This is a genomic window from Ensifer sp. 1H6 (assembly GCF_001976035.1).
Lineage (GTDB): Bacteria > Pseudomonadota > Alphaproteobacteria > Rhizobiales > Rhizobiaceae > Ensifer > Ensifer canadensis.
In genome coordinates, this window is sequence record NZ_MOAI01000004.1 from 113470 (window position 1) to 169068 (window position 55599).

54 protein-coding genes, 1 other RNA gene and 4 pseudogenes (1 of these 59 only partly in view) are annotated in these 55599 nt (G+C 62.2%); 28 read left to right on the forward strand and 31 right to left on the reverse strand.

Annotated elements, in window-relative coordinates; genetic code table 11:
• Positions 1-508: pseudogene (ligD, locus tag BKP54_RS06495) on the forward strand (non-homologous end-joining DNA ligase) (its annotated part extends 619 nt beyond the left edge of the window); the annotation flags it as partial.
• 161 nt (positions 509-669) lie between these two features.
• On the opposite strand, the gene ybgC reads toward ligD, so the two are convergent.
• Positions 670-1125 (reverse strand): tol-pal system-associated acyl-CoA thioesterase, encoded by a 456-nt coding sequence (ybgC, locus tag BKP54_RS06500; RefSeq protein WP_025424733.1) that lies wholly within the window; start codon positions 1123-1125, stop codon positions 670-672.
• 127 nt (positions 1126-1252) lie between these two features.
• On the opposite strand from ybgC, the gene BKP54_RS06505 reads away from it, so the two are divergent.
• The 4 genes from BKP54_RS06505 (at position 1253) to BKP54_RS06520 (ending at position 5625) form a co-directional block, all read left to right on the forward strand.
• Positions 1253-2473 (forward strand): NAD-dependent epimerase/dehydratase family protein, encoded by a 1221-nt coding sequence (locus BKP54_RS06505; protein WP_025424734.1) that lies wholly within the window; start codon positions 1253-1255, stop codon positions 2471-2473.
• Positions 2470-3333 carry a glycosyltransferase gene (locus tag BKP54_RS06510; RefSeq protein ID WP_057206609.1) on the forward strand — a complete coding sequence of 288 codons (864 nt, stop codon included), beginning with the start codon at positions 2470-2472 and terminating at the stop codon, positions 3331-3333. The genes BKP54_RS06505 and BKP54_RS06510 overlap by 4 nt, the downstream gene beginning before the upstream one ends.
• Entirely contained in the window at positions 3330-4220 is an 891-nt protein-coding gene (locus BKP54_RS06515; RefSeq protein WP_057221567.1) for an NAD(P)-dependent oxidoreductase, read from the forward strand. The genes BKP54_RS06510 and BKP54_RS06515 overlap by 4 nt, the downstream gene beginning before the upstream one ends.
• 190 nt (positions 4221-4410) lie before the next feature.
• A complete protein-coding gene (locus BKP54_RS06520) occupies positions 4411-5625 on the forward strand; it encodes a hypothetical protein (RefSeq protein WP_057206614.1) in 1215 nt (404 codons plus the stop codon).
• A 76-nt stretch (positions 5626-5701) separates the two neighbouring features.
• Here BKP54_RS06520 and BKP54_RS06525 read toward each other — a convergent pair whose 3' ends face one another.
• The 6 genes from BKP54_RS06525 to ruvC all read right to left on the reverse strand — a co-directional run bounded on the left by BKP54_RS06525 (position 5702) and on the right by ruvC (position 10486).
• The gene (locus BKP54_RS06525; protein WP_025424738.1) at positions 5702-6070 is read right to left on the reverse strand and encodes a hypothetical protein; all 369 of its coding nucleotides are present in this window, start codon (positions 6068-6070) and stop codon (positions 5702-5704) included.
• The gene (locus tag BKP54_RS06530; RefSeq protein WP_025424739.1) at positions 6070-6969 is read right to left on the reverse strand and encodes a metallophosphoesterase; all 900 of its coding nucleotides are present in this window, start codon (positions 6967-6969) and stop codon (positions 6070-6072) included. The genes BKP54_RS06525 and BKP54_RS06530 overlap by 1 nt, the downstream gene beginning before the upstream one ends.
• A gap of 283 nt (positions 6970-7252) precedes the next feature.
• Positions 7253-8155, reverse strand: a complete 903-nt coding sequence (locus tag BKP54_RS06535) for a metallophosphoesterase (protein WP_057226565.1) — start codon at positions 8153-8155, stop codon at positions 7253-7255.
• A complete protein-coding gene (gene ruvB / locus BKP54_RS06540) occupies positions 8156-9196 on the reverse strand; it encodes a Holliday junction branch migration DNA helicase RuvB (protein WP_025424741.1) in 1041 nt (346 codons plus the stop codon).
• Between the two features lie 87 nt (positions 9197-9283).
• Positions 9284-9901 carry a Holliday junction branch migration protein RuvA gene (ruvA, locus tag BKP54_RS06545; protein ID WP_025424742.1) on the reverse strand — a complete coding sequence of 206 codons (618 nt, stop codon included), beginning with the start codon at positions 9899-9901 and terminating at the stop codon, positions 9284-9286.
• A 72-nt stretch (positions 9902-9973) separates the two neighbouring features.
• Positions 9974-10486 (reverse strand): crossover junction endodeoxyribonuclease RuvC, encoded by a 513-nt coding sequence (ruvC, locus tag BKP54_RS06550; RefSeq protein ID WP_025424743.1) that lies wholly within the window; start codon positions 10484-10486, stop codon positions 9974-9976.
• A gap of 172 nt (positions 10487-10658) precedes the next feature.
• On the opposite strand from ruvC, the gene BKP54_RS06555 reads away from it, so the two are divergent.
• Positions 10659-11660 (forward strand): LLM class flavin-dependent oxidoreductase, encoded by a 1002-nt coding sequence (locus BKP54_RS06555; protein WP_025424744.1) that lies wholly within the window; start codon positions 10659-10661, stop codon positions 11658-11660.
• Between the two features lie 4 nt (positions 11661-11664).
• Here the strand turns inward: BKP54_RS06555 and BKP54_RS06560 are convergent, their stop codons facing one another.
• The 8 genes and pseudogenes from BKP54_RS06560 to BKP54_RS06595 form a co-directional block, all read right to left on the reverse strand.
• Entirely contained in the window at positions 11665-12300 is a 636-nt protein-coding gene (locus tag BKP54_RS06560; RefSeq protein ID WP_025424745.1) for an HAD hydrolase-like protein, read from the reverse strand.
• 192 nt (positions 12301-12492) lie between these two features.
• Positions 12493-13239, reverse strand: coding sequence for a YebC/PmpR family DNA-binding transcriptional regulator (locus BKP54_RS06565; protein WP_025424746.1), 747 nt, complete (start codon positions 13237-13239; stop codon positions 12493-12495).
• 86 nt (positions 13240-13325) lie between these two features.
• The gene (locus BKP54_RS06570; protein ID WP_128090376.1) at positions 13326-13823 is read right to left on the reverse strand and encodes a DUF6636 domain-containing protein; all 498 of its coding nucleotides are present in this window, start codon (positions 13821-13823) and stop codon (positions 13326-13328) included.
• Between the two features lie 13 nt (positions 13824-13836).
• Positions 13837-14672 (reverse strand): annotated as a pseudogene (locus BKP54_RS06575) (MBL fold metallo-hydrolase).
• A 294-nt stretch (positions 14673-14966) separates the two neighbouring features.
• Entirely contained in the window at positions 14967-18146 is a 3180-nt protein-coding gene (locus BKP54_RS06580; protein WP_025424749.1) for a multidrug efflux RND transporter permease subunit, read from the reverse strand.
• Positions 18143-19297, reverse strand: a complete 1155-nt coding sequence (locus tag BKP54_RS06585; protein ID WP_025424750.1) for an efflux RND transporter periplasmic adaptor subunit — start codon at positions 19295-19297, stop codon at positions 18143-18145. The genes BKP54_RS06580 and BKP54_RS06585 overlap by 4 nt, the downstream gene beginning before the upstream one ends.
• A gap of 405 nt (positions 19298-19702) precedes the next feature.
• The gene (locus BKP54_RS06590; RefSeq protein WP_025424751.1) at positions 19703-20527 is read right to left on the reverse strand and encodes a YmdB family metallophosphoesterase; all 825 of its coding nucleotides are present in this window, start codon (positions 20525-20527) and stop codon (positions 19703-19705) included.
• Between the two features lie 108 nt (positions 20528-20635).
• On the reverse strand, positions 20636-21208 hold the full coding sequence (locus BKP54_RS06595) for a 5-formyltetrahydrofolate cyclo-ligase (protein WP_025424752.1): 573 nt from the start codon (positions 21206-21208) through the stop codon (positions 20636-20638).
• Between the two features lie 370 nt (positions 21209-21578).
• Between BKP54_RS06595 and BKP54_RS06600 the strand changes: the two genes are divergently transcribed.
• Positions 21579-21776, forward strand: coding sequence for a transcriptional regulator (locus BKP54_RS06600; RefSeq protein ID WP_225906339.1), 198 nt, complete (start codon positions 21579-21581; stop codon positions 21774-21776).
• Here BKP54_RS06600 and BKP54_RS06605 read toward each other — a convergent pair.
• Entirely contained in the window at positions 21771-22004 is a 234-nt protein-coding gene (locus BKP54_RS06605; RefSeq protein ID WP_057221569.1) for a hypothetical protein, read from the reverse strand. The two genes, BKP54_RS06600 and BKP54_RS06605, sit on opposite strands and share 6 nt — an antisense overlap.
• A 96-nt stretch (positions 22005-22100) precedes the next feature.
• Between BKP54_RS06605 and BKP54_RS06610 the strand changes: the two genes are divergently transcribed.
• Positions 22101-22976 (forward strand): LysR family transcriptional regulator, encoded by an 876-nt coding sequence (locus BKP54_RS06610; RefSeq protein ID WP_081788818.1) that lies wholly within the window; start codon positions 22101-22103, stop codon positions 22974-22976.
• 23 nt (positions 22977-22999) lie between these two features.
• Here BKP54_RS06610 and ssrS read toward each other — a convergent pair.
• The 3 genes from ssrS to BKP54_RS06625 all read right to left on the reverse strand — a co-directional run bounded on the left by ssrS (position 23000) and on the right by BKP54_RS06625 (position 23872).
• Positions 23000-23157: non-coding RNA, 6S RNA (gene ssrS, locus BKP54_RS06615), on the reverse strand.
• A 55-nt stretch (positions 23158-23212) separates the two neighbouring features.
• Positions 23213-23590 (reverse strand): cell division protein ZapA, encoded by a 378-nt coding sequence (locus BKP54_RS06620; protein WP_025424755.1) that lies wholly within the window; start codon positions 23588-23590, stop codon positions 23213-23215.
• A 12-nt stretch (positions 23591-23602) separates the two neighbouring features.
• Entirely contained in the window at positions 23603-23872 is a 270-nt protein-coding gene (locus BKP54_RS06625) for a DUF4164 domain-containing protein (protein ID WP_025424756.1), read from the reverse strand.
• Between the two features lie 336 nt (positions 23873-24208).
• Between BKP54_RS06625 and tkt the strand changes: the two genes are divergently transcribed.
• The 9 genes from tkt to BKP54_RS06670 all read left to right on the forward strand — a co-directional run bounded on the left by tkt (position 24209) and on the right by BKP54_RS06670 (position 33350).
• Positions 24209-26191, forward strand: a complete 1983-nt coding sequence (gene tkt, locus BKP54_RS06630) for a transketolase (protein ID WP_025424757.1) — start codon at positions 24209-24211, stop codon at positions 26189-26191.
• Between the two features lie 75 nt (positions 26192-26266).
• The gene (gap, locus tag BKP54_RS06635; RefSeq protein ID WP_025424758.1) at positions 26267-27277 is read left to right on the forward strand and encodes a type I glyceraldehyde-3-phosphate dehydrogenase; all 1011 of its coding nucleotides are present in this window, start codon (positions 26267-26269) and stop codon (positions 27275-27277) included.
• A gap of 5 nt (positions 27278-27282) precedes the next feature.
• The gene (locus tag BKP54_RS06640) at positions 27283-27873 is read left to right on the forward strand and encodes a putative glycolipid-binding domain-containing protein (RefSeq protein ID WP_025424759.1); all 591 of its coding nucleotides are present in this window, start codon (positions 27283-27285) and stop codon (positions 27871-27873) included.
• Positions 27873-29072 carry a phosphoglycerate kinase gene (locus tag BKP54_RS06645; RefSeq protein ID WP_057226567.1) on the forward strand — a complete coding sequence of 400 codons (1200 nt, stop codon included), beginning with the start codon at positions 27873-27875 and terminating at the stop codon, positions 29070-29072. The genes BKP54_RS06640 and BKP54_RS06645 overlap by 1 nt, the downstream gene beginning before the upstream one ends.
• A gap of 343 nt (positions 29073-29415) precedes the next feature.
• The gene (locus BKP54_RS06650) at positions 29416-30441 is read left to right on the forward strand and encodes a class I fructose-bisphosphate aldolase (RefSeq protein ID WP_084814318.1); all 1026 of its coding nucleotides are present in this window, start codon (positions 29416-29418) and stop codon (positions 30439-30441) included.
• A gap of 238 nt (positions 30442-30679) precedes the next feature.
• Entirely contained in the window at positions 30680-31597 is a 918-nt protein-coding gene (locus BKP54_RS06655; protein WP_025424762.1) for a PhzF family phenazine biosynthesis protein, read from the forward strand.
• Positions 31598-31696: 99 nt separating this feature from the next.
• Positions 31697-32230 carry a MarR family transcriptional regulator gene (locus BKP54_RS06660; RefSeq protein ID WP_084814319.1) on the forward strand — a complete coding sequence of 178 codons (534 nt, stop codon included), beginning with the start codon at positions 31697-31699 and terminating at the stop codon, positions 32228-32230.
• Positions 32227-32988 carry a DNA alkylation repair protein gene (locus tag BKP54_RS06665; protein ID WP_025424764.1) on the forward strand — a complete coding sequence of 254 codons (762 nt, stop codon included), beginning with the start codon at positions 32227-32229 and terminating at the stop codon, positions 32986-32988. The genes BKP54_RS06660 and BKP54_RS06665 overlap by 4 nt, the downstream gene beginning before the upstream one ends.
• A 17-nt stretch (positions 32989-33005) precedes the next feature.
• Complete coding sequence (locus BKP54_RS06670; protein WP_025424765.1) at positions 33006-33350, forward strand: DUF6616 family protein; 345 nt, start codon at positions 33006-33008, stop codon at positions 33348-33350.
• Between the two features lie 24 nt (positions 33351-33374).
• Here the strand turns inward: BKP54_RS06670 and BKP54_RS06675 are convergent, their stop codons facing one another.
• Together BKP54_RS06675 and BKP54_RS06680 are read right to left on the reverse strand one after the other, a co-directional pair.
• Complete coding sequence (locus BKP54_RS06675; protein WP_057221572.1) at positions 33375-33878, reverse strand: GrpB family protein; 504 nt, start codon at positions 33876-33878, stop codon at positions 33375-33377.
• 64 nt (positions 33879-33942) lie between these two features.
• A complete protein-coding gene (locus BKP54_RS06680; RefSeq protein WP_025424767.1) occupies positions 33943-34491 on the reverse strand; it encodes a TetR/AcrR family transcriptional regulator in 549 nt (182 codons plus the stop codon).
• Between the two features lie 105 nt (positions 34492-34596).
• Here BKP54_RS06680 and BKP54_RS06685 point away from each other — a divergent pair, with 105 nt between their 5' ends.
• The gene (locus tag BKP54_RS06685; protein WP_025424768.1) at positions 34597-36096 is read left to right on the forward strand and encodes an MFS transporter; all 1500 of its coding nucleotides are present in this window, start codon (positions 34597-34599) and stop codon (positions 36094-36096) included.
• 122 nt (positions 36097-36218) lie between these two features.
• Here BKP54_RS06685 and BKP54_RS06690 read toward each other — a convergent pair whose 3' ends face one another.
• Entirely contained in the window at positions 36219-38153 is a 1935-nt protein-coding gene (locus tag BKP54_RS06690) for a tetratricopeptide repeat protein (RefSeq protein ID WP_128090377.1), read from the reverse strand.
• 126 nt (positions 38154-38279) lie between these two features.
• Complete coding sequence (locus tag BKP54_RS34920; protein ID WP_107027707.1) at positions 38280-38435, reverse strand: hypothetical protein; 156 nt, start codon at positions 38433-38435, stop codon at positions 38280-38282.
• Positions 38436-38693: 258 nt separating this feature from the next.
• Here BKP54_RS34920 and BKP54_RS06695 point away from each other — a divergent pair, with 258 nt between their 5' ends.
• The 3 genes from BKP54_RS06695 (at position 38694) to BKP54_RS06705 (ending at position 41045) form a co-directional block, all read left to right on the forward strand.
• Positions 38694-40001: an MFS transporter gene (locus BKP54_RS06695; RefSeq protein ID WP_025424770.1), complete on the forward strand. Its 1308-nt coding sequence runs from the start codon at positions 38694-38696 to the stop codon at positions 39999-40001.
• Entirely contained in the window at positions 39988-40176 is a 189-nt protein-coding gene (locus BKP54_RS06700) for a DUF1192 domain-containing protein (RefSeq protein ID WP_057205668.1), read from the forward strand. The genes BKP54_RS06695 and BKP54_RS06700 overlap by 14 nt, the downstream gene beginning before the upstream one ends.
• Positions 40177-40526: 350 nt before the next feature.
• Positions 40527-41045: a DUF1465 family protein gene (locus tag BKP54_RS06705; RefSeq protein WP_025424772.1), complete on the forward strand. Its 519-nt coding sequence runs from the start codon at positions 40527-40529 to the stop codon at positions 41043-41045.
• Positions 41046-41233: 188 nt separating this feature from the next.
• Here BKP54_RS06705 and rpmE read toward each other — a convergent pair whose 3' ends face one another.
• Entirely contained in the window at positions 41234-41455 is a 222-nt protein-coding gene (gene rpmE / locus BKP54_RS06710) for a 50S ribosomal protein L31 (protein WP_025424773.1), read from the reverse strand.
• A gap of 209 nt (positions 41456-41664) precedes the next feature.
• On the opposite strand from rpmE, the pseudogene BKP54_RS06715 reads away from it, so the two are divergent.
• Positions 41665-43466, forward strand: a pseudogene (locus tag BKP54_RS06715) (ABC transporter transmembrane domain-containing protein).
• Between the two features lie 131 nt (positions 43467-43597).
• A complete protein-coding gene (locus BKP54_RS06720; RefSeq protein WP_025424775.1) occupies positions 43598-44590 on the forward strand; it encodes a tripartite tricarboxylate transporter substrate binding protein in 993 nt (330 codons plus the stop codon).
• Between the two features lie 218 nt (positions 44591-44808).
• Here BKP54_RS06720 and BKP54_RS06725 read toward each other — a convergent pair whose 3' ends face one another.
• The 6 genes and pseudogenes from BKP54_RS06725 to BKP54_RS06750 all read right to left on the reverse strand — a co-directional run bounded on the left by BKP54_RS06725 (position 44809) and on the right by BKP54_RS06750 (position 51985).
• On the reverse strand, positions 44809-46455 hold the full coding sequence (locus tag BKP54_RS06725) for an FAD-binding dehydrogenase (protein ID WP_084814320.1): 1647 nt from the start codon (positions 46453-46455) through the stop codon (positions 44809-44811).
• Between the two features lie 120 nt (positions 46456-46575).
• Positions 46576-47607 (reverse strand): peptidoglycan -binding protein, encoded by a 1032-nt coding sequence (locus BKP54_RS06730; RefSeq protein ID WP_084814321.1) that lies wholly within the window; start codon positions 47605-47607, stop codon positions 46576-46578.
• Between the two features lie 3 nt (positions 47608-47610).
• On the reverse strand, positions 47611-48714 hold the full coding sequence (locus tag BKP54_RS06735; RefSeq protein ID WP_025424778.1) for a MotA/TolQ/ExbB proton channel family protein: 1104 nt from the start codon (positions 48712-48714) through the stop codon (positions 47611-47613).
• A 255-nt stretch (positions 48715-48969) separates the two neighbouring features.
• A complete protein-coding gene (locus tag BKP54_RS06740) occupies positions 48970-49770 on the reverse strand; it encodes an inositol monophosphatase family protein (protein ID WP_025424779.1) in 801 nt (266 codons plus the stop codon).
• Between the two features lie 384 nt (positions 49771-50154).
• Positions 50155-51324 (reverse strand): tetratricopeptide repeat protein, encoded by a 1170-nt coding sequence (locus BKP54_RS06745; protein WP_025424780.1) that lies wholly within the window; start codon positions 51322-51324, stop codon positions 50155-50157.
• A 9-nt stretch (positions 51325-51333) separates the two neighbouring features.
• Positions 51334-51985, reverse strand: a pseudogene (locus tag BKP54_RS06750) (thiamine phosphate synthase).
• A gap of 102 nt (positions 51986-52087) precedes the next feature.
• Here BKP54_RS06750 and BKP54_RS06755 point away from each other — a divergent pair.
• Both BKP54_RS06755 and BKP54_RS06760 read left to right on the forward strand, forming a co-directional pair.
• Complete coding sequence (locus BKP54_RS06755) at positions 52088-52867, forward strand: sulfite exporter TauE/SafE family protein (protein ID WP_025424782.1); 780 nt, start codon at positions 52088-52090, stop codon at positions 52865-52867.
• A 97-nt stretch (positions 52868-52964) separates the two neighbouring features.
• On the forward strand, positions 52965-53225 hold the full coding sequence (locus BKP54_RS06760) for a metalloregulator ArsR/SmtB family transcription factor (RefSeq protein WP_025424783.1): 261 nt from the start codon (positions 52965-52967) through the stop codon (positions 53223-53225).
• Positions 53226-53386: 161 nt separating this feature from the next.
• Here the strand turns inward: BKP54_RS06760 and BKP54_RS06765 are convergent, their stop codons facing one another.
• The gene (locus BKP54_RS06765; protein ID WP_038575691.1) at positions 53387-53560 is read right to left on the reverse strand and encodes a DUF465 domain-containing protein; all 174 of its coding nucleotides are present in this window, start codon (positions 53558-53560) and stop codon (positions 53387-53389) included.
• Between the two features lie 212 nt (positions 53561-53772).
• Here BKP54_RS06765 and BKP54_RS06770 point away from each other — a divergent pair, with 212 nt between their 5' ends.
• From BKP54_RS06770 to BKP54_RS06780, 3 genes are read left to right on the forward strand one after another with little or no spacing between them, the layout of a single operon-like run.
• Positions 53773-53976, forward strand: a complete 204-nt coding sequence (locus BKP54_RS06770; protein WP_025424784.1) for a YdcH family protein — start codon at positions 53773-53775, stop codon at positions 53974-53976.
• A gap of 53 nt (positions 53977-54029) precedes the next feature.
• Positions 54030-54494, forward strand: a complete 465-nt coding sequence (gene purE, locus BKP54_RS06775) for a 5-(carboxyamino)imidazole ribonucleotide mutase (RefSeq protein ID WP_038576471.1) — start codon at positions 54030-54032, stop codon at positions 54492-54494.
• Positions 54491-55540: a 5-(carboxyamino)imidazole ribonucleotide synthase gene (locus tag BKP54_RS06780; RefSeq protein ID WP_025424786.1), complete on the forward strand. Its 1050-nt coding sequence runs from the start codon at positions 54491-54493 to the stop codon at positions 55538-55540. The genes purE and BKP54_RS06780 overlap by 4 nt, the downstream gene beginning before the upstream one ends.
• The last annotated feature ends 59 nt before the right edge of the window (positions 55541-55599 follow it).

Genomic DNA, 55599 nt, shown 5'->3' on the forward strand with positions numbered 1-55599 from the left:
CCTCGACCCCGACCCAAGCGTCGATTTTTCAACCGTCAAGGACGCCGCACTCAGCCTTCGAGACGCGCTCGACGACATCGGCCTGCAATCGGTTCCGATGGTTACCGGCGGCAAGGGCGTGCATGTCATCGTTCCGCTGGCGCCACGCGCACCATGGGAGGACGCGAAACGCTTCGCCAAGTCGTTCGCGCAGGGCTTTGCCGACCGCGATCCGGATAATTTCATTGCCACCATGTCGAAGGCAAAGCGCCAGGGCAGGATCTTCATCGACTGGCTGAGGAACGAACGCGGCGCGACAGCGATCGCTCCCTATTCCACCCGAGCCCGCGCAGGTGGACCGGTGGCAACGCCCGTCAGCTGGAGCGAGCTTTCCAACCTCGACGCAGCCAACGGTTTCCATATCGCCGATATCCTCCAGCGCATCGAAAATGGAATGGAACCCTGGTCTGAGCTTGGCGATACAAGGCAGTCCCTGACCAAGAAGATACTGGATACGCTGGCCGAATAAGCGGGGCGGCTAGGCCGCCACCTGCCGCAGGCCCTCGATCCATACGTACGTCCGCATGATCGTCAACTGCACAAACGGTACGGGTTGCAACTAACCTCCTGGCAACGAAAAAAGCGCCCTTCAGAAAGGACGCTTCGATGCATGCAACAGCACGTGCCGGCTTAACCCACGCTTTGCCTTGCCTGTGTGAATTTCGTCGCCAGCGCTTCGGGCAGGCGGCGGGGACGGCCCTGGCCGTTGATCACCGCGATAATCACCTTGGCGGCGATCAGCAATTGCCCATCACGGCGGATCTCCTGCAGCAGCACCATCTTGGCACCGCCCGCTTTCTCCGTCACCGTGCCGATCGTCAGGATGTCGTCCATGCGCGCCGGCGCCTTGAAGTCGATCTCCATCCGATGCACGACAAAGACGAGACCCTCGCTGTCACCCTCGATCGCCAGCGTCGCCTGCTCGACGCCGAGCAGCCGCAGGAAATCCGTGCGGGCGCGCTCCATGAAATGCAAGTAGCGGGCGTGATAAACGACGCCGGAAAAATCGGTGTCTTCGTAATAAACGCGCTGGACCAGTCGATGGCCGCCTTCGGTCAGTTCGCCTGCAATCGAGATCAGGGACATGCTTCTCTCCGACAAGAATTTCCCAAATCCTGTGCAGGAACAAAAAGGCATTTGCAAGCATTGCAGCTTTGTCACAAACCTATCCTACACGTGACACAGCTTTCCTTCCTGATCAGGAGAACCGTGCATGAAGATTGCGATCCTCGGCGGTGATGGTTTCATCGGCTGGCCAACGGCCCTTCACCTGTCCGACGCCGGTCATGACATCCATATTCTCGACAATCTCTCACGCCGCTGGATTGATACCGAGCTCGGCGTGCAGTCTCTGACCCCGATGGATTCGATCCAGGAGCGTACCCGCATCTGGCATGCCGAAACCGGCCGTCGCATTCATTTCAACCTGATCGATCTTGCCCGCGACTACGAGCTTTTGAAGAACTGGCTTACGCAACACCGCCCCGACGCGATCGTGCATTTCGCCGAACAGCGCGCAGCGCCCTATTCGATGAAGAGCGACCGGCACAAGAATTACACCGTCAACAACAACGTCAATGCCACGCATAATCTGCTGAACGCCCTCGTCGAACTCGAACTCGATGCACATCTGGTGCATCTCGGCACCATGGGCGTCTATGGCTATTCCACCGTCGGCGCGGCGATCCCCGAGGGTTATTTGCCTGTTGGCATCGAGACGATGGCGGGCAAAACCGTGAGCCAGGACATCCTCTATCCCTCGAATCCCGGCTCGATCTACCACATGACCAAGTGCCTGGATCAGCTGCTTTTCCAGTTCTACGCCAAGAACGATGGCCTCAGGATCACCGACCTGCACCAGGGCATCGTCTGGGGCACCCACACGGAGCAGACCCGCAGGCACGCTCAGCTGATCAACCGTTTCGACTATGACGGCGACTATGGCACGGTGCTGAACCGTTTCCTCATCCAGGCGGCGATCGGCTATCCGCTGACCGTGCATGGTACCGGCGGCCAGACACGCGCCTTCATCCACATCCAGGATTCCGTGCGCTGCATCGAACTGGCGCTGAAGAACCCGCCGGCCCGTGGCAGCCGCGTCGAAATCTTCAACCAGATGACGGAAACCCACCGGGTGCGGGACCTCGCCGAAATGATCGCCACGATCTCCGGTTCGCAGATTGCCTGGCTGCCCAACCCGCGCAAGGAAGCGGCGGAAAACGAACTCGTCGTGCACAACAAAAAGTTCCTGGGGCTTGGCCTTGATCCGATCCGTCTCAGAGATGGTCTGCTTTCCGAAATCGTCGATGTCGCCAGGAAATTTGCCTATCGCGTCGATCGCTCGCGCGTTCCGGCCGTCTCCGCCTGGACCAAGGATATCGCGATGCGCATCAACCACGACCCTGAGGGCAAGCGGCTGAAATCCGTTTCATGACATCACTTGACGATCACCCGGAGGGGCTCCGCCCCTCCTCCCCTGCCTCGTCCGATCATGCATTCGTGACGCTCGTCACCAATGCCGACTATGCGCTCGGCGCCCGCGCGCTCGTCCGCTCGATCCGCCTGACGAACACCCCGGCCGATATCGTCGTTCTCCACACTGGCGGCGTTGCCGCCGACGTCCTTGCGCCACTCTCAACAATCGGCTGCCGCCTTATCGAAACGAAGCTGCTGCCGCTCTCGGAAGCCTTCAACGAGCGCCACGGCAAGCGCAACGTCCACGACAAAGCGCCCTTCACCAAGGGGCGCAAGCCGGCTTTTCATTCGCCGCTCGACAATTTCTGCAAGCTGCGGCTCTGGCAGCTGACAGAATATCGCCGCTGCGTGTTCATCGACGCCGATGCGATCGTTCTCAGAAACATCGACCGGCTGTTTGGCTATCCGGAGTTTTCCGCCGCGCCGAATGTCTATGAAGGTCTTGCCGATTTTCACCGTTTGAATTCCGGCGTCTTCGTTGCCGAGCCATCCATCGCGACGTTCCGCGCCATGCTCGAAAGGCTCGACGCGCCTGAAGCCTTCTGGCCCCGCACCGACCAGACCTTCCTGCAGAGCTTTTTTCCCGAATGGCATGGCCTGCCGGTGACCATGAACATGCTGCAATATGTCTGGTTCAATTTGCCAGAACTCTGGGACTGGTCGTCGATCGGCGTGTTGCACTACCAGTACGAAAAGCCGTGGGAGAAGGACCATCCCCGCACCAAGCAGCTTCGTCCGTTGATCGACCTCTGGTCCGCCTACCTCACCGGCGAGAATATTCCAGACATAGCAACCCTTGCGAATCCGGCTCAGTCATGACGCGCGTGCTCGTCTCCGGTGGCACCGGTTTCGTCGGCCGCTTCATCGTCGAGCATCTGATGGCCGCCGGGTATGACGTTGTTGCCGGCGGCCGCACTCCGCCCGCTCCCGCCTTCTTCTCGAAGCCTGTCGCTTTCGTTCCGCTCGCTCTCGACCCGGATATCGATCAGAGCGTCGCCTTCCGTGACGTCGACCACTTCGTCCATGCCGCCTTCCAGCATGTCGCCGGGCGTTATCGGGGCGGCGAAGGCGATGACCCGGAAGGGTTCCGCCGCAGCAATCTCGACGGCTCCGTCCGCCTGTTTCGAACCGCCCGCGACCACGGCGTGAAGCGCTGCGTCTTCCTGTCGAGCCGCGCCGTCTATGGCGACCAACTGCCGGGCGTAGAACTGTTTGAAGATACGGCCTGCCATCCCGAAAGCCTCTATGGCAGCCTCAAGCTGGAAGCCGAAAATGCACTGGCCGCACTAGGCACGAACGCATTCAAGGCGGTGAGCCTGCGTGTGACCGGCGTCTACGGACCGTCCGGCACAGGTGCCGCTCACAAATGGCAGCCGCTTTTCGATGACTATCTCGCGGGCCGAGAGATTGCGCCACGCGCCGGCACGGAAGTTCATGGCGATGATGTGGCCGCCGCCGTTCGCCTCACCCTCGAAGCACCGCTCGACGGCCTGACGAGCGGCGTGTTCAACGTCTCCGATGTGCTCGTCGACAACTGTACCATTCTGGCAATGGTTCAGGATATTACCGGCTCCAAGCACGCCCTTCCGCGCCCGGCCACGCTGACCACCTTCAACGCCATGAATAGCGAGAAGATCCGAGCAGTTGACTGGCGGCCGGGCGGGCTGGAGCGATTGCGGGCAACGGTCAGAACGCTGCTTGCCTGACGCCGCAAGCGCATAGGACCAGCGTCCTGCTTGTCTAATTTTAGGACTCGTTTAAAGAGCTTTAATGTACAAATAATTACCTCAGGTTGTCTTCGAATATCTGCGTTAAGGTGGCTGCGCGGGCCGGTTCCGGTCTCGCTCCACAGCTCAACCTCCCGTCGATCGACGGCGCTTCGAAGGAAACAAAACGATGCCTATCGAGACGTTGAATCCTGAAGTCTGGAAGCTTGTCGGCACTTTGAACGGTGAATGGAGAACGAACGGCGGTAAGGATTTTGGATGGGGTACGGTCAAAACCTCATCGCAAACCCTGACCGCGAACGCCTTGCTATCGGTCTACAAGCTGATACACGGCGATCAGAATCTGACGCGCGACTATTATCTCGTTGCCGGCGATGTCTACCACGGCATTCAGGGCTCGCCGTCCAAGCCGTCGTCCAATTGGGTCTCGGTCGGCTTTTATGCCAACCACATGAATCTGCGCATTGAAACGACCTCGGCACAGGCACGTCTCTTGACGTTCGGGCCGAACAGCACGGTCGAGCAGGCAACCATCAGCTTCTCGATCGGCGGCGAACTGAGCGCCGAGTATAGTTCGGAAGGCCCGAAGGCGGGCGCTTCGCTCAGCGCCAACGTCGGCGTCAGCTTCACCGCTTCCGAGGTCTCGTTCGCGGCCCGCCCGGAATCACGATCAATCGAATGGCACACCAGCTTGCCGCATGTCGGCTGGGTGTCGTCGGGAATGCCGGCAAATCCCGGCCGCCCATCCTATGCCGGCTATATCTGGAACCCAGCCGTGATCATCGAGGTGCCGCAGGGCGCAGTGCCCAATCTCAAAGGTCGCTTCGAAGTGGATTTCGAATACAATTGGACACGCGGCATCCGCAAGCGGTCGTTCACCCCCGGCATCGACCTCGTTTATCAGTCCCTCATCAAGACCGGCGCCGACGACGCGCAACAGGAACAACAGCTTCCGACGATACTGGAGACGCTACGCTCTCTCGCGGCGACAACCGGCCGGGACGGCAAGACCGATACCTTCCTGATGGCGCTTGAACGCTCACGCGTCATCGATGCCTTCGGGGACAGCAATCTCGACCAGATCGTCATCGCACCGACCAATATCGCTATTCAGGACTATTTCGACAAACACCCACAAACCGCGCTGGAGGCTGTCTCACCCGCGAACCAAAGCTGGCTTGACGCCTGGATTGCAGAGCGGGTCATCAGCACCCCGCCCAACTCGATCGAGGTTGCCAAGCTCAGCACATCAATCAAAGGGATCGCGGGGATGGCAGGAGATTGGTTCGAGTGCGCGGATGGTTTGCTTTTGGTAACCGACACCTATGAAGTCGTACCCGGCTTGCGTAGCGCTCTACAAAATCTCTTCGGCAAGGCCGCCTGACGCGGTTTGCTCAACACCCATAAACAGAAAGGCCCGGCGTCGCGCTCGACGCCGGGCCTTTCCTTCTGATCACGGGTCAAACCAGACCCCTGATCCCCCAACTCAAGCCACCGACAGCAGGCCCATCATGGGCTCGATCCGCGCTTTCATCGAATTTGCCGGTTTTATCCGCCGTAAGCACGAAGAGAAGGCTGTGCGAGACAACGATCGCGGCGGCAAGCAGCAGGCCATAGGCCATCAGGATCACCGTCATCGGAACGACGAAATTGAGCTGTGGCAATGCGCCGAGCATCAACGGCACGCGCCAGGAGGTTGCCGATATTACACCGGAGACGAGGAAGGTGCTGCGCTGCTTGGTCGACATGCCTTCCGTCAGCGAGCGGCCGATCTGCATCTTCACCTTCGGCAAGATCACCGAGCCCGTTGCTTGAATCGACGCTGTCATTAGCCGATATCGATGGCAACGATTTCCGGAGGCGATCCGATCCGGATCGGCAAATTCGAAAGACCCAATCCACCGGAGACGATCATGTGACGACCGTCCTCGACGACGTGGCCGTAGGCATAGCGGTTGCCGTATCGCGACGGGACAAGCGGCGCATAGCCGAGAATCCTGACCTGCCCGCCATGGGTATGGCCGGCGAGTGTCAACGATACACGCCGGGGCACATCGACAAAGATGTCCGGCTCGTGGGCCATCAGGATGATCGGATCGTCACCATCCATGCCGGCCATCGTGCCGGGCAGGTCATCGAGCCCGGGGATCATGCCTGAGCCGTCGGGAGCCAGGTAGGTTGGCTCGAGTTGATCGGCCAGACCGGCGAGCCAGAAGGATCGTCCGTCCTTTTCGAGCCGCAGCGCACGATTGTCGTAGACCGGGATGCCAACGCCGGCAAGCGCCCTGTGGGCTATTGTCGGACCATGCCCGGCCAGACGGGCGACCGGATCGTTGAGCCAGTCGTGATTGCCTATGATCGCGTGGACCCCGAGAGGCGCTTTCAGCCGCGCCAATGCCTCGGCCCAACGGGCGGGTTCGACGAAACCGGTCAGGCGCAGGCTGCTCATATAGTCGCCGAGAAGGAGGATGATGTCGCCACCAAGCGCACTGGCCTGATCGCAGATGCCGGCAATCCGGTGCACAGGCATCCAGGGTTCGCAGGCGTGGATATCGGCCAGGACGACGACCCTGAGCTTGAGGCCTGGCGGCCAGTTGGCAGGCCGCAAAGCGTAGGACGTCACCAGCGGCCGCTGCAACGGCTCGACCCCCACCGCATAGGCGCTGGTGCCAAACCCAGCCATCACCAGCCCGCCGAGAAGCTTGAAGAACCCGCGCCGCGCCAGCATTCACTCTTCCCTTCAATGGATGGACGCCAAGCCGCCTGCCACCTTCATCGAGGCGATGCAGGTAATGGAAAGCGCTCGTCCAACGTCGACGGCCGGCTCTTTCCCTACTGCATGTTTCCTTAAATCGTATCCGGTTCAAGGAAACATGCAGCAATTCAAAGTGCTACAGCGACCTCTGCGCGTCTCATGAGACGCGTGGCGCTGTCGCGGATCATAGCGAGCCCGCCGCCACGCCGAAATACGCCATTTGGCCGCGCGCCTAAGCCATGCGGCCGGAATCCCCTCAGCCGAGGTCGATGACGACGATCTCCGGCGGCACGCCGAAGCGGACCGGCGCAATCGAGCAGCCGAGCCCGCCGGAAACGATCAGGCTGCGATCCCCCTCGACCATATGACCATAGGCATAACGATCGCCGAAGCGCGAGGGTACGACCGGAGCGTGGCCGAGAAACCGGACCTGCCCGCCATGGGTATGGCCGGAGAGCGTCAAGGCGACACGCGAAGGCACTTTCGGAAAGATGTCCGGCTCATGGGCAAGCAGAATCACCGGCGCGTCGTCTTCTACTTGTGCCAGCGTGCCATCGAGATCGTCGAGGCCCTGCATATGCTTGCGCATCCATTTCTTGCCCGGCACCAACGCGAGTTGGTCTTCGAGGCCGGCGAGCCAGAAGCCGAGGCCATCCTTTTCCAGGCGGATGGCGCGATTGCTGTAGACGTTGATGCCGACGTCGGCGAGCGCCTTGTGACCGAAGGTGAGGCCGCCGCTGTTCTTCTGCGCGGTCCCGTCCTCCCACCAGTCGTGATTGCCCATGATCGCATGCACGCCGAGCGGCGCCTCAAGCGTCGCGAGCGCCTTCGACCATTCGCTGGAATGCACATAACGCGTGACAAGGTTCATGCCGGCGGCATAGTCGCCGAGAAGGACGGTGATATCGCCACCAAGCGCATTGGCCTGCCGGCAGATCGAGGCGATGCGGCTGGCGGACATCCATGGCTCACAGGCGTGGATGTCGGCAAGTGCCACCACCCGCAGCTTCAAGCCCGGCGACCAGCCCGGCGGCGTCAGCGCATAACGCGTCACGCTCAGCCGGGCGAGCGGCTCGATGGCAAAGGCATAGCTGCCAAGCGCCGCCATGCTGGCAATCCCGCCGCCGAGAAACTTCAGAAGCCCACGGCGCGTGATCATTTACTCGTCCTCGAGCGTCAATCGAAACTGGGTCGCCTCGACCTCTTTTGGCGGATTGAGGCCGATATGTTTCCAGGCATTGGCGGTCAATATGCGGCCGCGCGGCGTGCGCTGGATGAAACCCTGCTGGATCAGATAGGGTTCGATGATGTCTTCGATCGCATCGCGCGGTTCGGAAAGCCCCGCGGCAATGGTCTCGATGCCGACAGGCCCGCCAGCGAAATTCTGGGCGATCATGAAGAGATAGCGCCGGTCGAGCTGGTCGAGCCCCATATTGTCGACGAGAAGCCGCGTCAGTGCCTCGTCGGCGATCGTCTTGGTCACCGCCTCGGCCCGCGCCACTTCAGCGAAGTCGCGCACGCGCCTAAGCAGCCGACCGGCAATGCGCGGCGTGCCGCGCGCGCGGCGGGCGATCTCGCGCGCGCCGTCGTCGGTCATGCCGAGCCCCATCAGCCGGGAGCCACGGCGCACGATCGATTCCAGTTCCTCGACCGTGTAGAAATTGAGCCGCACCGGAATGCCGAAGCGGTCGCGCAGCGGCGTCGTCAGCAGGCCGAGACGGGTGGTTGCAGCGACCAGCGTGAACTTCGACAGATCGATCTTCACCGATCGCGCCGCCGGCCCCTCGCCGATGATCAGATCGAGCTGGAAATCTTCCATCGCCGGATAAAGGATTTCCTCGACGGCCGGGTTGAGCCGGTGGATTTCGTCGATGAACAGAACGTCGCGCTCTTCGAGATTGGTCAGAAGCGCTGCCAGATCGCCCGCCTTGGCGATAACAGGCCCGGAGGTCGAGCGGAAGTTGACGCCCAGTTCCTTGGCCATGATCTGCGCCAGCGTCGTCTTGCCCAGACCGGGCGGCCCGACGAACAGCACGTGATCGAGCGCTTCGCCGCGGTTCTTCGCCGCCTCGATGAAGATCTTCAGGTTGGCGCGGGCTTCCGCCTGGCCGGTGAATTCGTCCAGCGACTGCGGACGCATGGTCGCATCGAGATCTTCGCCGCGCTTTTCCGGCGTTATCAGACGTGCGGCTTCAGTCATCCATCCGTTCCAATCGATCGGGCATGCTTGCGCGTGGTGTCAAAGAGAATGCCCGTTTTGCATCGGCCGGCACGACAACGCAAGGATTCATCGCGCCAGTTCCTTGAGACCCAGCCGGATCAGCTTGGCACTGTCGGCATCCTCGCCGCCGTTCTTCAGCGCCGCGGCAACCGCATTTGCAGCCTGGTCGCGGGAATAGCCGAGGTTGGTCAACGCCGACACCGCGTCTGAAACCGGCGCCGAGGCAACACCCTCGCCAAGCTCCTGCTTGAGGCCGATCGTGCCGGACATTTCGCCGGCAAACGCCGGCGCCTTGTTCTTCAATTCGGTGACGATGCGCACCGCCACCTTCGGGCCGACGCCCGGCGCCCGCGATACCGAGGTCTTGTCCTGCAGCGCAATCGCGTTTGCAAGCTCGCCCGGCGTCAGCGTCGACAAGAGGGCGAGCGCAACCTTGGAGCCCACCCCCTGGACGCTCTGCAACAGCCGGAACCACTCACGCTCCAGCGCCGTCAGGAAGCCGAACAGCTTCAACTGGTCCTCGCGCACATAGGTCTCGATAAACAGCACCGCCGCCTCCCCCGCCGAACCCAGCTTCGACAATGTGCGCGCCGAACAATGGGCGACATAGCCGACGCCATGCACGTCGAGAACGACATGATCCTCGCCGATTTCGTCGATAGTACCCTTCAATTTGCCGATCATGTGGCGTCGTCTCTCATGGATGGATTGCGGGATGATCGGACCGACCATCGGAAATTAACGGCAGCAGCGCAACTACCCCATCAGGGCCGCAAGCCGGCTGGTCACCGACAGGCGGTTGTGCGCGTGGCAAATGGCGATCGCGAGCGCGTCGGCAGCATCGTTGCCCTTGAACTCGGCCTTCGGCATCAGAACCTTCAGCATCATGTGGATCTGCTGCTTTTCACCGTGACCGACACCGATGACGGCCTTCTTGACCGCGTTCGGCGCGTATTCGGCAACCCTCAAGCCCGCGCGCGCCGGCACCAGCATGGCGATGCCGCGCGCCTGCCCGAGCTTCAGCGTCGCCGTTGCATCCTTGTTGACGAAGGTCTGCTCCACCGCAGCCTCGTCCGGCTGATAGCTGTGCACGACTTCCGCCAGGCCATCATGCAGCTGGCAGAGCCGCGAAGCGAGATCCATGTCGCCATCCGAGGTCACGGTGCCGGAGGCAACGAACCGCAGCGAATTGCCAAGCGTTTCGATGATACCCCAGCCGGTACGGCGGAGGCCCGGATCGATGCCGATGATGCGAATCGTGGTCTGCATGAATTTCACCCTATGCTGCGTGTCCGGACGCTGCCAGCAAAAAGTGAACAAAACAAAAACATCCACATAAGGCAAACGCGGCTGCCGGAAATCTCGAGCACTACCCTTGGATTGAGGAATTTTGACCTTACATAGCCATTCAATCAATTTCGCTCAATAAAGGGCCTTGCTCATGGCGTCTTTCTCCGTCCTCGATCTCTCCCCGATCACCGAAGGCGGCAGCGTCGCCCAATCGCTCGAAAACTCGCGGCTCTTGGCGCAGGCGGCCGAAGAAAACGGCTACAAGCGGTTCTGGCTGGCCGAACACCACGGCATGAAGGGCATTGCCAGCGCTGCGACCTCGATTGTCATCTCCCATGTCGCAGCGGGAACGAAGACGATCCGCGTCGGCTCCGGCGGTATCATGTTGCCGAACCATTCGCCGCTGGTGATTGCCGAGCAGTTCGGCACACTTGCCGCCCTTTATCCCGGCCGGATCGATCTCGGGCTTGGGCGGGCGCCGGGCACCGACATGCGCACCGCCCAGGCGCTCCGCCGCAATATGGAGGCGAGCGCCAACAACTTCCCCAATGACGTCGTCGAACTGCAGGCACTGCTCGGCCCCATCGCCGAGGATCAGAAGATCATCGCGGTTCCGGGTTCCGACACCAATGTGCCGATCTGGCTGCTCGGATCGAGCCACTACAGCGCCCATCTCGCCGGCATGCTCGGTTTGCCCTTTGCCTTTGCCTCGCATTTCGCGCCCGACATGCTGCTGTCGGCGCTCGAGATCTATCGCGAGCGCTTCACGCCCTCGGAGACGCTGGACAAGCCGCACGTGATGGTCGGCGTCATGGGCGTGGCAGCTGCCACCGACGAGGAGGCGAACTACCTCTTCACGTCGATGCAGCAATCCTTTGTCGCCCTGCGGCGCAACGCCCGCGGCCGGTTCCCGGCACCGGTCGCATCCATGGACGGGCTATGGAGTTCGGACGAGAAGATCTTTGTCGATCATGCGATGTCCTATGCCATCGTCGGCGGGCCGGAGACGATCCGCAGAAAGATCGAAACGTTCCTCGACCAGACCAAGGCCGACGAACTGATCATCTCCATGCCGATCTTCGACATGGATGCCCGGCTCAAGTCGCTTCGGCTTTTCGCCGAAGCGCAGCAGGAGCTTGCCAAGGCGGCCTGACTGATCAGCCGTTCGCGCCCCGAAAGGCCGGCAGGATCTCGTCGATGCGATCGAAGAAACGATCCGGCCCGAGCGATTTCAGAAACGCGGGATCGGCGTAACCCCAGCCGACGGCGCCCGCCGCAATGCGTACTTTGCGGGCTGCCTCGATGTCGCGAGCCTCGTCGCCGATCGCAAGCATCCGCGAAGGATCGATACCAGCAAACTTGACGACCCTCTTGAAATGCTGCGCCTTGCCGAACAGCGTGGCGCCGCATTCGAACAGGTCGATAGCGCCAGCGGTCTCGCCTAGCGCCTTGCGAACGGCCGCTTCGCCATTCGAACTGACGACCGCGATGCCGATGCCAGCCGACTTCAGCGCCGTCAGCATGCCCGAAACGCCGGGGAAAAGCTGGATGGCCCGAGCCTGGGCGGCCATTTCCTGCCGCATGAAAGTGGCGATCTGCGGCAGTTTCCACATCGGTACGCCGAGATGCGCGATGATCTCGCGACTGCCCATGGCGCGCAGCCCCTTGAACTCCTCGACCGTGAGCTGGCGAAACCCGAAGCGCGCGGCAGCAAGGTTGCTCGCCGCCATGAACAGCTCCGCCGTATCGGCGAGTGTACCGTCGAAGTCGAAGATCGCGAACTCATACGCCATCGGTCACATCCCATCGGTGACGCCCAAAGAAAAACCCGTGCCCTTTAGGACACGGGTAGATCAAGACGTCTACAGCGCGGTGCGTCCGATTGGACGCGCAAGGGTCGCTGTAGCACTTTGAATTGCTGCATGTTTTTGTCCCTAAATCGGATGGGACTTAAGGAGACATGCAGTAGGCCTGAAAAAATCGGATCAGGCCGAAAGCTTCGCCATGACCTCATCGGACACTTCGAAGTTCGAATAGACGTTCTGCACGTCGTCGTCGTCTTCAAGAATGTCGATGAGCTTCATCAGCGACTGCGCCTTCTCCTCGTCAACAGGCACGGTGTTCTGGGCTTTCCAGATCGCATTGACGGTCTCGGCTTCGCCGAGCGTGTCTTCCAGAGCCTTGGAGACTTCGCCGATCGCTTCGAAACCGCAGATGATCGTGTGGCCGTCCTCGTCGGTGGTCACGTCGTCGGCACCGGCTTCGATCGCCGCTTCCATCACCTTGTCGGCGTCGCCGACCGAAAGCTTGTAGGTGATCTCGCCGACACGGTCGAAGGAGAAGGAAACCGAACCGGTTTCACCAAGCGCGCCACCCGCCTTGGTGAAGGTCGAGCGGACGTTGGAGGCGGTTCGGTTGCGGTTGTCGGTCAACGCCTCGACGATAACAGCGACGCCGCCCGGGCCATAACCTTCGTAACGGACTTCTTCGTAGTTCTCCGCGTCGCCGCCGGAGGCCTTCTTGATCGCCCGTTCGATGTTGTCCTTCGGCATCGATTGCGCCTTGGCGTTCTGGATCGCCAGACGCAGGCGCGCGTTCATCGACGGATCGGGCATGCCGGTCTTCGCCGCAACCGTGATTTCGCGCGCGAGCTTGGAAAACATTTTCGAGCGCACCGCATCCTGACGGCCCTTGCGGTGCATGATGTTCTTGAACTGTGAATGGCCAGCCATGGCACCCTCTGCATGCATGAATTTGAATGGAATGGGGCGCCTTATAGTTTTATTGCCGCTTTCCGTCCAGCAGGGGGCGTTTCTTTTCAGTTGGCGGAGATGCGCCCGCGACTGAGAACGAAGGCATGGCCGTCGTCGCGGCGGCAGGAAAGGCCCGTTCGTTCCGAGATGCAGGAAAAGGGCCCGCCCTGCCATGTCACCCCATATTCGAGGATCGGCCCGGCCGAACAGCAGCTCGGATCTCCGACCTCGCGATTGATCGTTGCCGCGCCGGCCCGTCCGAGCGTTGCCCTGACGTAACGCGGCGCGATGATATCGCAGGAAAGTTCCGGCCCGCCGTCGGCAGGCTGATAGGTCGGCGTGCCGCCCGCGGGCGTGTAGATGCAGCCGATATTGCCCGATGGCATCACGAACTCTTCCTGCTCGGCAACGGGCGCGACAGTCGCCTGGGGAACAGCTTGCGGGTGCTGGGTGTCGGGAGGCGGCATGCGCGGTGCAGGCGCGCCTCCGGCCAGAGCTGCCGTTGCCAAAACCATTGTTGAAAAGGACAGAAACGCAACGACGCCGGCTGCAAACATTCTCATTGGGCAATCCCGATCAGACTCCCTGGAGGATATAAATCAGCGGTTTGCTTGGCAAGGAACGCAGCGAGACTTTGACGCTCGCTCCAGTCGCGAAGCTCTTGTCGAAATCGTCGCCGAACATGTCGAGGAAGGCGTCGATCGGGGGACCGCGTCGATGCATCGGCAAGATCAGCGCCGCGCGCAGCCGCGAAACGACGCGACTCATGCTTTCGGCCCCCATCGTCAGCCCGCCATCGACCGGTACCATCAGCACGTCGAGCCTGCCGATCTGCCGGTAGTGGCTGTCATCGAGCTCGTGGTGCAGATGGCCGAGATGGCCAATGCACAGACCCGCCACCTCGAAGATGAAGATGGAATTGCCATCATGCTCCATCGTCATGGCGCCGGAGCGGATGTCCGTGGTGACATTGCGGATATAGGCATCGCCGACGACGAGGTCGTGTCGCGCCGGCTCGCCGTCTTCACCCCAACCATGCAGCACCGTGCGGATCGCCGGATCCGGCGTCAAAGTGTAGTGGCTGGAATGCGCCTTGTTCATCGTCACCACGGTCGGCGGCGCGACGGACGGAACCAGCCATTATAGTCCGTGGCGATCGAAACACCGCCCGGTGTCTCGATCAAAAAGGTCGAGTGGCCGAGATAGGTGATCGTCACTTCGCCAGCGACCATCTGCCCCTTCGTTGCGGCGGCCGGTGTGAAACTGGCGAAAGTGGCCTGCGGCAACGCCTCGGCGATCGCCTGGCATTGGCTCACTTGTGCGGGCGCTGCCTGTGCATGCGCGGCCGACGGCCAGAAGGCATGCAGAAGCCAGATCGCGGCAAAAGTGTAGGCAAGGTAGCGGAGCATCATCCATCACCTTTCACACCGCGCGCGCATGACCTGTGCTCAAGCACGTCAGACTTGGGTACAGGTCATGCGGCCGTTGACAGTATCGGCAGTGAACGCGTCAGTTCGAGAAACGCTGCCGTCACGGGCGAAAGGAGGATTGTTCAAGCGCGCCGTAACGTCCAGCGACAAAGCTCCATCAAGCACTCACGTTTGCGTCATTGTGCTGGCATTGCGAACAGCGGCGCGCGTCCTGTTCACAGCAAAACGCCCCGGCGCTGCCACCGGGGCGTTGGATCACAAGCAACAGCGCTCGTGTTACTCGGCCGGCGTCGCCATCGGCTCGCTCGCCGCAACCGGCTTGCGCCGGCGGAACGAGCGCAGCGTAACGTAGAAGACCGGCGTCAGGAACAGGCCAAGGAAGGTCACGCCGAGCATGCCGGAGAACACCGCCGTTCCGAGCGACTGGCGCATTTCGGCACCGGGTCCCGTGGCGATCATCAGCGGCACGACGCCGAGGATGAAGGCGAAGGCAGTCATCAGGATCGGCCGCAGACGCAACTGGCTGGCCTCGACCGCCGCTTCGATCGGTGTTTTCCCCTCATCCTCGCCCTGGCGGGCGAACTCGACAATCAGGATCGCGTTCTTCGCAGCAAGCCCGATCAGCACGATCAACCCGATCTGGGTCAGCACGTTGTTGTCGAGCCCCCGTAGGAAAACGCCGATGAGTGCCGAGAGCACACCGAGCGGCACGATCAGGATGATCGCCAGCGGCAGGACCCAGCTTTCATACTGCGCTGCCAGCGCCAGGAACACAAAGACGACCGACAGCGCGAAGATGAAGACCGCGGTGTTGCCCGTCTGGCGCTCCTGGAAGGCGAGTTCCGTCCACTCGAACGATGTGCCTTGTGGCAGCATCTGGGCCGCAAGCGCCTCCATCTTGTCGAGGCTCGTGCCGGTCGAGACACCCGGCGCCGGGTTGCCCTGCAACGGTACCGAGACATACATATTGTATCGCTGCACCAAGGCGGGACCCGCAGTGTCGCGAATCTCGACCAGTGTGCCCATGGGCACCAGTGCGCCGGTGGCAGAGCGGACCTTCAGCGCCAGGATGTCGTCGCGCTCCAGACGGTACTGCTGGTCGGCCTGTGCCCGCACCTGATAGACGCGGCCAAAGGCATTGAAGTCGTTGACATAGGATGTGCCGAGATTGATCGACAGTGCCTCGAAGATGTTCGGGATTGGCACGTTCAAGGTCCTCGCCTTGTCGCGATCGATCGCCAGGAAGTATTGCGGGCTCGACGCCGAGAACGTCGTGAAGACGCCGGTCAGCCCCTCGGTCTGGTTGGCAGCACCCATCATCTGGTAGGCCAGCCCCAGCACGCGGCGCATGTCGGCACTCTGCCGGTCGACAATCTGCATTTTGAAGCCGCCGGAGTTGCCGATGCCACGCACCGACGGCGGGGGAACGGCGATGATGAAGGCCTCCTGGATACTTTGCAGGCTGCCATAGAGTTGGCCGATGATCTGGTTGGCGCTCTCGCCGTGCTTGAGCCGCTCCTCGAAGCTCTCGAAGGACGCGAAGATGACACCGGCATTGGACGCATTGGTGAAGGTCGCGCCGTTGAAACCGGCGAAGGCGACGGCGTTTTTCACGCCGGGCACTTCCTGGATGATCTTCGAAGCGCGCTTGACCACCGCATCGGTCCGATCGAGCGACGCGCCGTCGGGAAGCTGGATGACGACGATGGCATAACCCTGGTCCATGGTCGGTACGAAGCCGCTCGGCACGATCTGCGCCATGTACCAGGTGGCGCCAAGCAGGCCGACGAAGACGATGAGCGCCGCAGCGAGCGCCGTTTTTGTCGAAATCAGCTTGCGCACGATCCAGGCGTAGCCTTCAGCCATGCGGTCGAAACCGTTGTTGAAGCCGTTTGCCAGCGACCGACCAAACCGGGTGAGCGGGTTGCCGCTTTCGTGGTGATTGTTCTCGTGCGGTTTCAACAGGATTGCCGCGAGCGCCGGCGACAGCGTCAGCGAATTGAAGGCGGAAATCACCGTCGCCACTGATATCGTGACGGCGAACTGCAGATAGAACTGGCCGGCAATACCGGGGATGAAGGCCGTCGGAATGAAGACGGCGGTCAGCACCAGCGAGATCGCGATGACCGCTGCCCCCACTTCGTCCATGGTCACGTGCGACGCCTCGCGCGGGGTCATGCCGCGCGCCAGGTTTCGTTCGACGTTCTCGACCACGACGATGGCATCGTCGACGACGATGCCGATCGCCAGCACCAGGCCGAACAATGTCAGCATATTGAGCGAGAAGCCGAAGGCGTAGAGGAAAGCGAAGGTGCCGACCAGCGACACCGGGATCGCCACGATCGGGATGATCGCTGTGCGCCAGGATTGCAGGAAGATGAGAACCACGAGCGCCACCAGAATGGCGGCTTCGCCGATCGTCTTGTAGACCTCGTTGATCGATTCGGAGATGAACTCGGTCGGGTTGTAGACGATCCGGTATTCGAGGCCCTCCGGAAAGTCCTTCGAAACGTCCGTCATCACCTTCTGGATCGCGTCGGCCGCGTCGAGCGCGTTGGTACCCGGCCGCGAGAAGATGCCGAGCGCCACGGCCGGGCTGCCGTCCAGATAGCTGTTGTTGACGTATTCGCGGGCGCCGAGTTCGATGCGCGCCACGTCCTGCAGCTGCACCAGCCGTCCGCTCTCCGTCGCCTTGACGATGACGTAGCGGAACTGGCGGGCATCGCTGAAGCGGCCGTCGGTGGTAACAGTATATTGGAACGCGCTGTCGCCCGGTGTCGGCGGCGCGCCGATCGAACCGCCCGAGACCTGCACGTTCTGCTCGCGCAACGCCTGCACGACGTCGCCTGCCGTCATTCCGTAGGCCGAGAGCTTTTCCGGATCGAGCCAGACGCGCAGCGCATATTCACGCTCGCCGAACAGGATGACGTCACCGACGCCGTCGAGACGGACCAGCAGGTCGCGGATGCGGGTGCGGGCATAGTTCGAGACGTAGAGCTGGTCGTAACGTTCGTTCGGCGACAGCAGATGCACGACCATCATCAGGTCGGGTGAACTTTTCGCCGTAGTGATGCCGATGCGCCGGACATCTTCGGGCAGGCGCGGTTCGGCGATGGACACGCGGTTCTGCACCAGAACCTGGGCCTGATCGAGGTCCGTTCCAAGCTTGAAGGTGATGGTCAGCGCCATCGAACCGTCGGCGGTCGAATAGGAGGACATGTAGAGCATGTTCTCGACGCCGTTGATTTCCTGTTCCAGCGGCGTCGCCACCGTGTTGGCGATGGTTTCGGCATCGGCGCCCGGATAGGCCGCGCGAACGACGATGGTCGGCGGTGCGATTTCCGGATACTGCGCCACAGGCAGCTGGAAGTAGGCGATGCTGCCGACGATCAGCAACACGATCGAAAGCACCGATGCGAAGATCGGCCGGTCTACGAAGAAATGGGCAAACCTCATTGAGCGCTCCCCGTCGCTTGAGCTTCAGGAGGCAGTTCAACGATCTCGGGCTTCACCTTCGTGCCCGGACGTGCCCGCATCAGGCCGTTGACCACGATGGTTTCGTCGCCGGTCATACCGCTGCGGATGACACGATAGCCATGAAGCTTCGGACCGAGCCGCACCGGCTTGGTCGCAACGGTGCCGTCTTCGCGCACCTCATAAACGATGCGTTCGTTCTGGTCGGCGCCGATCGCTTCATCGGGAATGAGCACAGCCTTGTAGGTGTTCGAGCCCTCGAGTTCGGCGCGACCGAAGAGACCCGGCTGTAGCACGTAGTTGGGATTGTCGAAGCGCGCACGCACCCGCATCGTGCCGCTTGCCTGGTCCAGCCGGTTCTCGGCGAAATCGAGCTTGCCCTTGAACGGCGCCTCGTTGGAATCAGCGATGGTGACCATGACATCGAGCGCGCCGCCGCCCTCCTGAAGTGCGCTGCCGCGTTCGCGAGCAACACGCGCATAGGAAAGCAGGCGACGCTCATCGACGTCGAAATAGAAGTCGATCGGATCGAGCGAAACGATCGTCGTCAGCACGGTCTGGTCCGCTTGAACGAGGTTGCCGGTCGAGATCAGGCGGCGATCGACGCGGCCGGTCAGCGGTGCGATGATCGTCGTATAGTCGAGATCGAGCTTGGCGCGCTCGGCCGCGGCTTCCGCTCCGCGCACGGCGGCTTGCGCCGAAAGCAATTCCCGGCGGTGGTCATCGAGCGTCGAGACGGAGAGCGTGCCGGTTCCAGTCAGGGATTCCGTGCGCTTGAACTGTGTCTCGGCAAAGGCGAGAGACGAACGCGTCGACTCGAGCGTCGCCTCCGCCTGCGACAGCGCGGTGCGATAGGGGCGTTGGTCAATGACGAAGAGCTTGTCGCCCTTCTTCACCAGGGCACCGTCGGTGAAGTTGACCTCGTCGAGATAGCCCCCGACGCGGGCGCGGACGGAAACTTCATCGACTGCCTCGAAGCGACCGATGAACTCGTCGCTGTCGATCACATCGCGAACGACCGGCTTGGCGGCAGTGACGGTGGGAAGCTGCGCATCCTGCGCGACGACGTTGGCTGCAGAGAAAAGGGAAATCGAAACGCCGAAAATCATCGGCAAATGCCATCTTGAATACATGCACGCTCTCCGAATGCACCGACAGCGCCGCGCGTCATAGATGAAGCGCAAAAGGACGCTGTCACGCTTGAAACTCGCCGCATAATTTGCTCCTCAAATCGACGCCGATCCAAGGAATTATGCAGTAAAATCGAGAACGCCCGGCACGGGACATTGGTCGTCCGAGTACCTGCGGCGACATTTCGAACCCGCAATCCTGTGCTGCGGATGGTACTCAGTATGGAAGACTTGCGAGCGTCAACCGTGTCCGAACGGCGCTGACGTGGCGTTACCCTGCCATCATTTCGCCGGCTTGTCACCTTGAAAAAAATCAATTCCGGGAAGGTGATACGTGTGCAAACCCGCGCCTTGGTCAGGCGCGGGCGAGACGATCAGGCGACCGAAAATCATCAATCTGAGGATGGCTCAGGCCCAGAAATCCGGGATCGTTTCGGTCAATCTCGGACCGAGGCGCAGCGGCGCGATCTTTTCGGCAAGGCCGGTGCGGTCGGAAATCTCAACGCCGAGGCCGCAGATGGTCGCCGGCCCCGATGCCGCCTCGAAACGCCCCTTCGGCATCTTCGAAATAAACCGGTTCAGCGGTTCTTCCTTGTCCATGCCGAGCGAGGAATCATAGTCGCCGCACATGCCGGCGTCACTCATATAGGCGGTGCCGCCGTTGAGGATCTGATGATCGGCCGTCGGTACATGGGTGTGGGTGCCGACGACGAGGCTTGCCCGTCCGTCGACGAAGTGGCCGAAACACTGCTTCTCGCTCGTCGCCTCGGCATGAAAGTCGAAGACGATGGCGTCCGCCTGCTCGCCGAGCGGGCAGGCATCGAGGATCGCTTCGGCCGATTTGAAGGGGTCGTCGAGTTCGGGGTGCATGAAGACGCGACCCATGACATTGGCAACCAGCACGCGTGCGCCGTTGCGGGCAAAGAACAGGTTCGATCCGCGCCCGGGCGTGCCCGCCGGATAGTTGGCCGGCCGTAAAAACTGGTCATGCCGCTCGCAGAAGACGACCGCCTCCTTCTGGTCCCAGACATGGTTGCCTGTGGTGACGACATCGGCACCGGCATTGATCGTCTCGAGAAAGATATCTTCGGTGATGCCGAAGCCGCCGGCGGCGTTCTCGCCGTTGACGATGACGAAGTCCAGCATGAGGTCACCGACCAGCCCCGGAAGACGCTCCCAGACCGCCGTGCGGCCCGTCTTGCCAACCATATCTCCCAGAAACAAAAGCCTCATGCCCGTTCAATCCCACCAGAGCAGTTCCAGGAGGTTTTGCGTCCGGAACTGCGTAAAACAACAAAGAGATAGAGCGTTTCCAGGAATCCGTAGATTGCCTGAAACCCTCTAGAAATGTCGAAATCCGCTCTCCGTGAGGACGGCGTCCAGCGCGACGTCGTGCGGTTCAGCGGGCACTGATGCCACTTCCTGGCAGTCAAATGCAATCCCGATCAGCTTCGGCAGATGCCCTTTGTTGCGCAGTTTGTCGATGGCGCGGTCGTAATATCCGGCGCCGTAGCCGATGCGATGACCGGTCGCATCGAAGGCCGACAGTGGCACGAGCATGATATCGGGGTCGAGTTCCGGCGCATCCGGGCCAGGCCCCGTCGTGCCGAAACCGGTCTCGATGACGGAAGCGCCATTGAGCAATTCGCGGAACACGATCGTCTTCTTGTCGATGATGACGGGCAGGCAGAGCCGCGCGCCGCGATCCCGAAGGCGCGCCATCAGCGGCCGGATGTCCATCTCGGAACGGATCGGCCAAAAGCCGGCAACGATATGGCCGCGATCGAGCGCAATGACGTCGCCAGCGTGATCGGCCATGGTCAGGCTTGCCTCGATGCGGCTCTCCGGCGCCATCGCGTCGCGAAGCGCCAGCTTCTCCTTGCGCAGAGCGGCCTTCAGATCCTTTGGTGACATCATTCCCCTCCGACAGACTGCGCGCAAATATTCGACCGCCCGCACATTCTTTTCCCAAAATGAAACAGAACGTCGTGGACCGATCGATTTCCCGCCTCCGCGCTTGCGATCTAACGCATTGCAGCCTTTAGCTCGAACCACGTCACCGCCGGTTTTGCAACAGTTTGCGACAGTCGAACAGCGCATTCCCGCAACGGCACAGAGTTAGCGTTCCGTTCATCATGGACAACGGTTCCGCTTTCGCATGAGTGGGGCCGCGTGCAAATACAGTCGTGATTTCAAATAATTAGCAGGAACTAATGCCCGCGTTCGATGTATGGACGCGCTCCTGCAGGCAGCAGTGGAAAAGCCGACGTCCATGAAGGACCAGATGAACGAACTCGATCCGTTGGAATTGCGTTGCCTGACGCTGGCCGCCCGCGGCCGCACCCGTCAGGACATGATGCGCGAGACCGACATTCCCCTCGACCGCATCGACAGGGCCTTGCAGGACGCCATGCGCAAGCTGCAGGCGGGCAATCTTGCAGAAGCGATTTTCCGCGCCGCCCGTCTCGATATTATTTCATAACATCCAGAGCGACCGATAGACCGCATCCCTGCCCAAACCCTCCCGCCAGCGGTCGTCGAACCGCAGCTCACGGCGCCCTGCATCGTGCAGCAGATGCGGCTTGTCGCGTGGGATCGCAGGCGGCGGCTCCACGGAAGCGGCTATTAGCATCCAGCGACTTGATGACACGAGCCGGGCACGGATGGTGGTGTGAAGATCGGAGAAGAAGACAAGAGCAAGAACGCTCATCGGGACAGCCTTGATGTCTATAGGACCGGCTAATTGTCCTCGCCTCGTTGACATCTGACAAACGAATTGCAAGCATGACTACCATCAGAAACTCTGATGGTAGAGACAATGTCCGTCCCCCTCGACAGCGATCTGCTCAGAACCTTTCTCGCCGTTGCCGACGCCGGCAATCTGACACGCGCCGCCGACAGCATCGGCCGCACACAGTCCGCCGTCAGCATGCAACTCAAGAAACTCGAGGACATGCTCGGCGACCCGCTGTTCGAGCGTCATTCGCGCGGCGTGGTGCCGACGGCGCAGGGCTTGCGTCTCGTCGACAACGCCCGGCGGATCGTGGCTCTGCTCGACGATACCGCGGCATCGATGCGCCTGCCGGCGCTCGATGGAACGGTCAGGATCGGCATCTCCGAGGAATACATCAACTCCACGCTTCCGAAAGCTTTGGGCGCCTTTGCTGCCGTTCATCCCGGCGTGGAAGTGACGGTGCAGCAGGGTGTGTCGATGTCGAACGTCAACGCCCTTGCTGCCGGCGAAATCGACATCGCCGTGGTTTTCGAGCCTGGCGGACCGACGAAAAACGAAGTCCTCATGATCGACCCCACAGTCTGGGTGACCTCGGACCAGCACGCGGCCCATGAACGCCGGCCCCTGCCGATCGCCACCTATACCTATCTGGCAGGAGGGTGGTGCGATGACCTTGCGATGAAGAGCCTGAGGAAGCGTGGGCTCGAAAGCCGCGTCGCCTATGCGAGCCGGACCAGCAACGGCCTGATCGCCGCCGTGATCTCGGGGCTTGCCATTGCGCCCTTGTCGCGCAGCGCCATACCGGTCGGTTGCCGCGAACTGACCGAAGAAGACGGCTTCAGCGTCATCGATTTTTCCAACGTCGTGCTGCGCACCCGACCCGGCAAGCGCTCGCAGACCGTCGACGCGATGGCCGACGCCATCCGCAGCGCTTTTGCCGCCGGTTAAGACTGATGGAGAAGAGGGAAGAGGTGCGATCCACCCAACCGATGGATATTTTACGATCCCGGGTGCCTACAAAGTAGGTGGGCGCCATATGTCCGAGCCCACAAGCCCGGCCAGGGACAGCTCCCTTGAGATCGAGTAAGGCCCCGGGGATTGTGGATCCTGTCGGGAAGCGCAGACCGCATCCGACATATAGAGCCTATCCCTGCTTCGCGCCAGTGGCAGCCCGACGAAAGAGCTCAGTTTGTCGAAGACGTTGCCCGGCCATTGAGCTTGGCGGCAATGGTGTGGATTTGCGAGGTGACTTCGCTCAGCGCCGAGGCCAGGAGCTCCTCGCTTCTTGCCTGGTCGGTGAGGGTACTGTCGCGCCCCCGCTTGAGGGTGTCGACTTCCGCTTCGAGCGCCTTCAGCCGGCGGTTCACTTCGCTGAGTTCGTCCATGACCATGATGCCGGCCATGACCGTCAGCCTGAGGTCGCCGATCTCGCCGAACTGCGTCTTCAAATGACCGACATACTGATCGAAGTTGGTGGCCAGTTCGATCAGATGATCTTCCTGTCCCTCTTCGCAGGCCATGCGATAGGCCTTGCCGTCGATCGATACTGTCACCTGCGCCATGTCGCTTAAACCTCAGCGGTCGAGCACCGCTCGAATGGTTTCCATCGCCGTCACGAGGCGTCGGGAAACCTCGCGGTTGACCTCTTCAAGTCGGTTTGCCCGGAATTGGGATTGGTCGAGTTCCTGTGCCAGTCGCGACCGGTCCGAATTGACCCGCCGGACCTCGCCCTCGAACTCGCCGAGATCGCGTTCCCTGTCAAAACGGCTGTCGATCGCGTTTTCCAGGGACTGAACCGCGTTCTTCAGTTCGTCGATCGCCGCTTTGACCGTCTTTGCCGGCATGTTTTTCGATACCTCGCATGTGAGGCCGAATCGCCAGCATCCCGTCCGCCGCTTCGGCTCACTCCTTTTTAAACCTATTACGCAAATCTCAACAATGCCAACTGTAGCAAAGCATTACGGAAGCTGTGGATGGTTTGTATAGCCGGCTCATCCGGCCGCAGCGCAAAAACTCTGCTGCGACGCGATATCACCCCTTGAAAACCATGCTGCCAATGGCCGCAAAAGGCCTGTATTTGTTGACTCGCGCGGCGCAGATGCTATTTGTCTGCCGCTTCTTGCACGGTCTTTGGAGGATAGAGACCGTCCCCTGACCACCGAACTCAAAACGGAACAGTCATGATCTCTCGCGAAAAACACGACCGGATGGCGAATGCGATCCGTTTCCTCTCCATGGACGCCGTCGAGAAGGCAAATTCAGGTCACCCCGGCCTGCCCATGGGTGCGGCTGACATAGCGACAGTCCTCTTCACGCGCTTCCTCAGCTTCGATCCCAAAAACCCCTCCTGGCCGAACCGCGACCGCTTCGTGCTGTCGGCCGGTCACGGCTCGATGCTGCTTTATTCGCTGCTCTATTTGACGGGCTACGAAGACATCTCCATCGAAGAGATCAAGAATTTCCGCCAACTCGGCGCCCGCACCGCCGGTCACCCGGAATATGGCCACGCCGCCGGCATCGAGACGACCACCGGTCCGCTCGGCCAGGGCATTGCCAATGCCGTCGGCATGGCGATCGCCGAGCGCAAGCTGCGCGACGAGTTCGGCGCCGACCTGATGGAGCACTACACCTATGCGCTCGCGGGCGACGGCTGCCTCATGGAAGGCATCAGCCAGGAAGCGATTTCGCTTGCCGGCCACCTCAAGCTCAACAAGCTGATCGTCTTCTGGGACGACAACAACATTTCGATCGACGGCCCGATCTCGATCGCCGACTCGACCGACCAGCACGCCCGCTTCCGCGCCTCGAACTGGAACACCATCGCCGTCGACGGCCATGATCCGGAAGCCATTGCCGCTGCGATCGAACAGGCGCAGAAGTCCGACAAGCCGACCATGATCGCGTGCAAGACGACGATCGGTTTCGGCGCGCCGAACAAGGCCGGCACCCACAAGGTTCACGGCTCGCCGCTCGGCGCCGAGGAGATCGCCGCCACCCGCAAGGCGCTGAACTGGGAATCCGAAGCCTTCGTCGTTCCGTCCGACGTGCTCGACGCCTGGCGCCTGGCCGGCCTGCGTTCGACCAAGACCCGCAAGGACTGGGAAGAGCGCCTCGACAAGAGCGACGCCGAGAAGAAGGCACAGTTCGTTCGCCGCTTCTCCGGCGAACTCGAAGGCCGCCTGTCGTCGGCCATCGACGACTACAAGCGCAAGCTGGCCGAGACCAAGCCGTCGCCGGCAACCCGCAAGGCTTCCGAAGACGCGCTCGAAGTCATCAACGGCGTCCTGGCCGAAACGATCGGCGGCTCGGCCGACCTGACCGGCTCCAACAACACCAAGACCAGCCAGACCAAGTCGATCACCCCGGACGATTTCTCCGGCCGCTACATCCACTACGGCGTGCGCGAGCATGGCATGGCGGCTGCGATGAACGGCATGGCGCTGCATGGCGGCGTCATCCCCTACTCCGGCGGCTTCCTGATCTTCTCGGACTACTGCCGTCCGTCGATCCGCCTCGCCGCTCTGATGGGCATCCGCGTCATCCACGTGCTGACGCATGATTCCATCGGCCTTGGCGAAGACGGCCCGACGCATCAGCCGGTCGAGCACATGGCGGCGCTGCGCGCCATCCCGAACCTCCTGATGTTCCGCCCGGCCGACGCCACGGAGACGGCCGAGTGCTGGCAGCTGGCGCTTGAAAGCCACAACCGCCCGTCCGGCATCGCGCTGACCCGCCAGAACCTGATGGCCGTGCGCACCGAGTATGAGGAAGAAAACCTCTGCGCTCGCGGCGCCTACGACCTGATCTCGGCAAGCGACGCCAAGGTGACGATCTTCGCCACCGGCTCGGAAGTCGAAATCGCCGTCAAGGCCTGCCAGGCGCTGACCGCCAAGGGCATCTCGACCCGCGTCGTCTCGGTCCCCTGCTTCGAACTCTTTGCCGAGCAGAGCGAAGACTACCAGCAGGCGATCATCGGCAACTCGCCGGTCAAGATCGCCGTCGAAGCCGGCATCCGCCAGGGTTGGGATCATTTCATCGGCAGCGACGGTGCCTTCATCGGCATGTCGTCCTTCGGTGCTTCCGGTCCCTACAAGGAACTCTACAAGCACTTCGGCATCACGCCTGAGGCGGTCGTCGCCGCTGCGGAAGCCAAGCTTTCCTGATCAAGCCGCGGGGCGCGCGTGAAAGCGCGCCCCGCTTTTTTCCGACCATGCCATTCAGACAGGGAGAGACCCGATATGACAGTGAAAGTCGCCATTAACGGTTTTGGCCGCATCGGCCGCAACGTGCTGCGCGCCATCGTTGAATCCGGCCGCAAGGATATTGAAGTCGTTGCCATCAACGACCTCGGCCCGGTCGAGACCAACGCACACCTGCTGCGTTTCGATTCCATCCACGGCCGTTTCCCGGCTGATGTGAAGGTCGAAGGCGATGCGATCATCATCAACGGCGGCAAGCCGATCAAGGTCACCGCGATCCGCAACCCGGCCGAACTGCCGCACAAGGAACTCGGCGTCGACGTCGCGATGGAATGCACCGGCATCTTCACCGCCCGCGACAAGGCAGCCGCACACCTGGAAGCCGGCGCCAAGCGCGTCATCGTTTCGGCTCCGGCCGAGGGCGCCGATCTCACCGTCGTTTACGGCGTCAACCACGACAAGCTGACGAAGGATCACCTCGTCATCTCCAACGCATCGTGCACGACCAACTGCCTTGCACCGGTCGCCAAGGTCCTGAACGACGTCATCGGCATCGACCACGGCATGATGACGACGATCCACTCCTACACCAACGACCAGCCGTCGCTCGACCAGATGCACAAGGATCTGTACCGCGCTCGCGCTGCAGCCCTGTCGATGATCCCGACCTCGACCGGTGCTGCCAAGGCCGTTGGCCTCGTTCTGCCGGAACTGAAGGGCAAGCTCGACGGCTTCGCCATGCGCGTTCCGACCCCGAACGTCTCGGTCGTCGACCTCAAGTTCGTCGCCAAGCGCGAAACCACCAAGGAAGAGATCAACGCTGCGATCAAGGCAGCTGCTGACGGCCCGCTCAAGGGCATCCTCGGCTACACGCTCGCTCCGAACGTCTCGATCGACTTTAACCACGACCCGCATTCCTCGGTCTTCCACATGGACCAGACCAAGGTGATGGAAGGCAGGTTCGTGTCGATCCTGACCTGGTACGACAACGAGTGGGGCTTCTCCAACCGCATGTCCGACACTGCGGTTGCGCTCAGCAAGCTCATCTAACTCCGATGTTTCGCGCCCTTTCCCAAACGACGGTCCGCTGGCGTCCGCTGGAGGGGGAAGGGCTCGAACATCTGACGCTGACGCAAACCGACACAACCAACGGCGCGGTCATCCGCGCCGTTGGCGTTCTGATCGGCAACCGCGGCGGCACGCCCTACGGTGTGCGCTACGGGATCGATTGCGATGCCGGATGGCTGGTTCGAAAGCTCATGGTCGATACGACCGATGGCCGGAGCCTTCATCCGCGCTCGGATGCTCCGGGCCAATGGGCGACGTCGGGAGGCACGGCGCTGCCCGAATTCGACGGCTGCGTCGACATCGACCTCGCCGGAACGCCCTTTACCAACACGCTGCCGATCCGCCGCCTCGGCCTTGATTGCAAGGCCGGCAAGGCGCGGCTGAAAATGCTGTACGTGCCGTTCGACACCTTTGAACCGGTGGTCGACCGCCAGCACTATACCTGCCTCGATGATGGCAGGCTCTATCGCTACGAGGCCGAGGACCGCAGCTTTGCCGCAGACCTGCCCGTGGACGAGGACGGCCTCGTCATCGACTACCCCACCCTTTTCCAGAGACTATCACCGGAGACGATCTGATGACTTTCAAGACCCTCGACGACCTGACCGACATTGCCGGCAAGCGCGTGCTTGTGCGTGTCGACCTCAACGTGCCGGTCAAGGACGGCGTGGTCACCGACGCAACCCGCATCGAACGCGTCGCGCCGACTATCCGCGAACTGTCGGAAAAGGGCGCCAAGGTCATTCTGCTGGCGCATTTCGGCCGCCCGAAGGGTGAGCCGGTCGCCGAAATGTCGCTGAAGACCATTGCGCCGGCAGTGGAAGACATCCTCGACCAGCGCGTTCACTTTGCCGCCGACTGCATCGGCGACAAGGCTGCAAATGCCATCGCCGAGATGAATGACGGCGACGTGCTGCTGGTCGAAAACACCCGCTTCCACAAGGGTGAAGAGAAGAACGAGCCGGACTTCGTCAAGGCACTTGCCGCCAACGGCGACATCTATGTCAACGATGCCTTTTCGGCCGCGCACCGCGCCCACGCCTCGACCGAGGGCCTTGCCCACCACCTGCCGGCCTATGCCGGCCGCACCATGCAGGCCGAGCTCGAGGCACTTGAAAAGGGTCTCGGCCAGCCGAAGCGCCCGGTCGTTGCCATCGTCGGCGGCGCCAAGGTCTCGACCAAGATCGATCTGCTGCAGAACCTCGTGAAGAAGGTCGACGCCCTCGTCATCGGTGGCGGCATGGCCAATACCTTCATCGCCGCAAAGGGCGCCAATGTCGGCAAGTCGCTCTGCGAGCACGATCTCGCCGATACCGCCAAGGCGATCATCACTGCAGCGGCTGAAGCCGGTTGCGCCATCGTCCTGCCGGAAGACGGCGTCGTCGCCCGCGAATTCAAGGCCGGCGCCGACAATGAAGTGGTGGAGATCAACGCCATTCCGGCGGATGCGATGATGCTGGACGTCGGTCCGAAGTCGATCGCTGCGGTCAACGACTGGATCTCCAAGGCCGAGACGCTGGTCTGGAACGGTCCGCTCGGCGCCTTCGAAATCGCCCCCTTCGACAAGGCGACGGTCGCCGTTGCCAAGCATGCGGCTGCCCGCACCCGCCAGGGATCGCTCGTGTCGGTCGCCGGCGGCGGCGATACGGTTGCAGCCCTCAACCACGCCGAAGTCACGGACGATTTCAGCTATGTCTCGACCGCCGGCGGCGCCTTCCTCGAGTGGATGGAAGGCAAGCCGCTGCCGGGCGTCGACATCCTCAAGCAGCAGAAATAAGTCAGGCGCTCAGGCGCGCGGCTTACCCGCGCGCCTGAGACGCAGAAAAAACCAAGATAATTCAAACGATTAAAATTATTTAAATCGTTTCAGTCGCTTTTCCTGCCTTTTTCCCGGACAATTTCCCCTGTTACTCACGCCCTGTTTGGGGGCGTGGCGGTCACGTGCGCACCGACGGCCCCGAAACGGTTTCAGTGGTTGCCTGATCCTTGCTGATCGGCGCTGAGCGGGATGAGGAAAACGCCTGCTTTTTCCGTCCGTATCCCGCTCTACTTATTGGGAACGATCACGGTTATGATTTGGCCCGGCCCGGCCCAAATCATCGTGACCTAGGGAGAAAAACATGAGCGAAAGACTGGAAGACATCGCAGTTGCCATGGTCGCAAACGGCCGGGGTCTGCTTGCCGCCGACGAGTCCACGGCGACGATCAAGAAGCGCTTCGACGGCATCGGTCTGGAATCGACCGAGACATCGCGGCGCGACTATCGCGAAATGCTCGTTCGCGCCGACGAGGCGATGCGCAAGTACATTTCCGGCGTCATTCTCTACGAAGAGACCCTGTTCCAGGAGGCGGCCGACGGCACGCCGCTGGTGGACGTCATCCGCGCCGCCGGCTCGATCCCGGGCATCAAGGTCGATGCCGGGGCCAAACCGATGACCAATTTTCCGGCGGAGACCATCACCGAAGGTCTCGACGGGCTCGCACAACGCCTGACGAAATATTACGAGGCCGGTGCCCGCTTTGCCAAATGGCGTGGCGTGATTGCCATTTCGGACAACCTGCCGAGCCCAGGTGCCGTCAGGGCGAACGCACATGCGCTCGCGCGCTACGCCGCCCTTTGCCAGGAAGCCGGCATCGTTCCGATCGTCGAGCCGGAGGTGCTGATGGATGGCGCGCCGGGCGATCACTCGATCGACCGGTCGCAGGAGGTCACCGAATGGACGCTGCGCGTCACTTTCGAGGCGCTCGCCGAGATGCGTGTAAAGCTCGAAAGCATGATCCTGAAGCCGAGCATGGTCATCGATGGCAAGAAGGCGCGCAAGGCGTCCGTCGCCGAAGTCGCCGAACGCACGATCAAGGTGCTGCGACGCACGGTGCCATCAGCCGTTCCCGGCATCGCCTTCCTTTCCGGTGGCCAGACGACCGAGGAGGCGACGGCCCATCTCTCGGCCATGAATGCGACCCACAATCTGCCCTGGAAGCTCACCTTCTCCTACGGCCGCGCCCTGCAGCAGGAAGCGCTGTCCGCCTGGAACGGCAAGGCGGAGAATGTCGCCGCCGGCCAGCGGGCCTTCTCGCACCGCGCCGAAATGTGCAGCCTGGCCGCCAAAGGCAGCTGGAAGAAGGACCTGGAGAAGGCCGCCTGAGCGGCGCTGTCAGCCAAGTCGAAGACAACGCAAGGGGCCATTTATTGGCACCTTTTCGTGCGGCGCCCGTATGGTTTGCCGCTCGCCGTAGAGCGTAAATGCCGATCTTGTCACCAAGACAAGTTGGTGTCTTTGCCGGTTTCGCCGCCTGCCTTAGGCCTTTCAATCCAGGCCACCAGGCGGCGCTGATCGCCGCCGCATCCAGCGGAAGCGAGCGTTCATGACTTCTTTTGCCCCCGTGCACTCCGTCGATTACATCACCGTCGACGTCTTCACTGAAGATCGTTTCGCCGGTAACCAGCTTGCCGTCATCCCGGACGCACGGGGTTTAAGCGATGCGCAGATGCAGGCGATCGCAACCGAGTTCGGCTATTCCGAAGTCACCTTCGTGCTGCCGCCGGAGGATCCTGCCAACAGCGCGCGGGTGCGCATTTTCACGCCGACGATGGAGATCCCCTTCGCCGGACATCCGAATGTCGGCACCGCCTTCGTGCTTGGCCAGCAGGCGGAGATTTTCGGCCGGGCGCCCGGCGATCACCTGCGGTTTGAAGAGCTCGCCGGGCTGGTCGAGGTCGCCCTGTCGCGCGCCGATGGCGCGGTGAAGGAAGCGCGTATCGTCGTGCCGCGCGCCTTGAGCATTGGACCCAGCATCGATGTCGAGACGATCGCCGCCTGCGCCATGGTCGCACCCGATGCCGTCAGCACCGCCAACCATGCGCCGGTGCGCGTTTCCGTCGGCCTGCCCTTCGCGGTCGCGGAACTGAAAGACGTAGCCGCGCTGTCGGCGGCGCGTCCCAACGTCACCGCCTTCGAGGCCGCCAATCGGCGCTACAAGCCGGATGAGGACAGCTTCAGCCTGTTCCTCTATGCCCGCTCGGCCGAAAAGCCATGGCAGCTGCGCGCCCGCATGTTTGCACCGCTCGACAACGTCATTGAGGACCCGGCGACCGGCAGCGCCTCGGCTGCGCTTGGCGCCTATCTCGTTTCGCTTCTGCCTGAAGAGACCATCGACGTCGATCTGACGATCGAGCAAGGCGTCGAGATGGGGCGCCGAAGCATCATCGAGGTCAGCGTCAGCAAGCAAGGCGGCACCGTAGGCAAAACCAGCATTGCCGGCGCCTGCGTGACTGCGATGCGCGGTTCCATCGCGCTCTAAACACCCGCAAGACGCTGACCGGCGGCGCGAGCGAACCCGCATGCGTGCCTTCGGCGAACCCATTGACTCTTAATTAGGCGCCATACTATATGGCGCCTGATGGATATGCTTGAGCAAAAGCACCTCGCCCTGATCACCGAAGCCGAACAGCGCGGACACTTACCAACCGCCAACCTGCGTCTGTGCTTCGAAGTCATGGCACTTGCCGCCGCCATCGATCGCGACTGCGCTACGCGGCTCGCGCCACACAATCTCTCAGAGGGAAAGTTCGTTCTGCTTTTCCTGCTGCACCAGCTGCCGCAGGGATTGTCGCCATATGAGCTTGCCGATCGGGCCGGCGTCACACGCGCAACCGTTACCGGACTTCTGGACGGGCTGGAGCGGGACGGCTTTCTCGCGAGGCAGCAGAGCAAGGACGATCGCCGAAAGGTGCTGGTGCAGTTGTCGCCGAAGGGCGAGAATGCAGCGCGCGAGCTGTTCGACACGCACACGCGCTGGATTGCATCGCTGGTTGCCGGTTTCGACGAGCGCGACCGACAGACGCTAAGTACGCTCATCCAGCGCGCGTGGCGCAACACCGACGCCGGCCGAAAGGCCGTATTGACGACGGCTGGAAACGAGATCGAGCCATGAGCCCTGCCCCACGACGCGTGCAGGATATCGACCCGCAACGGCTCGCGCTGTTGAATGCGGGAGCGGCGCAAACCTCGACGCTGACCGAATGCCTCGCGGTCGATTTCGCGGCGCTGATGCGGTCGGCCGTACCGGAAGTCGGCGACGATGCACTCGCCAGCATCGGCGCCATAGCCGGCACCGGCATTTCCAAACGCATGGCGCTCGCAGCAGGATTGATCCGCGGCCGGCTTGGCGATGGCGCAGTGACAAGGCTGCAGCAACACCAGTCCGACACGGTCAGGGGCTGGGCGTGCTTCGTGATCGGCGCAAATCCAGCGCTCACGCTTGAACAACGCCTCGAAGCGATCCGGCCGCTTGCCGACGACCCGCACTTCGGCGTGCGTGAATGGGCCTGGATGGCCGTGCGGCCGCATCTCGCCGCCGATCTCAAAGCGGCGATAACGCTTCTTGGCCGCTGGACCGCCTCCCCCTCCGACCGTCTGCGCCGGTTTGCAAGCGAAGCGACGCGCCCCCGTGGGGTCTGGTGCAGCCATATCCCGACGCTCAAAGACAATCCGGAAATGGCACTAATCATCCTCGAACCGTTGAACGCCGACCCCTCGCGCTACGTTCAGGACTCCGTCGGCAACTGGCTGAACGACGCGGCCAAGGACCGGCCCGACTGGGTTCGCGATCTCTGCGCCTCCTGGCAACGCAAGCAAGACAGCGCCGCCACCGCCCGGATCTGCAAGCGCGCACTTCGATCCATCGATTGATCCTGAAAAGAGAATGCATGCCCCACTATCTGAGCGAACTCTATACCTCGAAGCGAACATGGCTGTCGCTTGACGCCGTCGCGCGGCAGCAGTTTTTCGAGACCGTCGGCCATGGCATGGCCAAGTTATCGGATCTCGGGGTCGAGCCTATCGCCTTTGGCGAGGTGGATGCCGGCAAGCTTCATGCCGCATCGCAGTCCTATTTCGCCATCTGGCGCGTCCCCGATGAAGCAGCGCTTGATGCCCTGGTCTCGGGCATCGCGGCGGCCGGCTGGCACGACTATTTCGAAACGATCAACGCCGCCGGTCGCGGGACCGACCTGCCCGGCCACCTTGCCCAACTGGCGGCAGCCCGTAGCTGACGCACGCGAGGGGGAGAGGGCCGTTCAACTCCGGCCGGCGCGCTCGACCACCTGCTCGATAAACTGCGTCTTGGCCGCGGTATAGCCGTCGCCATCGAAGGCAAATGTCGCGGCAAGGCTTCGCTTCAGCGCTGCGTAGGCGTCGACCGTCTCGCGGCTTTGACGAAGCTGATCACGAAAGATCAGGCGACGGCGATGGGTGTCGTTGTGTGGCGAACAGAGATAGACGCGCCGCCCCGGCGATCCCTGCTTGGCGAATGCCCAGACGCCATCGTCATATCTGTTCCCCCGTGACATAAAGCCGTCGGCGACGAGCGCCGCGCCGCCGGCGGCAATTGCTTCCGGTCTGCACAGCGTCACATCGATATCGATGATCGGCTTGGCGATGAGCCCGGGAACTGCAGTGCTGCCGATATGGTCGATTGCGACCGTGGCGGAGCCAAGCAGGCTCGCCAGATGCTTCGACATCTCCGCAAATGCTTGCGGCCACGCATCGTCGTAGGCGATGACTTCGACCAGCGTCGGCATGCTCTTCCCTTTGCTCGAAGCCCTGTCGCTTGCCGGATCGTGCCCGGCGGTCGAGGGGTCGCAGTCAGGCGTTTTCTTTGGGCACCAGGGCAACGATATCGGCAAAAATATCCTGCCATTCGGTATCGTCCATTTCGGCAAAACCGAAACTGCGCAGTAGGAAGGCGCCTTCCGTTGCGAGAAAGGCAAGACGCGCCCGGCGCCCCTCCTCGGTCGACAGATCGAGGCTGTCGAGGCGCCCGCGATACCAGGCCCGGTTCTTTTCCATATGGTCTTCGCGCTGCAGGAGCGCTGCCATCATCCCGGACGTGCGGGCATTCTCCGCCGTGTTCATGCGCGCCGTCACCTCCGCGTGCGCGCGCATCGCCGTTACCGGATCCGTCTCGTCTCCGACTTCGGCGGCGACCGCGCTGTCGAACTCGTTGAACCAGCGTTCCATCATCGCGTCGATCAGGCCGTCCTTGTTACCGAAGCAATATTGAACCCCGCCCTTGGTGATGCCCGCCGCCTTGGCCACCGCGTCGATCGTCAGGCCGGCAGCACCGACGGCGCTGACGGTCGCCTCCGCCGCATCCAGCACCTTGTCGCGATCGATCGTCCGGCGTCGTCCCATTTCAGATTCCCTCTTTCAATTCCATACGTATGTATTTATATAATCGCTCTGAAGTCAACAAGGCCATAGGTCCCGCAGGCAGCGGGTCGGCCACAGAGGTGTACCATGTCCCCGCATAATCGCTGGCTCATTCTTGCCATCGTGTCGAGCGCGCTGCTGCTGATCGTTGTCGATATGACCGTGCTTTACACGGCGCTGCCCCGGCTGACCCACGATCTTGGCGCGTCCGCGTCGGAAAAGCTCTGGATCGTCAATGCCTATGCGCTGGTCGTTGCCGGCCTACTGCCGGGGCTCGGCACGCTCGGCGACCGGCTCGGCCACAAGCGGCCGTTCATTGCCGGTCTTGCCGTCTTCGGCCTCGCTTCGCTGCTGGCGGCCTATGCCTCGAACCCGTCGATCCTGATTACCGGCCGCGTGCTTCTTGCCGTCGGCGCCGCGCTGATGATGCCGGCAACGCTTTCGATCATCCGGCTGACCTTCACCGACGAGCGTGAGCGGGCGCTGGCGATCGGCGTCTGGGCTGCCATCGCCTCGGGTGGCGCGGCGATCGGCCCGGTGCTCGGCGGGTTCCTGCTCGAATACTTCTGGTGGGGCTCGGTCTTCCTCATCAATGTGCCGATCGTCGCCGTGGCCTTGCTGCTCGGCGTTGTCGTGCTTCCCGACAGCAAGGGCAACAAGGATCACCCGTGGGATCCGCTCGGCTCCGTCCAGATCATGGTCGGCCTGGTCGGGCTTGCCTATGCCATCAAGGAGATGAGCAAGCGCGAACCCTCGGCTGAAGCCGGGCTCATCGCCGCCGCCATCGGCGTCGTAGCGCTTCTCCTCTTCGTGCGCAGGCAGAGGCGCAGCCCGCACCCGATGATCGACTTCGGCCTGTTCCGCAACGCCGCCTTCTCCTCGGGCGTCGCCGCAGCCCTTGTCGCATCCGCGGCCATCGTCGGCGTCGAGCTCGTGCTCAGCCAGCGGCTGCAGCTTGTCGCCGGGTATTCGCCGCTTGAGGCCGGCATTTTCATCCTGCCGATCCCGCTTGCGGCCTTCGTCGCCGGTCCGCTTACCGGCATGATGCTGCCGCGCCTCGGCGCCGAGATGGTGCTGCGCACCGGCCTTATCACCGCAGCTGCCGGCCTCGGTGCGTTTCTTGCCGTGCACGAAGCCGGCGTGCTCGCTCAGATCGTCAGCCTGGTCGTGCTCGGCCTTGGCATTGGCGCTTCGATGACGGCAGCCTCCAGCGCCATCATGTCCAACGCCGCGCCGGAACGCGCCGGCATGGCCGCCTCCATCGAGGAGGTTTCCTTCGAACTTGGCGGCGCCATCGGCATCGCCGTGCTCGGCAGCGTGATGTCGGCTGTCTACACCGCCTTCGTCATGCTGCCGGAAGGGGCGGGCATATCGGCGATCGCACGCGACAGCCTGGACGAGGCGTTGATATTGGCGGAAAAACTGTCGTCGAATGATGCCGAAAATCTAGTGGCACTCGCCAAAGCGGCCTTCGAGAAGGCGTTCGTCGCCGTCGTCCTTTTGGCAACAGGCCTCCTGTTTGCCACCGGCGCCGGCATCTGGTGGTTTACGCGCGGCAATCGCCTACAACGCCGCGCGTCTTATTAGACGCGCAAAAGTCGCCGTAGCACTTTGAATTGCTGCATGTCTTTATCCTTAAATCGAATGCGATTTCAGGAAACGTGCAGTCGCGCCGGTCGGGTCCTACCGGGCGCACTGATTTCAGGTGGTCAGTGCTTTGCTGCCTCGCACTGGGCGATCGCTGCCACCAACGCCTCGAAACGCACATGGTGGCGAACGGCGTCCAGGTCGGAGTCCTGCTTGAACCAAAGCAGCTGGTAACAGGAACTTTGCGGCAACAGGCTCTCGAGCATGTCGAGCGCCGTGTCGACATCGCCGAGGATCGAATGGACGCAGGCCGTGTTGTAGCGTGCAACAACATCATCCGGATCGATGGCGATCGCGCACGCCGCCCATTCACGCGCGCGCTCTGCTTCGCCCATATGGGCCAGCGCCAGGGCGCCGCGATGGGCCGGACCGGAATTCTCCGGATGCAGCTCCAGCGCCCGCTCGGCCCGGGAAATACCAATCTTCGCCCAGTGTCCCCGCTCGGTTTCCTGGCCCAGCGACTTGTAGGCGCTCATCAGGTGGATCGGCGAGAGATAGTCATCCGGGCTGATTTCCGCGGCCCGCTTGAAGAACTGGATCGCCGTCTCGAACTCGCCGCGCATGAAGAGAAAGCGGCCATAGTGAAAGTTTGCCTCGTAGAGCTGCGGATCAAGCGTCAAGGCGCGCTCAAACTCGGCAACGGCCTCTTCGCTTTGCCCGTCCTGGTGCAGGACCAATCCCCGGGAAGCGTGCGCTTCCGCCAGGTTCGGATCGAGCGCCAGCGCCCGCTCGCTCGTGCTCAGAATGCTCTCGAGCGGGAATTCGTGCTCGTGCCAGTCGCGAAGAGCGGATTCGCAATCGGCGATGCCGGCATAGGCGCGGGCAAAATTCGGGTCGAGCTCGACGGCCTTCAGGAACATCCGCCGGGCGAGCAGCAGATAGTAACGGGTCCAGGCGTGCGAGAATCGCCGCCCGCGTAGATAGTAAGTGTAGGCCTCGACGCTCGTCGTCGGATCGCTCTCGATCGCCTTCTTCTCCTCAGGCAACAGCTTGATGCGCAATTGGTCGACGATGGCGTGAGTGATCTCGTCCTGGATGGCGAAGATATCGGTGAGATCGCGGTCGTAGCGGTCGGCCCAAAGATGCGTGCCTGTCAGCGCATCGATCAGCTGCCCGGTGATGCGCACCCGCGCGCCGGCCTTGCGCACACTGCCTTCGAGGATGAACCGAACGCCCAGTTCCTGCGCCACGGTTTTGACCCGGACAGACCGTCCCTTGTAGGTAAAGACCGTGTTGCGGGCGACCACGTGCAACTGCGAGATCTTCGACAGGTCGGTGATGATGTCTTCGGTGATGCCGTCGGAGAAATATTCCTGCTCCGGGTCATGGCTCATATTGGTGAAGGGCAGCACGGCGACGGAAAGCCCGTAACCATCGTCCACCGTTACCGTATGGGACCCATTCAACACCTTGGCGATCTTGGTCGGCGCCCCCAGCGCCACCGAATAGACATGCACACCCGCTGCGATGTTCTTCAGCGCGTGCTGTCCCTTGTCGACGAAGCCGACATCCAGCCTCGAGCCGACATGGTCGCGAACGGAGGCGGAGACGGCAATGCCGGAGGGCTCGGCCAGGCCTTCGAGCCGGGCTGCGACATTGACGCCGTCGCCGAAGATATCGCCGTCCTCGACGATCACGTCGCCCAGATGCACGCCGATGCGCAGTTCGATACGCTTCAACTGCGGCACGTCTTCGTTGCGGATAAGCATGCCGCGCTGAATGTCGACGGCACAAGCAACCGCGTTCACGACACTCGCGAACTCGACCAGAATGCCGTCGCCGGTCAGTTTGACAATCCGACCCTTGTGTCGGCTGACCTTGGGATCGACCAGCTCGTTCTTGTGCCGCTTCATGGCGGCCAGCGTGCCGGTCTCATCAGCGCCTATGAGGCGGCTGTAGCCCACGACATCGGCAGCAAGGATGGCAGCAAGGCGGCGTTCCAAGTAACCCCCGATTTCATCTCCTGGGTGAAGTATACAATCTAGCGCGTTCTTCATCATCTGTCCTGCGCACTTTTCTGGGTACGACGAATGACCGAAGAACCGGATAACACACTAGGCCAGATGGCGAAGTTTCCAAGGAAACCACCATCCTAACACTATGGGATTACTTCGTTCGCCGTATCACGGTCGAATGAGAACCGTGATCATCATCATGACGATCGCAAACACTGCGATCTTCCAGAAATCGCGACGCTGCCTCAGACCGGGCAGGCCGATCGGCCAGATCAGCTGGATGGCCATCGCCAGAAGCAGAATGAGCGCCAGCGCCTTCGACATATCCAGCCTATCCCCGGGTAAATTCCCGCAACTCGGCGGAACTGTCACGCCGCCGTCACCTTGTCGTCGTAGCAGCGCAGGCCGTCAGCACGCGCAACTGCTTATGATCCCGAAATTCGATATCGATTCTTGGGATGATGCATTAGAGGGCTATTGTTTCCGCCGCCGATTTGCAATGACCGGCCGGACAGAATCCGGCTGGCAATTCCGGGCACACCGCCCTAACTTGCTGACGGCAGAACGATTTTCGGATGGATGATGAGAAAAAACCTGCTCCCCGTCGCCTCGCTCCTGCTGGGCACGCTGTTTCTCTTCCTGGGCAACGGCCTGCAGGGCCTGCTTTTGCCGGTCAGAGGCACGGCCGAGGGCTATCCCACCACCATCCTTGGCCTGATCGGCACGTCCTGGGCGGCCGGCTTCGTGCTTGGCTGCTTCTTTGCACCTAATGTCGTCAAGCGCATCGGCCATGTGCGCGCCTTCAGCGTCTTTACCTCGATGATTGCCATCGTCGCGTTGATGACCGGCATCCTGATCGACCCGACCTGGTGGCTGATCCTGCGTGCGCTGACCGGTTTTTCCACTGCCGGCACCTCGATGATCATCGAAAGCTGGCTCAACGAGCGCGCCACCAATGAGAGCCGCGGCGTCATCTTTTCCCTCTATATCGCCATCACGCTCTTCGGCGTCGTCGGCGGCCAGATGATGATCCCGTTCGGCGATACCTCCACCAGCACCCTCTTCATGATCTGCGGTATTCTCTATTGCGTCGCTATGCTGCCGACCCTGCTCTCGAAGGCCGCCTCGCCGCAGCCGCTGAAGCAGGTCCAGCTCGACCTGCGCGGGCTCTATCGCAATTCCCCGGTCTCGTTCCTCGGCATCCTGCTCGTCGGCATCGCCAACGGCGCTTTCGGCACGCTCGGCGCCGTCTTCGGCCGCCAGGCGGGCCTCTCCGACAGCACTGTCGCGGCGATGATGAGCGTGGCGATCTTTGCCGGCGCGGTGATGCAGCTGCCGGCCGGGCGCCTGTCCGATCGCATCGATCGACGCTACGTGCTTGCCGCCCTTGCCGGTGTCGGTGCGCTGGCGGGGCTCCTGATCTTCCTAGTCGAACCAAGCCAGGTCTGGATCGTGCTCACCCTGATTGCGATCTATGGCGCAGCCGCCAACGCGCTCTACCCGATCGCCGTTTCGCATGCCAACGACTTTGCGACAGCCGAGGATTTCGTTAAGGTTTCCGGCGGATTGCTGCTGCTCTACGGCATCGGCACCATTATCGGCCCGACCATCGGCGGCCCGGTGATGACTGCGACCGGCCCCTACGGGCTGTTCATGATCACCGCCTGCGCCCACATCCTCATCACCGCCTACGCCATCATCCGCAGCCGCATGCGCGCGCCGGTTCCCGTCGCCGAGCGCGATGCCTTCTCGCCGATCAATGCCGGAACGGCAATGACGCCCGAGAGCCTGCAGCTCTCGCCGCGCGCAGCACCGTTCGATGAAACACATGATGACGACGACGGCGATATCGACCCCGAACAGGAGGAGAAGTCGAATGGGCCTGTTTGACGAAGACCAACCCAAGAAGAAGCTGGCGCATGAGATCGGCAGCGACCTGTCGCTGCTGTCCGTCGACGAGCTCACACAGCGCATCGCGCTGCTGAAGGAGGAAATCGCCCGGCTCGAGGCGGAGCGCGAGCGCAAATCCGCAAGCCGATCTGCGGCCGAGGGCCTGTTCCGCTGACGATCGCACAAGGACAAACGGCCCGAAACGGCGCTTTCTTAACGGTATATTAAGCATTCTCTGCGATTGTCTGTTTATCCGGAGCTTTCCGGACTCAGACAATTTCTCCGACTGGCGAATGGGTCTGATTTTTCTCCCTGTTTTACCTTGAGAGCCGCTTTCCGCGGCTCTTTTTTTGTTTTGATATATGTCGCTGCAAAGAATTGTGGAGATTAACCCTTTCTTAAGAATGCTCTTGCGCGAAATGCGCTATGGCATCATTCTTCAGGCATAGAGGCGGCAAGGAAACTTTTCCCAAAACCGCCCGTTACCCGACTGTCGTGATGCGTTTGAACCAGGGAAAACAGGTCATGTCCGAAAGAGGATTGAATACCGTCAGTTTCGCGGGACACGCGGCGGCGTCGGCGCAGTTCAAGGCGCTCTATTCGGAAGGCATGGGTCTGGTCGAAGAAACCGCGAGCTATCTCGACGGCCCCGGTCGCCTTGCCTCCAAGGTCCTCCCGCGCATGGCATCGGTCCTCTATGCAGCAGAATCCATGCGTCTGACCACGCGTCTCATGCAGATGGCATCCTGGCTCCTGCTTCAACGCGCTGTCAACAACGGTGAGATGAGCCGCGACCAGGTGCTGTCGGAAAAGAGCAAGGTTCGCCTCGACAGCTTCAACGTCGACCGCAGCGCGCCCGGCTGGAGTGAGCTGCCGGAAGCATTCCGCGACCTCATCGAGCGCTCGCTGCGCCTGCAGAACCGCGTCGCCTTGCTCGATCGCGAGATCTACCGTCCGCAGGAAGCCTCGACCTTCGTTCCTGATAACCAGAACGGCGTCAAGGCGCAGATCAAGCTCTTGCAGACGGCCTTCGGCACCAACTGATTTCAAAATATTCGGCAGTTCGCTGCCAACGAAACGAACCCGGCCTTGAGCCGGGTTTTTTCATGCGCGGCTTGAGCCGGCTCGCACGATCTCAATCATCAAAGATCGGCCTTAAGTCGGGACGGAAATCCGCACAACAAAAAGCCCGGCAGAGCCGGGCTTCGAAAACGCGCCAAGAGAGCGTGCGATTAGAGGCCGAGGCCTTCGAAACGCTTCTTGAACTTGGAGACGCGGCCGCCGCGGTCCATGAGCTGCTGGTTGCCGCCCGTCCAAGCCGGGTGCGACTTCGGGTCGATTTCCAGGTTCATGGTGGCGCCTGCCGAACCCCAGGTCGAGCGGGTTTCGTATTCGGTGCCGTCAGTCATGACCACCTTGATCAGGTGATAGTCGGGATGGATGTCTGCCTTCATAACGATCTTCCTAGAGTTCCAGGGTCCAATTGTCGCAAGGCATTGCGACTTCGAGACCGAACACGTAAATGAAGCCGCGGACCGGCTGATGGGCCACGGCTTCCCAATTCGATGCCGTGCCTATACATCAAGGTCCGCGGGATAACAAGTGCCGCGCGGAAGACTCATGGGCAAACCCGCCCCCTCCGTGATTGGCGAACGGGGGTCATGTGTCCGAACGAGCAAACCAGTCACCAGCGCGTAAATCCATTCGCCCTCTCGCCACGCTGCTGCCCTACCTCAAGCGCTACCGCCATCTGGTCATCGGCGCCGGGATTTCGCTCGTTATCGCTGCGGTGACGACGCTGACGCTGCCGCTCGCCGTCAGGCGCATGGTCGACAACGGCTTCTCCAATTCCGACAGCGGCTTCATCAATACCTATTTCTCGATGCTGATGATGCTCGCCATCATCCTGGCTTTGGCCAGTGCGGCCCGCTACTATTTCGTCATCACCCTTGGCGAGCGCATTGTCGCCGATCTCCGGCGCAACGTCTTCCAGCACGTCACCCGCCTTTCCGCGTCGTTCTTCGACGTGAACCAGTCGGGCGAGATCGTCTCGCGGCTGACCGCCGATACCACGCAGCTGAAGTCCGCCGTCGGCGCGACGGCATCGGTAGCACTTCGCAACCTGATCCTGTGTCTCGGCGCCATCGGCATGATGGTTTATACCAGCCCGAAGCTGTCGAGCCTGGTGCTGGCGGCAATCCCGGTGATCGTCTTCCCGCTGGTCGGCTTCGGCCGCTCCGTCCGCCGCCGCTCGCGCGAGGCACAGGACACCCTGGCGATGGCATCGGCCTATGCCGGCGAGGCGATCGCCGCCTCCCGCACCGTTCAGGCCTTCAACAGCGAGGACATCGCCAACAACCGCTTCGGCAACGCCGTCGAGGATGCCTTCGGCGCGGCACGCGCGGCCATCAAGGCCCGCTCGGTGCTGACGGCCTTCGCCATCACCATGGTGTTCGGTAGCGTTGTCGCCGTCCTGTGGTTCGGCGCGCGCGACGTGCTGGCGGGCAATCTCTCGGCCGGAACCCTCAGCCAGTTCCTGCTTTATTCGGTCTTCGCCGCCGGCAGCCTCGGCTCGCTATCGGAGGTCTGGGGCGAGCTCTCGCAGGCAGCCGGTGCCGCGGAGCGGTTGAACGAGCTCTTGACCGAAGTCCCGGAAATCGAGGCGCCCGCAAACCCCGTCGCCATGCCGGCGCCGCGCTCGGCGCCATCAGCTTCGACGAAGTCTATTTCGCCTACCCCGCGCGCCCTGATTACAAGAGCCTGAACGGCCTGAGCTTTGCGATCAAACCGGGTGAAACCGTCGCCATTGTCGGCCCATCCGGCGCGGGCAAGAGCACCGTCTTTTCGATGCTGCTGCGGTTCTACGATCCGGCAAAGGGTGCCATCACGGTCGATGGCGTCGATATCCGCACCGTGGACCCGAAGGATCTGCGCGACCGCCTGGCGATCGTGCCGCAGGACGTCACCATCTTCGCCTCCTCCGTCCACGACAACATTGCCTTCGGCCTGCCGGGTGCAAGCCGTGAAGCCGTGCGCGCCGCTGCCGTCGCCGCTCAGGCCGACGAATTCATCGGCCGGATGGAGAAGGGCTACGACACGCTTGTCGGCGAGCGTGGCATCACGCTCTCGGGCGGCCAGCGCCAGCGCATCGCCATTGCCCGCGCCATCCTGCGCAACGCGCCGATCCTTTTGCTCGACGAGGCGACCTCGGCGCTCGACGCCGAAAGCGAGACACTGGTGCAGAAGGCGCTCGAGGGCTTGCTGCATGAACGCACGACTGTTGTCATCGCCCACCGGCTCGCAACCGTCTTGAAGGCCGACCGCATCCTCGTGATGGAACACGGCCGGATCGTCGAAGAGGGAACCCATGCCTCGCTGATCCGGCAGGACGGGCTCTATGCCAAGCTGGCCCGTTTGCAGTTCAACCACGGAGCCCAGGAGCTGTTCCTGAACGCTGGGAAGTAAGACGACCACTACCATAGTCGCATGCCGGCATGTCCGGCATGCCATTGCAGCTGGAAAGCCGGACCCTATTCTATAGGTGCCGGCTTTTTTCGGCCGCCACGACCGATGTGGATTGTTCAGGGAGGAACCTAATGACATTTTCGAAGTTGACCCGCCGGGCGGCGCTTGCCCTCGGCTTCACCGCACTCACCGTTCTCGGCTCCGGCATCCAGGCGAATGCCCAGGACTTTCCGGATCGCGCAATCACCCTTGTCGTTCCCTTTGCCGCCGGCGGCTCGACCGACGTGGTCGCGCGGATCGTGGCGCAGAAGATGTCGGAGGATCTCGGCCAGCAGGTCATCGTCCAGAATGTCGCCGGCGCCGGTGGCAACCTCGGTGCCGACAATGTCGCGCGCGCCGACCCGGACGGCTATACGATCCTCATGGGCACGGTGGCGACGCACGCCCTCAACCCGCTGATCCTCAAGACCAAGCCCTATGACCCGGAAAAGGACTTCGCTCCGATCTCGCTTCTGGTCGTCGTTCCGAACGTGCTGGTGGTCAATCCGGAGCTGCCGGCCAAGACCGTCGAGGAGCTTCTGGCACTGCTCAAGGCCAAGCCCGATGAATATGCCTACGCTTCTTCCGGCAATGGCACGCCGCTGCACCTCTCCGGCGAGCTCTTCAAGAAGATGGCCGGCGTCAACATGCAGCATATCCCCTACAAGGGCGCCGGACCGGCGCTCAACGACGTCATCGGCAACCAGGTGCCGATCATGTTCGACAACCTGCCGTCCTCCTCCAGCCACATCAAGGCCGGCACCTTGCGGGCGCTTGCGGTAACGACCGCCGAACGCGCGCCATCCTTCCCCGACGTTCCGACGGTCGCGGAGGCAGGCATTCCGGGCTACGAAACCTATACCTGGAACGCGCTGTTTGCACCGGCCAACACGCCCGAGCCAGTTGTCGCCCGCCTGAACGAAGCCGCCAACAAAGCGCTTGCGGATCCGGCCGTGGTCGAGCGGATGAAGGAATTCAGCGCAACCATCGTCGGCTCGACGCCGCAGGAGCTTGCCGCGCATGTGAAGGCCGAGCTCGCAAAATGGACCCCTGTCGTTCGCGACGCCAACATCCAGATGGATTGATCGGAGTTACTTGACCCCATCTGCCGGATCGGCCCCTCATCCGGCTGCCGCCACCTTCTCCCCGCCTGCGGGGAGAAGGGATATGTGGCACGCTGGCGCAGGACTTGACCTCAACAAGCACCGGACCGGAAACGCTATGCGTCCCCTCTCCCCGCTTGCGGGGAGAGGGCTAGGGTGAGGGGCCCGACACGCGGACAACGATAGCCGATTCAGCCCGCTTAGACCGCACCCGCATGCCTCCCGGCGACACGGCCGGAATAGATGCAGCCGCCGAGAAACGTGCCTTCCAGCGCGTTGTAGCCATGCATGCCGCCGCCGCCGAAGCCTGCGACTTCACCTGCAGCGTAAAGGCCCGGCACCGGTTCGCCCGACTGCTCCAGCACCTGGCCGGCCAGGTTGGTCTGCAGGCCGCCGAGCGTCTTGCGCGTCAGGATATGCAGCCTGACGGCAATCAGCGGCCCGGCCTTGGGGTCGAGCAGGCGGTGCGGTTTGGCGGTACGCAGCAGCCGGTCACCGCGGTAGGACCGTGCCCCGCGGATCGCCGTCACCTGCGCATCCTTCGAGAAGGGATTGGTGATCTCGCGGTCACGCGCCTCGATCTGCTCGAGCAGGTGATCGACCGACAGGCGGTTCTCAGCCGTCAGCGCATTCATCGCCGGCACGAGATCGTCGAGCCGGTCGCGAACGATGAAATCTTCTCCCCTATCCATGAAGGCCTGCACCGGTCCGGGCGGGTTCTTGCCCAGCCGCTTGAGCAGGAGCGAGATGCTCTTGCCGGTCAGATCAGGGTTCTGTTCGGAACCGGAAAGGGCAAATTCCTTCTTGATAATCGCCCGCGTCAGGATGAACCAGCTGTAGTCGTGGCCGCTGTGGCGGATGGCCTGCAAGGTGCCGAGCGTATCGAAGCCGGGCATGGCGGGTGCTGAAAAGCGATTGCCGTCAGCATCGCACCAGAAGGACGACGGACCGGGCAGGATGCGGATGCCGTGATCCGGCCAGATCGGATCGAAATTCTTCAGGCCTTCGGTGTAATGCCACATGCGATCGGAATTGATGACCGAGCCGCGGGCGCGGCCGACAATCTCCAGCATGCGGCCATCGACATGATGCGGCACGCCGCAGACCATCGTCGCCGGCGGCTGGCCCAGCCGCTTGCGTGGCCAGTTGCGCCGTACCAGCTCATGGTTGCCGCCGATGCCGCCCGATGTCACGATCACCGCGCCCGCCGAAATCTCGAAATCACCGGCGACATCACGCGAGCTGCGCTGGCCGCGGCCGACCGGATCGGCCTTGAGCACCGAACCGCGCGCGCCGGTGACCGCCCCATCCGTCGTCACCAGTTCGTCGACGCGGTGGCGGAAGCGAAAACGCACGAGGCCGCGGCTTTCCGCCTCGCGCGTCAGCCGCACGAACGGCTCGATAACAGCCGGGCCGGTGCCCCAGGTGACGTGGAAGCGCGGAACAGAATTGCCATGCCCATGCGCAAGGCCGCCACCGCGCTCGGCCCAGCCGACGACGGGGAACCAGCGCATGCCGAGCGAATGCAGCCAGCTGCGCTTCTCGCCGGCAGCGAAATCGAGATAGGCATCGGCCCACAATCGCGGCCAGTGGTCCTCGGGACGATCGAATTGCGACGAGCCCATCCAGTCCTGGCGGGCGAGCTGGCGACTGTCCTTGATACCCATGCGCCGCTGCTCGGGACTCTCGACGAAAAAGAGACCGCCTAGCGACCAGAAGGCCTGACCGCCGAGGTTCTGCTCCCCCTCCTGATCGAGAACGATCACCTTGCGGCCAAGCGCTGCTGCCTCAGACGCGGCCACAAGACCGGCAAGCCCAGCACCGACGACCAGTACATCGCAATCCATTAACGGCGCCCTCCCCTGCATCCGCCAAGATGCAAGCTTCCCCCTGCATGTTGTGGATGCAAGTGTTACGCGCACGTCAAGGTCAATTCAAGGGCGTCGGACCGAGGGCTATCCTTGAGCCTATTTCTCGGTCAGCTTCAGCTCGATACGACGGTTCTGCGACCGCGCTTCGACGCTCTCGCCCTCGGCGATCGGCTGATACTCGCCGAAACCGGCGGCGACCAGCCTGTCGGCCGGCACGCCCTTGGAGATCAGGAACTTGACGACGGATGTGGCACGGGCGGACGAAAGCTCCCAGTTGTCGGCAAAACGGCCGGTGCCTGAAAGCTGTACATTGTCCGTGTGCCCGTCGACGCGCAGCACCCAGTTGATCTCCGCCGGAATTTCCTTGGCAAGGTCGAGCAGCGCCGAGGCGAGCTTGGCCATTTCAGTCTGGCCCTCAAGATTGAGTTCGTTGCCGCCGGAGGGGAAAAGCACTTCCGACTGGAAGACGAAGCGGTCGCCGACGATGCGGATGTTTTCGCGATCGGACAGGATTTCGCGCAGCCGTCCGAAGAAATCGGAACGATAGCGGTTTAGTTCCTGCACCCGCTGCGCCAGCGCGACATTCAGTCGGCGACCGAGATCGGCGATCTTCGTCTGCGAAGACTGGTCCTTGGCTTCCGACGCCTGCAAGGCCTCTTCGATCGCCGCGATCTGGCTGCGCAGCGCCGCGATCTGCTGGTTGAGAAGCTCGATCTGGCTCATGGCACGGGCGCTGGTCTGGCGTTCGGCGTCAAGCTCGGCACCGACACGCCCCAGCTTCTCGTTGGCGGCATCCGTGCTGCCGGCGCCCTGGTCAAGCAAGGCTTTCAGGCGAGAGCGCTCGCCTTCCGACTGGGAGAGGGAGGCCTGGAGATTGGCGAGCGAATCCTCCAGATCCTGCTTGCCACTTTTCTCCAGCGCCAGCAGCTGCGTCAGCTCGTTGATCTGGCTGTTCAGCCGGGTCAGAACCTCGTCCTTGCCGCTGATTTCGCGGCTGAGCAGGAACTGCGCCAGCACGAAGACGCTGAGCAGGAACATGATCGACAGGAGCAGGGTCGACAATGCGTCGACGAAACCGGGCCAGTAGTCGATCGTGCGCTGTGAACGGCCTTTTCGGGCAAGCGCCATGGGTCATTCCCCTCCGGTATCGTCCGCATGGCTGAGCTTGGCCTGCGATCCGGACTTCTCGCTGTTCACTGAAATGCGCTCGGAGTGGCCGATGCGCGTCGTCAGCTTGTCCAGCGTCTTGCGCATCGCCTTCGCCTCTTCCTGCTGCGCCTCTATCCAGTCGCGCAGCATCTGCTGCTCGCCGCGCATGTTCTTGACCAGACCCTGAATACCTTCAGCCAGGCTCGCCATCGCCGCCGTCGTGCGCTGGTTGGAACCGCCTTCATGGTTGAGGCGGACGAGCTGGTCCGTCAGGCGCTTCAGCTCCTCAACAGGCGCGCCGGTCGACAGGTCGCCGGCAATCGAGAGTTCCGATCCGACATCGGTGACGGAGGAGAGCCAGTTTTCAAGCTCGGTATAGAACCGGTTCTGCGCCCGACCCGCCTGCAGATCGAGAAAGCCGAGGATCAGCGAACCGGAAAGGCCGAAGAGCGACGTCGAGAACGCCGTTCCCATGCCGGTCAGCGGCGCCGACAGGCCGTTCTTGAGAGCGCCCAGCACGTCCTCGGTGCTGCCGGAACCGGCATCCAGTGACTGGATGACGGTGTTGATGGAGCCGATCGTGCCGAGCAGACCCCAGAAGGTGCCGAGCAGGCCGAGGAAGACGAGCAGACCGGTCAGATACCGCGTCGTGTCGCGCGATTCATCCAGCCGTGTTGCAATCGAATCCAGGATCGACCGCAGCGCCGTCGTCGAGATCGCCGTCTGGCGGCCACCGATCAGCGCGCGCATCGGCGACAGCAGGACCGGATCCCGCCCGACCTTGTCGGCGCTGCCGGCGGCGCGGAAAGAATTGAACCAGCGCACCTCTGGACGAAGCCCGAGCACATGGTTGAACGCCAGCAGGATGCCGATCAGCAGCACCCCGAGGATCAGGCCGTTCAGGCCGGGATTGGCGAGGAAGGCATTGTGTGCCTGCCGAAAGAGGATCGCGCCGACGAAACCGACGATGATCAGGAAAATCACCATGGTCCAGAAAAAATGCATGGGGCTCGAAAGCTTATGCGGATTGTAGTCTGCTTCCACCCCTTCCCGACCGTCCCACCCGGACAGATGCAGTTTCGTCATGGGTATACCATTCTCCCGGTTGCATTTGGCGGAACGGTGCCGCGACGCGTCGGAGCCTACTGCATAATTCCTCAAATCGGAATCGATTTAAGAGAAAGTTATGCAGCAAGTTAACGCGCTGCAGCATCCATCGCGCGTCCTGTTTAACGTGTGGCGCTGTAGTGGAGCTTTGCGCCGAATTGAAGGAAAAAACAAAAAGCCTCCGACACATGGAGCGCCGGAGGCTTGGCAAGCAGGAAACGGACGGGCCGTCGATTATTTCGACGGGATCGGACGGTGAACGACGTCGCGCAGCGCCTTGGTGATGTATTCGTTGCCGCAAACGATCGAACCCTCGTTGACCGGCTTGGCGCCGCCATCGATATCCGTCGACCAGCCACCGGCTTCGCGGATCAGAAGCACGCCGGCCGCAATGTCCCAGGCGGCCAGGTCGCGCTCCCAGTAGCCGTCGAAACGGCCGGCTGCAACATAGGCGAGATCGAGTGCCGCCGAGCCCATGCGGCGGATGCCGGCGACTTCGCCCATCACGTGGCGCAGTTCGATCAGGTATTTGCCGTGATTGCCACGACCGAGATGCGGCGTGCCGGTGGCGATCACCGCATCCGACAAGGCCTTGCGCGCAGCGACGCGCAGGCGACGGTCATTGAGGAAAGCGCCGCCGCCACGCTCGGCGGTATACAGTTCGTCGGTTGCCGGGTTGAACACGACAGCGCCGACGATCTCGCCCTGGCGCTCAAGCGCGATCGAGACAGCAAAATGTGGAATGCCGTGCAGAAAATTGGTGGTGCCGTCGAGCGGATCGACGATCCAGCGATGGGCGCCATCGGTGCCGATGATCTCCTCGCCTTCCTCGCCGAGGAAGCCATAGGTCGGACGCGCCTTCAGCAGTTCTTCGCGGATGAGCTTTTCGGCCTTGCGGTCGGCCTGGGACACGTAGTCGCCCGGTCCCTTGAGCGAGACCTGCAGGTTCTGGACTTCACCGAAATCGCGCGCCAGCGACTTGCCGGCCTTGAAGGCGGCCTGAACCATGACATTGAGGAGAGCTGAACGGGCCATCTGGCGATCCTTGTGAAGCGAAGGCCGATCGAGCCTTCTCGATCGGACATTGAACCTGTGTGACGGAACACGGGGATAGCACCTGCCGATCGGGCAAGGCCTGTCATCGAGTTCCATCGTCAAAAAACCGAGTGAAGATCACTCCGCCCGGGACGTGCCGGAAAACCATGGCGCCAGGGGCAAAAACCGGGGCTTCAAGACCACAAAAACCCCGGAAGTTCAAGAGAAATAGCGCCTGGCTCGGCCGAACAGCCGAGATTCAGGCGCCTACAGCGCCGCGCGTCTTATTAGACGCGCAAAGGTCGCTGTAGCACTTTGATTTTTGCTGCATGTTTTTATCCTTAAATCGAATAGGATTTAAGGAAACATGCAGTGGAATCCCGGTCAGCTCGAGCGGAACTTGTTGGCTGCGCTGAGTGCCGCCTTCTGCTGCTGCTCGTTGAGACCGAGGTAGAAGTCTTCCAGCGCATCGTCCTTGAGGCCGGCGCGGCGCGACAGCACATACCACTTCGCCGCCTCGACCGGATTGGGCCGGGTGCCGATGGCGTTGACATAGAGATGGGACAGCCGGTTCTGCGCCACGACATTGCCGCCTTCCGCCGCCCGCTTCATCCAGCCGAAACCGTCCTCCAGGTTGCGATCGCCGGCAATGCCTTCGATCATCCAGATGGCGATGTCGAGCTGCGCCGTGTCGTAACCAGCATGGGCCGCCCGAAGCAGCCATTCCCTGGCCCGCGCCCGCTTGCCTTCGTCAATGCCATCGACGTTGAGATAGATCTGCGACAGCGCATATTGCGCGTCGGCGATCCCCTGCTCGGCCGATTTTTCGTAGTAGGGCATAGCGGCCTTCAGACCCTTCGGTCCGGGGCTGTCGGCCACGAGCGTCTGGCCATAGTTGAACTGGGCCGACCCATTGCCGAGATCGGCCGCCTTCTTCATCAGTTCTTCGGACTTCTTGCGGTCGCGCTTGACGTAGCGCCCTTCCATCAGGATCAGCGCGTATTTGAACATGGCGGCCGGGTCGCCGTTTTCAGCCGCCTGTCCGTACCAGAACGCCGCCTGCTTGGCATTGCGCACCACGCCGAGGCCCTGCTGCAGGATTTCGGCAACAAGCGTTTGCGCGGCAGGATCGCCGAGCTGCGCGCGCGGAAGTGCGAGATCCATCGCCGTCAGATAATAGCCGCGCTGGAAAGCGCCGTAGGCGTCGTCGACCTTGCCGGCGAATGGCTTTTCCGCAGGTAGTGCCGGCAGTTCGGCGCCCATGCGGTCAAAGACATTGACGCCCTGCGAAGGCACCGTGCCATCACCAGCCTTCTTCTTGTCCGCCGGGTCAGCCGGCTTGGCCACAGGCTTGCCCGTGCCTTCTTCAGGCATCGCTGCGCCATTGAAGGGGGTGATGCGGCCGCGCTTTGCAGCGCCACTATCATCGGCGTTGACGCCCAGCTCCTGCACTGGAGCCGGCTTTTCCTGCGCACGCACCGGCGTCGCCACGGCGGCGGTGGCGGCAAGGAGGGCAACGCCCCAACTGAGCTTTGAAGACAGGCGGTTCAACATCGACACGTCTTAAGCTTCAAACCGTGGCGCTTTTTCGTCAAGAAGCGCGTTGACGGCGCGACCACCGACGGCGCCTGCTCGGGCTCGCCGAAGACGGCCAGGCGAAGCGCCACGAATTCGGCGCCGGTCTCGGCCGCCGCCAATGCGGACTGCGGATCCGTGCCGCCCATGACGATGCAGGGAATCTCGATCATCGAGGCCCACCATTCGGCGAGCGCCAGGTTCTTCGGATGCGCATCGGCTTGATGTCGCCGTCCGTCTTGCCGAAGAACACGTAGTCCGGACGCACTTCGCCGATTTGAAGCGCGTGATGGCGGTCGGCCGCGTTGCCGCCGCCGACGATAAGCTTCGGCGTGTGCTTCTCGACCGCCTCGCCAAGTGCTTCGGCATTGCCGGAAATATGCAGGCCGTCGGCCCTGGCGCGTCCGGCGACCCGGGAATCGCCCTCGATCAGCGCAGCGGCTCCAGCCTCCTGGATGATCGGCACGAGGCGCTCGGCGTGTTTCTGGAACTCGGCGTCATCGAGGCCATATTGCGGCACGATCACCGAAGCGACGTCGCCGCCCTTCAAGGCGTCGGCAAGCACCTTGGCGCGATCCGCCGGATCAGCGATATCCGGCGCAATCAGCACCAGGCGGCAGCGTTCTATTGTCTTGCTCATGACATCCATTTCTAGCTGTGCCCGCATGTCGACGGAAACCAGCGCTCGATTTCGTTTGGGAAAACCGATAGACGGAGACGTCAAAAGGATCAACCGCCACCGATGCTTCCCGACCTGGACTTCTATCTCGTCGCCATCCCGGCGGTTCTTCTCGTTGGCCTCAGCAAGGGCGGTATGGGCGAGGCCCTTTCGTTGATGGGCGTGCCGATCCTGTCGATGGCCGTCTCGCCGGTTCAGGCGGCCGCGCTGCTCTTACCGATCCTGATCGCGATGGACCTCGTCTCGCTCTGGATGTGGCGCAAGCACGGCGATCGCAAAACCCTGTTCATGCTCCTGCCCGGCGCCATCGCCGGCATTCTCATCGGCTGGGCGACGTCGGCCTATGTCTCGCGCGACTATCTGCGCCTGATCATCGGCCTCATCACCGTGCTGTTCGTCCTGCGCTATGTCTACAATGTCTGGCGCATGCGCAACGGAATAACGATCACGCCCAAGCAGCAACGGGCTGGCCCCGCAACGCTCTGGGGCTCGTTTGCCGGCTATGGCAGCTTTGTCGCCCACGCCGGCGGCCCGCCTTTTCAGATCTACGCCCTGCCGCTTCAGCTCGATCCGCGCGAATACACCGGCACGATCGTGCGCTTCTTCGCCATCCTCAATGCCGTCAAGCTCATCCCCTATTTCGCGCTCGGCCAGCTCGACATGAGCAATCTCAAGATCTCTGCGACACTGTTTCCGCTGGCGATCGTTGCCACCGTCTGCGGCGCCTTCATCGTTCGCCGCATGAAGCCGCAGATCTTCTATCCCTTCATGTATAGCATGGCTTTCATCGCCGGGCTGAAGCTGCTGTGGGACAGCCTCAACAGCCTGCTGGCCGGCGCCTGACTGCATCCAAGCGATCGATCATATTGCAAAGCAAAACGAAAATGCCGCAGCGCACAAATTTCTTGCCGCCCGCGGTGATTTCGCTTAACGTCCGGTCATGACCATTGCGGACCCTTTCGATGCCATCGCGGATCCCAACCGGCGTTACCTGCTGGAGGAACTGCGGCGCGCGCCGAAAACGGTCAACGAACTGGCCGAAGGATTGCCGATCAGCCGGCCCGCGGTATCACAGCACCTGAAGGCCCTGCTCGACTGCAATCTGGTTTCGGTTTCGGCCAACGGTACGCGGCGGATATATGCGATCAACCGCCCTGGCTTCGACAGGCTCAACCTGTGGTTGGATCAATTCTGGGCCTGATGACCGGACGGGAGCGTAACCGCGGCCTGACACAAATCGACCGGGTCTCAAACCCGGTCGAGCGATCCGTATCTTCCGTTGAGGGGATTGGTTGTGAACCTTGTTGCGTCGTCTCCGCGGAGAGGACACCTCCCGTTGTTACTGGGAAATACCGTTTATAATCAGTGAGTCGAGGAGCGAAGCCTTTCGATTTCGTCCCTGATGCGCAGCTTCCTTCGCTTGATGTCGCTGATCATTTCGTCCTCGATGGACGGCTGGTTCATTGCTGCATGGAGCTCCTGCTCCAGTGCGCCATGTTTTTTCTCAAGCGTTGCAAGATGAGCCTCAATGGTCATTGGCAGTCCCTTCCTTTTGCTTGCATCCGGCTGGTAAATGCCGGATGTTCCATGGTTGTAACCTTACTACTGTGCCATGCCATTTTTCATTTGTCGAAGGCGAAATGATGACGACGGATAACTTCCCGTTACCGCCCAAGATGTGATAGAGCGGCGCATGAAATTCCGGTTCGAGGAGGACTTCGCAACCGGGCTGATGGGGATCGCTTTGCATGCCGGACCAGGACCAGGCCGAACTCAGATTGACCGCCGCGCGGCTGAGGCAGGAACATGAAGATTATGATGCTGCCATCAACGCCATGATTCAGACCGGCTGCGATGCGCTGAGAATTCAGCGCATGAAGAAGAAGAAGTTGGTCATCAAGGACAAGATCACCAAGCTCGAAGACCAGATCATCCCCGACATCATCGCCTGAAGCGGAACTTTAAAGACGTGCTCGACACCACTACCCCACCCGTCGCCATCATCATGGGAAGCCAGTCCGACTGGGAGACGATGAAGAACGCCGCCGATACGCTCGACGCGCTCGACATTGCCTATGAGGCTCGCATCGTTTCTGCACACCGCACACCTGATCGGCTGGTAAGCTTCGCCAAGGGCGCGCGCGACGAAGGCTTCAAGGTCATCATCGCCGGTGCCGGCGGTGCCGCCCATCTGCCGGGCATGTGCGCCTCGATGACGCCGTTGCCGGTCTTCGGCGTGCCGGTGCAATCGAAGGCACTGTCCGGGCAGGACAGCCTGCTGTCGATCGTCCAGATGCCGGCCGGCATTCCCGTCGGAACGCTGGCGATCGGACGCGCCGGCGCGGTCAACGCGGCACTACTCGCCGCAGCCGTACTGGCGCTCAGCGACAACGACCTTGCCGACCGTCTCGACGACTGGCGCGAGCAGCAGACCGTCGCCGTCGCCGAGTATCCGGTGGACGACGCATGACAACCATTGGCATCATTGGCGGCGGCCAGCTCGGCCGCATGCTGGCCATGTCTGCTGCACGGCTGAACTTCCGCGCCATCATCCTCGAGCCGCAGCCCGACTGTCCGGCAGCGCAGGTGGCAAACGAACAGATCGTTGCCGCCTATGACGATGAACGCGCGCTCGATGCGCTGGCGGCCGCCTGCGACATCGTCACCTACGAATTCGAGAATGTGCCGGTTGCGGCCGCCGAGAGGCTCGCCCGTGCCCGGCCTGTCTTCCCGCCGCCGAAGGCACTGGAAGCCGCCCAGGACCGCCTGGTCGAAAAACGCTTCCTCAACGACAGCGGCATCGTCACCGCCCGCTTCCATGCGGTCGACAGCCAGGCCGATCTTGAGGCGGCACTTGCCGATTTCGGCGGTTCCGGCGTCCTGAAGACCCGCCGCCTCGGCTATGATGGCAAGGGACAACGCGTGTTCCGCTCCGGGCAGGACAGCCCGCAAGGCGCCTTCGCGGCGCTCGGCTCCGTGCCGCTGATCCTCGAAAGCTTCGTGCCGTTCGAGCGCGAAATCTCCATCATCGCTGCCCGCTCGGTAGATGGCGCCGTCGCCTGTTACGATCCGGCGGAGAACGTTCACCGCAACGGCATCCTGCATACATCCACCGTACCCGCGGCCATTGGCCCTGCCACCGCCGAGACCGCGCGCACTGCGGCCAAGGCGATCCTCGATGCGCTCGGCTATGTCGGCGTCATCGGTGTGGAGTTCTTCGTGCTTGCCGACGGTAGCCTCGTCGCCAATGAAATGGCGCCGCGCGTGCATAATTCCGGCCACTGGACGGAGGCGGCCTGCATCGTCTCGCAATTCGAGCAGCACATTCGCGCCGTGGCCGGCCTGCCGCTCGGCAATCCCGTTCGCCACTCCGACTGCGTGATGCAGAACCTGATCGGCGACGACATCGACGATGTGCCGGCCTGGCTTGCCAAGGACAACGTTTTCGTCCATCTCTACGGCAAGACGCAAGCCCGACCGGGCCGCAAGATGGGTCACATCACCCGCTTGACGTGAGCCTCAAAGCCACAGAAATGCGGGGCAAGGCGCCAAAATCCGGTGTCTTGCGGTTGACA

Coding starts and splice junctions, on each gene's coding strand:
- BKP54_RS06625 (WP_025424756.1), bottom strand. CDS start 23,872: ATGCCGGCAAAGACGGTCAAAGCGGCGATCGACGAACTGAAGAACGCG.
- BKP54_RS06745 (WP_025424780.1), bottom strand. CDS start 51,324: ATGTTGAACCGCCTGTCTTCAAAGCTCAGTTGGGGCGTTGCCCTCCTT.
- ybgC (WP_025424733.1), bottom strand. CDS start 1,125: ATGTCCCTGATCTCGATTGCAGGCGAACTGACCGAAGGCGGCCATCGA.
- rpmE (WP_025424773.1), bottom strand. CDS start 41,455: ATGAAGGCAGACATCCATCCCGACTATCACCTGATCAAGGTGGTCATG.
- BKP54_RS06555 (WP_025424744.1), top strand. CDS start 10,659: ATGGCGTCTTTCTCCGTCCTCGATCTCTCCCCGATCACCGAAGGCGGC.
- BKP54_RS06735 (WP_025424778.1), bottom strand. CDS start 48,714: ATGACGAAACTGCATCTGTCCGGGTGGGACGGTCGGGAAGGGGTGGAA.
- BKP54_RS06755 (WP_025424782.1), top strand. CDS start 52,088: ATGCTTCCCGACCTGGACTTCTATCTCGTCGCCATCCCGGCGGTTCTT.
- BKP54_RS06515 (WP_057221567.1), top strand. CDS start 3,330: ATGACGCGCGTGCTCGTCTCCGGTGGCACCGGTTTCGTCGGCCGCTTC.
- BKP54_RS06670 (WP_025424765.1), top strand. CDS start 33,006: ATGCCCCACTATCTGAGCGAACTCTATACCTCGAAGCGAACATGGCTG.
- gap (WP_025424758.1), top strand. CDS start 26,267: ATGACAGTGAAAGTCGCCATTAACGGTTTTGGCCGCATCGGCCGCAAC.
- BKP54_RS06530 (WP_025424739.1), bottom strand. CDS start 6,969: ATGCTGGCGCGGCGCGGGTTCTTCAAGCTTCTCGGCGGGCTGGTGATG.
- ruvB (WP_025424741.1), bottom strand. CDS start 9,196: ATGACTGAAGCCGCACGTCTGATAACGCCGGAAAAGCGCGGCGAAGAT.
- BKP54_RS06700 (WP_057205668.1), top strand. CDS start 39,988: ATGGGCCTGTTTGACGAAGACCAACCCAAGAAGAAGCTGGCGCATGAG.
- BKP54_RS06660 (WP_084814319.1), top strand. CDS start 31,697: ATGGATATGCTTGAGCAAAAGCACCTCGCCCTGATCACCGAAGCCGAA.
- tkt (WP_025424757.1), top strand. CDS start 24,209: ATGATCTCTCGCGAAAAACACGACCGGATGGCGAATGCGATCCGTTTC.
- BKP54_RS06560 (WP_025424745.1), bottom strand. CDS start 12,300: ATGGCGTATGAGTTCGCGATCTTCGACTTCGACGGTACACTCGCCGAT.
- BKP54_RS06765 (WP_038575691.1), bottom strand. CDS start 53,560: ATGACCATTGAGGCTCATCTTGCAACGCTTGAGAAAAAACATGGCGCA.
- BKP54_RS06680 (WP_025424767.1), bottom strand. CDS start 34,491: ATGGGACGACGCCGGACGATCGATCGCGACAAGGTGCTGGATGCGGCG.
- BKP54_RS06585 (WP_025424750.1), bottom strand. CDS start 19,297: ATGTATTCAAGATGGCATTTGCCGATGATTTTCGGCGTTTCGATTTCC.
- BKP54_RS34920 (WP_107027707.1), bottom strand. CDS start 38,435: ATGTCGAAGGCGCTGGCGCTCATTCTGCTTCTGGCGATGGCCATCCAG.
- BKP54_RS06780 (WP_025424786.1), top strand. CDS start 54,491: ATGACAACCATTGGCATCATTGGCGGCGGCCAGCTCGGCCGCATGCTG.
- BKP54_RS06620 (WP_025424755.1), bottom strand. CDS start 23,590: ATGGCGCAGGTGACAGTATCGATCGACGGCAAGGCCTATCGCATGGCC.
- ruvC (WP_025424743.1), bottom strand. CDS start 10,486: ATGCAGACCACGATTCGCATCATCGGCATCGATCCGGGCCTCCGCCGT.
- BKP54_RS06520 (WP_057206614.1), top strand. CDS start 4,411: ATGCCTATCGAGACGTTGAATCCTGAAGTCTGGAAGCTTGTCGGCACT.
- BKP54_RS06740 (WP_025424779.1), bottom strand. CDS start 49,770: ATGGCCCGTTCAGCTCTCCTCAATGTCATGGTTCAGGCCGCCTTCAAG.
- BKP54_RS06665 (WP_025424764.1), top strand. CDS start 32,227: ATGAGCCCTGCCCCACGACGCGTGCAGGATATCGACCCGCAACGGCTC.
- BKP54_RS06770 (WP_025424784.1), top strand. CDS start 53,773: ATGCCGGACCAGGACCAGGCCGAACTCAGATTGACCGCCGCGCGGCTG.
- BKP54_RS06535 (WP_057226565.1), bottom strand. CDS start 8,155: ATGATCACGCGCCGTGGGCTTCTGAAGTTTCTCGGCGGCGGGATTGCC.
- BKP54_RS06725 (WP_084814320.1), bottom strand. CDS start 46,455: ATGGATTGCGATGTACTGGTCGTCGGTGCTGGGCTTGCCGGTCTTGTG.
- BKP54_RS06695 (WP_025424770.1), top strand. CDS start 38,694: ATGAGAAAAAACCTGCTCCCCGTCGCCTCGCTCCTGCTGGGCACGCTG.
- purE (WP_038576471.1), top strand. CDS start 54,030: ATGGGAAGCCAGTCCGACTGGGAGACGATGAAGAACGCCGCCGATACG.
- BKP54_RS06675 (WP_057221572.1), bottom strand. CDS start 33,878: ATGCCGACGCTGGTCGAAGTCATCGCCTACGACGATGCGTGGCCGCAA.
- BKP54_RS06595 (WP_025424752.1), bottom strand. CDS start 21,208: ATGTCACCAAAGGATCTGAAGGCCGCTCTGCGCAAGGAGAAGCTGGCG.
- BKP54_RS06690 (WP_128090377.1), bottom strand. CDS start 38,153: ATGAAGAACGCGCTAGATTGTATACTTCACCCAGGAGATGAAATCGGG.
- BKP54_RS06505 (WP_025424734.1), top strand. CDS start 1,253: ATGAAGATTGCGATCCTCGGCGGTGATGGTTTCATCGGCTGGCCAACG.
- BKP54_RS06705 (WP_025424772.1), top strand. CDS start 40,527: ATGTCCGAAAGAGGATTGAATACCGTCAGTTTCGCGGGACACGCGGCG.
- BKP54_RS06645 (WP_057226567.1), top strand. CDS start 27,873: ATGACTTTCAAGACCCTCGACGACCTGACCGACATTGCCGGCAAGCGC.
- BKP54_RS06605 (WP_057221569.1), bottom strand. CDS start 22,004: ATGAGCGTTCTTGCTCTTGTCTTCTTCTCCGATCTTCACACCACCATC.
- ruvA (WP_025424742.1), bottom strand. CDS start 9,901: ATGATCGGCAAATTGAAGGGTACTATCGACGAAATCGGCGAGGATCAT.
- BKP54_RS06640 (WP_025424759.1), top strand. CDS start 27,283: ATGTTTCGCGCCCTTTCCCAAACGACGGTCCGCTGGCGTCCGCTGGAG.
- BKP54_RS06610 (WP_081788818.1), top strand. CDS start 22,101: ATGGTAGAGACAATGTCCGTCCCCCTCGACAGCGATCTGCTCAGAACC.
- BKP54_RS06510 (WP_057206609.1), top strand. CDS start 2,470: ATGACATCACTTGACGATCACCCGGAGGGGCTCCGCCCCTCCTCCCCT.
- BKP54_RS06650 (WP_084814318.1), top strand. CDS start 29,416: ATGAGCGAAAGACTGGAAGACATCGCAGTTGCCATGGTCGCAAACGGC.
- BKP54_RS06570 (WP_128090376.1), bottom strand. CDS start 13,823: ATGAGAATGTTTGCAGCCGGCGTCGTTGCGTTTCTGTCCTTTTCAACA.
- BKP54_RS06720 (WP_025424775.1), top strand. CDS start 43,598: ATGACATTTTCGAAGTTGACCCGCCGGGCGGCGCTTGCCCTCGGCTTC.
- BKP54_RS06730 (WP_084814321.1), bottom strand. CDS start 47,607: ATGGCGCTTGCCCGAAAAGGCCGTTCACAGCGCACGATCGACTACTGG.
- BKP54_RS06685 (WP_025424768.1), top strand. CDS start 34,597: ATGTCCCCGCATAATCGCTGGCTCATTCTTGCCATCGTGTCGAGCGCG.
- BKP54_RS06525 (WP_025424738.1), bottom strand. CDS start 6,070: ATGACAGCGTCGATTCAAGCAACGGGCTCGGTGATCTTGCCGAAGGTG.
- BKP54_RS06580 (WP_025424749.1), bottom strand. CDS start 18,146: ATGAGGTTTGCCCATTTCTTCGTAGACCGGCCGATCTTCGCATCGGTG.
- BKP54_RS06590 (WP_025424751.1), bottom strand. CDS start 20,527: ATGAGGCTTTTGTTTCTGGGAGATATGGTTGGCAAGACGGGCCGCACG.
- BKP54_RS06600 (WP_225906339.1), top strand. CDS start 21,579: ATGAACGAACTCGATCCGTTGGAATTGCGTTGCCTGACGCTGGCCGCC.
- BKP54_RS06760 (WP_025424783.1), top strand. CDS start 52,965: ATGACCATTGCGGACCCTTTCGATGCCATCGCGGATCCCAACCGGCGT.
- BKP54_RS06565 (WP_025424746.1), bottom strand. CDS start 13,239: ATGGCTGGCCATTCACAGTTCAAGAACATCATGCACCGCAAGGGCCGT.